Below are 57,671 nucleotides of genomic sequence, written 5' to 3' on the forward strand. Positions count from 1 at the left end.
AATGCTTAGTCATTCAAGAATCCCATCCGTTACACCGTAAGGTGTAGGACTTGCGGCTTTAGCCGTGGGAGTGTCAAAGGAAAAAGTCCAATAACTGTCATAATTTCTGTGAAATTTTAATAAATTAGTATGTAATAATTTAACTATAGGGTTATTCAAATGTAATGGAGGTAAATAAATAGTTGGGTATGAAATTTTGTATCCAATTGTTAATTTTAGTTATACGTGTTTAGCCTTCACTTACATCCATGCTCTTAATATAGTAAGAAATTCAATAGGAGGGGACTAGTAGTATGAATAAAAAAATTCTAGGACAGTTTAGAAAAATGGCAACAAATAAAAAAGGATTAAGTGCTGCTGCAGTAGCAGTGGGAATTATGAGTACAACTCTTATTCCTCAAAATGCCTATGCACATGGGTTTGTTGAAAAGCCAGGTAGCCGTGCAGCTTTATGCAGTCAAAATTATGGGGCGCTGAATTCAAATTGTGGAAATATAATGTATGAACCGCAAAGTTTAGAAGCTCCTAAAGGATTCCCACAAGGTGGACCAGCAGATGGGAAAATTGCTTCAGCAGGAGGCCTGTTTGGTGGGATTCTTGATCAACAAACAGCTAATCGATGGTTTAAGAATACAATTAAGGGTGGAGAAAATACCTTCACTTGGAAATACACAGCTCCTCATTCAACAAGTCAATGGCACTATTACATCACGAAAAAGGGATGGGATCCAAATAAACCTTTAGCAAGAGCAGACTTTGAGTTAATTGGTACTGTAAAACACGATGGTTCTAAAGCATCTAATAATTTATCACATAAAATCAATGTACCAACTGATCGTAGTGGGTACCATGTTATTTTAGCTGTTTGGGATGTAGCTGATACTGTAAACGCTTTCTATAATGTGATTGATGTGAATCTAATAAATGATGAAAAAACAGATAAAGAGGCACCAACCAAGCCATCTGAACTACAAGTAATAAAAGCTACTTCAAATAGTGTGGAATTTAATTGGAAACCTGCAACAGACAATGAAGGGGTGAAAGAATATCAAGTGCTACGTAATGGGGAATTAATTAATACTGTAGTCGGTACAAGTGTAATTGATAAAAAATTAAATCCAAACACAGAATATACGTATACAGTAAGAGCAGTAGATGCTGCAGGAAATATATCTGAGAAAAGTGAAGTATTAGTTATTAAAACAACAGAGGAAAAACCAGATACAGAAGCACCAACTCAGCCTAAAGGATTACACAGTATGGGAACCACTACGAGTAGTATTGATTTAATGTGGAGTCCATCGGAGGATAATGTAGATGTGAGCCATTATATTGTATACAGAGAAGTTGGAGGGGCCATGAAAGAAATAGGTACTGCTAATACAACTTCATTTATGGATAAAGATTTGCAAGCGAATACAGTATATAAGTATGTAGTATCTGCTGTCGATACATCTGATAATGAATCAATGAAAAGTGATGCCATCACAGTTACAACAAAAGGACAAGAAAACTCTTATGAACAATGGGATGCGCGTAAAGCGTATAAAGCAGGAGATAGAGTAGTTCATGAGGATAAGGTGTATGAGGCAGTTCAGAGTTATCAAGGGAATGGGGATCCAAATTGGATTTTTGCATTGTCATTATGGAAAGAAGTAAACTAATAATGGCAATAGTGAATCCCTTTAGTATTTAAATAATGGGCCAATTATAAGAGAGGGTATTCCTATTTTTTAACTCTTAATATTGTTTGAATATCAATTTCTGCATTTTCAATACCTATTAATAGAGAACGAAACCTAATAATAAAACTATTATTCAAAGTACCTAATACAAATAAAAAGATTAGGTACTTTGAATAAATATTTGATAGATAATAAAAACAATAAGATATGAAGTAACCTTATTATTTAATTTGCTAATGTAATTGGCGCTGTGTACATTGTATCAGTGTGTCCATCTGCATGTGTTACTTCAATTTTCATGCGATATGTTCCTGGTTCAGAAATTGCTCCATTATTGCCAGTCTCAGCATCAAAATCTTCATATACATTTGTTCCAGCTGGTAATAATGAACCATAGTGAAAATCAGCGTCATAATAATCCCAACCAGTATCATAGTGTTTTTCAAAAGATGCTGTGTAATGTACATCATATGGATTATCATTTGTTGCTCGTAGAATGATATTTTGTCCCAGTCTGTATTTCGTATCTGAAAGTTGAATTGTGAAATTATTTAATGTTTCTTTAGGACCGCAAATGTAACGACAATATTCGCTCGCCCCATCAGCATGAATTTTAGGTGTTTCCACATTCATTGCTGCTAAACCGCCAAGAGCCAGTGTTCCCGCTAATAATATTTTACTAAATGTTTTCATTTAAAATTCCCCCTGAGTATGTTTTTAATTCATTCAACAGATGTCACATCAAGTAGTTTTATAACATTAAGCAAATTGAATGCTCTTTTTTCTTGAGTACATTTGCTACCAACCTTCCATCTTGTAGTAATTCAATCTGTACATAAAATTTCATGGTTTTAAATCCTATATATGTATCTTAATGTACATTGAATAGATCCTTTAATACTTCGATGATACGTTTGGTTTTTTTACTTGTATCACCTCCTTATTACCATTTGTTGGTAAAATGATAATTTCATTATACATAAAATTGGAATCTACTAACAAGAGCCAATAACTTTGATCTATCCATTATCGCGAAATAAAGGAATTAAATAAAATGTTTTATACAAATGTTGCAGATGCTCAGTTTGTATAGTTTTTCTTATTACGGGGTTCTTTTTGGTCTATATAATTTTAGTTATTTAAAAAGTTTAAGCATTTGATAATTCATGTAATACCTTAATGCTATTAAATATTTCATCATGTTGATAGTAAATTCTATTTTATTTACTATCAATAATTCTTTTGCATACATACTCAACGAAATCTATTTTTAGAGGTATTCCGAAAATAGAACAGAGGTTATTAATATATGCACGAAACCATTTAATTATATATATATAACAGTTATTGTATTTTATGTTAATATTAATATGATAGGAAAGGCATTATATAAGGCGAATGAAATAATTTGTAATAATAAATTATAGGAATAAGAGGATTATAGTATGAAACTAACAAAAATGCTTTTAATAGGAGTTACACTTGCTACGACGACGTTAACATCGTTAGCAAATGTACAGGCAGATACAGCATTTAAAGATGTTCCTGCAAATCATTGGTCTTATGATGCAATTATGCATCTAAAAGATAAAAAAATGATAGCTGGCTATGGAAATGGAATGTTTGGATTAGGCGATAATATTACGCGAGGACAAGTAGCTCGTCTGCTATATGTGTATCTACAGCCATTACTTGTAGGGGATAGGTTTGAAGATCAATTTAAAGATGTAAAAGGTACTATGTTTGAAAAAGAAATTTATGCTGTTGTCAGTTCTGGTCTTATGAATGGATATGGGGATAATGAATTTGGACCAAATGATATTTTAACTCGTGAACAATTAGCGGCAATTTTACAAAAAACATTTAATTTAAAGCAACAATCTATTACTACTTTTAATGATGTGGAAAAAAATTATTGGGCTACTGAGGCGATTAGTGCCCTGCAAGAGAACAAAATTGTTATGGGCACAGGTAACAATTTATTTGAGCCTAAAAAAGTAGTAACTCGTGAGCAGTATGCACAGTTTTTATATAGTGCAATGCGTAAGTTAGAGAAGCCGGGACAACCTGAAGTAATGCCGTTAGGGATACCGAGATCCATGGTGACAGATGATTTCACTTTTGATAAATCGTTGGTTGATATTGTTCCTGTGTATAGTAAATCTATATCTAAAGAGGCGCAGAATCTCATTAAAGAGATAAATGAGAAATATAATCTAGATATAAAGTATTGGGAGACAAGTGCTGTACTACATTTAGCTTCATCTAAAATGTTAAAAGAAAATAAAGATTGGTATGGACCATTGAGTATAGATGAAAAGGGCGGTAATAATTTTACTATTAGCTTCGAAAATTATAACCCATCTATTGAGTTGACGAAAAGATGGGTTACTATGATATACCCTGATTTGAATCTAGACAAAGAGATTGATCGATTGGTCAAAAATGTAAATGTGGAATATGCATTTGATAAAGGCCGACATAAAATAAAAATGGGACAAACGGCTAATTATAAGGGCTGGTACATTTATATTGGTGAATAATTAACCTTTTACAAGGATTTAAACTGATAGAAGGAGTTATTATTGCGATTAAAGAAGCAAGTAATTGGATAGAAACAAACATTCACTCTATGTAGTGTAGATTTTTAATAGAGTATATAAGATAATGTTTAGTTATTCCATATAGTACTGTTGGGAATCAGTATTGTATGAAAAATGTAACGTTTAGGAGCTAATTTGAGTAGGAAAAATAGAAACGATGAAGTTTATAAAAGAAAATAGAGAAGAGCATTTTCGTGAATTAATTGCTAATAACTAGCAGGAAATTGCAAAAAGAAGAGTTAATCAAAAATTAACTCTTCTTTTTATTTAAAATTAAAATTAATTTCTATACCCGTTATACCACAGTTTATTAATTAGATTGTGCATAAGATCAATTTTTACTATAAAAGAGATTTAAATGGGGATAAATTAGCATTCGTAAACCAAATTTCACAGAAAAATAGCTCTTCTTATAAAAGGTGTTTCTAATAATTATTTTGGTTCTGGATAATGATTGTAGTATGAGGGTCTAATAAATTTTTAATAGACATTTGTTAATTTAGCATCTCTAAATGGAGAAGTGTAAAAGAGACTTAATTACATTAAAAGAGGCATACATATTATTAGGGTTAACTAAAAAACGAAATATAAAGGATATCTTAGGTTAGGAAAATTTAAAAGCCTTGTCATTATAGACAGGGCTTTCAAAAAAGGGACACAATTGACAACTGAAGGTGACTCTATATTACCATTTTTGGTATTTTAATTCCAGGTATCCATGTTGAGAAATAAAATGATTATTTTGTAGAGTGTGAGATAGGAGATACTGCTTATCAATTTTTCAGGACAGGAAGGCAAAAGCAGAATTTTTTATTTGCTTTAACCAAAGGGTAGGGGAAGTACTTTTGCTTAGTAAATCGTGTTAATCATAGATCAATGTTATGTAAAAAAACTATTTTCAGGATAGGTGTCCTTTGTGTTTTAAGAAGAGAAAATATTTTCTCAACAGGACAAATCGTAATCATCTATAAGTACTATTTATAAGGATAATAGGAAAAACAGAAATTAATAATAAAGGAGAATGCGAAATGAAAACAGTAGTAACTGATAAAGATCTAGCTGAAATCCGCGAAGAAGACGTAGATGTTTTAAAAGTAATGGCACATCCGGTTCGATTACAAATTGTAAGTGAATTAATGCATCATAAAATGTGTAATGTTACGCAGTTAACGGAAATATTAAAACTCCCACAATCTACTGTTTCACAGCATTTATCAAAATTAAGGGGAACCGTACTTCGTGCTGAAAGAAAGGGATTAGAGATGCATTATTTTATAGATAATGCTAAAGCTCGTCAGATTGTAGGAATTTTAGGTTTTTAGGTTAATAATATGTGAAACGTTTCTTGTATGTTTAACAAATTGTACACATTTAAAAACATAAAGCTAAGAAAGCAAGATGTCTAGAATATTTAATAAGGGATACACATGGAAAATTGCATACCATCTATTCCCGATAATTAAATAGAAATGTAACTATAATGATTATATTGAATAGATATTGAAAACATCTATTCTCATAGGATAACAATGGAGGTGAAGGTAGGTTACCTGATAGCTAGCTGTGTTAATCACAATGGCGTAAATGTCCAAGGTGTTGGAGAAGATAAGATGTTTGGTATCTTCTATTATGCGAATACAGATGAATTAAATATGATTTCTGACTTTAAAGAATTAAAAGAGGGTTGTATTCGTGTAGCAATAAACTTATATGGTAAAAATTCATCTGAAGTACAAGCTGTCCAACAAGCTTTTAAAGCAGCTTATATTTAATTTCTATTGTTCTAAAAGAATTAAATTGTTTTGTTCAATCATCTTTGCCACAGCTTCAAATTGAGCTTGATTCTCAAGAATCTCAATCTGCTTCTCTTTAGGGAGTGATTGAAGTATTTCTTTTATTTCTTTACACTCGTATATGTTATTCTCCGAGTCTTCAATTAATTTATTGCGACGATTGGTGTATTCAAGTGCACCTAGAGTCGCTAATGCGCGAGGATATAATCCTATAATTCCCATGAATTTCTCTCCTTTCCTCTACAATAATTCGATAGGGGGAAGGAGATTCCTTTAGTGATTTGGTAGAGTTTTTATATAGTTATATAATATGTTATTTATTAGTGGGAATGTTATTTAGCTGGAATACAATAGAATTAGACTTAAAAGAGCTTCAAAAAAGGATGAGAAGAAAGGGGAATCCAGTAAGTCTGACTCCTTTCCCTTAAATAATCTACTTATGGAACGGTTGTTTACTTGTAAAGTGAATTTTAAATCAGATTCCTTGAGGGAGATTTGATTGACGGAGGGAATGGATAGATAAACAAAATTAAAGAGAATTGTAATGGAAAGAACTATAGGAAATATTAAGGAGTTATTAGATAATATGTTTTTTAGTATTTAAGAAGGGCCCGTGTATAAATTATTAAATATCGAAATAAACGATTAGTCATTAACTAGACAGAAGGACACTAGTTATTTGTATAAATGGAATACCGGAGAGTAGGAAATTAATATAAGTAGAGGGTGCAATCCTCAGTATTTCTTGAATGTTAATAAGCGTTAAACTTTATATTGCAATACTTACAGGTGATGCACCAACTGTTACTACTGTATTTACGGTATAGTCAACGGAGTTAAGGATAGTAACCGTGTTTTGTTCTGGTTGAGCAATATAGATAAATTCTCCATCAGGTGTAAACGCAGCGCTTTTTGGGTCGTTTATGGAAATAGTTCCTGTGGATTGGTGTTGTGCTGTATCAATAATATTGATTTCATCTATAGTTTCTTCTCCTAGCAAAGCTACAGGTTGATTAGGTGAAAGAGCAAGGAACGAGTAGTAATACGTTCCAGTAATAATACTGCCAATCTCTTGAAAAGTGGACAAGTCAATAACTGCAAGTAGGGTCCCAGACCCCGGAAGTTCTTCTGTAACATAAGCTAAGCCATCAAGCAAACTAATTTCTATGATGCTTGGATAATCCATTGAAGTAGGAAGATCTACTATAATTTCTCCTGTATTTAGATCAACCTTTACAATACTCCAAGTTGTATAATTTACGATGTAGGCGTATTGTCCATTCGGATCAATTGCTATACTTGAAAATCCAAATCCTCCAAGTGAGATGGTATTAGTAATGGTTTGAGTTAAGAGGTTAATAACAGTAATGCCCATTGAACCAGTTAAAAAATTTAGTATATACGCAAACTGATTATCCGGAGAAAACCCAATATCAATTGGATTGTTTATTGAGAAAGTAGAGATAATGGTAAGTGTTTCATTATTAATTGTAGAAACACGATTATCATTTGAGTGCAAAACTAAAGTGTATGTTTTGTTTGGATTAACAGTAACTTTAATTGGCTGATATGGAAGATTGATTACATGCTGGACAGTCTTTGTTGCTGTATTAATTACTGAAAGAGTATTATCATCTCTATTTGCTGTAAAAGTATAAACCGGAGGATTTGGTGGCACTGGTAAAACAGAAAGGGTGCCATTTAAGATAAATGTATTTTCATCTTGTGGCGTAACTGTTAAACTCTTAAGTTTAAAGCTGCTAAAATCAAAGCAGCAATTCGGATCAGTTGTATAATAAACAATCTGATTGATAGAGAATTTATGCCATTTAGAAAAAGCTGCATCTCCTTGTCCATATTGATTTTGAACAGGAGAAATACTAACAAGCATTGTAAGTACGCCATATATGAGAACACTGTGTACTGGATAGGAACCGTCTGGTAGGTCATCTTGCAGAAGGCAAGGGTTCGGTGTTTGCAGCGTACATGGTTCAAATGCACATTTTAATCGGTTTGTATTCCAGGTGACAGCACCGGTATAATTCGTATCATTAATTATATAGCCTTCAGGAGCTGTAATTAAAACCTCAAAATCTACATATTGATTGCACGTACCTTGGCAAGGTAACATGATTTCACTTCCTTTATCAAAAATTATTTGTTATTTCATGTGGTATATAAAGTTGATTACATATCGTATTAAGAAAAAAATTTTTAGAACCTATGCCTTTTTATGAAATAATCATGATTGAAAGGCATCTACTTGTTAATGCAATATACAAATAGTTGGCAATGCTCTATATTATGCTTCCTATTTCTTAATGCTTGTACATATCATGGTTATTTTAATTGGAATAAAATCTGATTCAATAATGGTAAAACATATTGAGATAAATGTGAAATTGATTTCGATAGATTAAGCCGAGCAATAAGGCATGCTGCTAAAGCGTTGTTGATTTCGAAGAAGTCAAAGCATGAAAGGTGCTCAACGCTATGGCAGAAACGGAAATTGCATATGTGCCACTAATGAGGAGGGTGATCGCTTAAGAATGAGGAAGAGTAAGTCTAGAGAGTGATTAGATGTTCCTGGTTTATTTTTCACATCAGTAGATTTTCTACTTAGCAAGTCATATTGTAATTGAAGTTATTTATGGAATAGGTTTTCACCGAAAATAATAAAAATTCATGAACAAACAAGGTAACGTCTTTATCTTTTAGTGTATATAAAAAGAAAATCATAATTACCGGAACAGTTTGTTCTATTTGTTTATATAATAACATAACTGAACTGTAGTTATTGATAAGGAGTGGGATAATAGTTGCCTAAATTTATGGTTATTATGGCTAGTAATAACACATGCCATTGTTTGTAGAAAAATCAATACGGAATGTATTAAATTAGAATTGTAAATGTTTCACAGTTTTTATTATAGATAATAATTCTAGCAAACTTACTCAATAAATAATTCGAACATGTATAAAAAATATATAATTTTATAGAAGTAATATTCAACATATTTCAGAATGAACAGAAAAAGTAAGGTATGCAGTTTTAATTAACGAAGCCTATCAGTCTATTAGAACTGTAAAAAGATCAACACAAAAAATTACAAATAATGATCCATATATAATGGATCATAGTTTGATATGTATTGAGCTTCTATTTTGCCAATCGTTTAAAAAATGGGGTTCTTACTGGGATGAAAAACCTGAATTTTATAGCATAAAATATGTTCGTTTTTTTGAGATTAAATCATTTTGGGGATTTTTCTCCAATAGATAAAATTTTAGATATAAGTTGTATTAATTCAAATTTAATACATTTTTAGTTATTAATGAAAAAATGAATTTGTACAATTATTAAACCATAAATAACATGTTAGGAATTAAGAGGAGACTTAAGAAGAAAAAGAGGGTGAGATCTTGAGTGAAATCTATTTGAAAAATTATTGGTTATTAAATTTAGAGTATATAAAGGTGTTTTCTGAATTAGTACATCATAACATTTCTTTACCTTTATTAAGTAATTTTTATCAATATTTAGAAGAAGATGTTAAAAGTAAGATGAAAAGTAAGGATTTTTATAAATATTTGTCAGTTGCACCAATAGAAGAAAAACAATTGCAGTCAGAATTTGAAAAATGGTTGCCTCTGTTTGAGCAAATGACAAAGAAAAGAGGACCAGATGGAGTCGTATTACTTAATACTGATTATCTTCGTTTTTCAGCAGGTAATTTTTCGCATTTTAACCCTGAGTATACAAAAATATTAACAAGAGCAAAAAAAAGCGAGCTTTATGGTCTTCCTACGATTTGTACAATGGATTATACAAATAAAGTTCCGGATAGTTCTCATATTTTCATTGAAAAAGCTCAAAAAATTTTTTCAACATATAAAGAACATCCGTTATTTTCCAATAAATTTTTTCAAACAAAACTACTCAATGATCTTCCTATCATGATTGAAAAAATTAATATGGCATATTTTATTTTTGAAGAACATGATATCTCGAGTGTGATTGTTGGTACAACAGAAGATATAACGAACCGAGTACTTACTCTTATCTCTAAAAGTAAGGGGATTCCAAGTTATTGTCTTCAGCATGGGGCCATAATGGGAGAAGAAGCGTTTTTTCCAATTTTCGCTACAAAACAGATTGTATATGGAGAGTACGAACGAGAGTGGTATTTTCAAAGAGGGGGAGCTGATTCTCAAATCGAGATATTGGGACACCCAAGATATGATGATATCTATAATAAGAAACATTTAGAAAAAAAAGTACTTTGTAAGAAACTAAATATAGATCCCTCTAAGAAAATAATATTTATAGCAACGCAACCATTTAAAACCCAAGTTTATGTTGAATTAACAAAACAATTGATGAAAGACAAAAATATTACAGTTATTATAAAGCCTCATCCATGGGAAAAAGGTCGTAATTTAGTGAGTGAATATATTCATTTAAGTAAGGTATATCCTAATGTCAAGTATATTACAACTGAAGTGAATATTTATGATGTCATTTCTAATTCAGATCTTGTAGTTATCTCTAATTCAACAGTAGGATTAGAGGCTATGTTATTGGATAAACCAGTAGTTGTTTATAAATCTAAGTCAGAGGAGAGGGATTATAAATATTACGATGAATTAAGCTGGCTTGTGACTCATTCTATTGAAAATATGATACAGACAATTGAAAAAGTTTTATATGATTCTTCATATTCTACAACTGCTAAACAATTAAGGGATTATTTCATACAGAAAAATTACCCTCAAACAACAGTTACTCAAAAATTACAAGATTTATCTCGAGGTATGTAAAAGTGAAAAATGAAAAATCTTTATAAAACACACTGGATTATACAGCAAAACATCTAAGTAATCGTATGGAATAAGGCCGTAGACACGTAAAACGTCGTTTTGCTAGATCCTCAAGATTTCAAAACTCTCTTCAAGCCTCAATCACAATAAAAGGAATTGAAACTATTCATGCCCTATATAAAAAACGGAGTCATCAACCAAACTCCGTTTTTTCAATGTACAATGAATTATAGAAATTATTGCTGTCTATATAAAATTTGTTTTTTTAAACCACAGTTTTTTACATTTAGCTAATTTTGCAACAGAACCAATATGTCCAGTCTAGAACTTCGTCTGGATAGAATTTTCACTACAATATGACATTTCCTGTGGACAAGATATGTGGGAGAAGTTTGGTATTATGAAATCAGTGTGTTTCCTAATTTTTTTCTGATAGGAATGGCAATACAGTGCACTCTTCTTTTAGTCTTGAAGTTAAAAGTGTATTAATATGAAGTGGTGAACTACTCAACACTTCATATTCTAACGGACTGTTAATAGAAGGGTAACAATATAGAAAAAACTCAATCTGAGCATTTAGTACTTTGGGATAATAGTGAAATATCTACTTATTTAGAATGTTCCATGAGAAATTCCACCATCAATTGGAATAAAAGTACCTGTAATAGCACTTGCAGCATCACTAGCTAAAAAAGCTACAACATTACCAAATTCTATTGGGTCATTATATCTCTTCATTGGTAAATTTTGTGTGATTTCTAATTCGATATCTTCAACATTTCGCTTTTGTGTTTTAGACATTTCATTTAATAATTCGGATGCGCGAGCAGTTTTGAAAGAACCAGGTCCGACAGTATTAACTGTAACTCCATAACTAGCGTATTGATGAGAAAGAGTTTTAGAAAGAGAAGCTAGTCCAGCCCTATATATATTTGATAAGGTAAGCATTTTTGAAGGCTCTTTTGCAGTAAGAGAAGAATTTATAATAATTCTTCCCCACTTACGAGAAGACATATCAGGAATTAATTGTTTAGTTAAATAAATGACGGGCAATAACAGATCATTGTGTGCTTTACAGAAATCTTCAATAGTTAAATCCTCTATCGTTCCAGCTTTAGGACCAGCCACATTTGTAAATAAAATATCAATCTTTCCCAGTTGATTCTTTCCTTGCATAATAAGTTTATTTAAATCTTCGATGCTAGTTACATCGGATGGTATTGCTAGAACTTCTCCTTTACTACCAATATCACAAATTTCTTTTTTAGCTTTTTCTAATTTTTTACTTCTACTTGTAATAATCACATTATGTCCATCACAGTATAATCTTTTAGCAACTGCTAAGCCAAGTCCATCAGAACTAGCTAACACTAATGCTGTACGTCTTTCAATTTTATTCATTAAATCTCCTCCAACATATCTTCATATAATTGATCATCTTTACTTACATCATATTTTAAAGTTCTACCTATAAAATTCTTAGCTTCTGAAGGTTGGGTACCTGTTCCAGGGCGCTTATATGTTAAATCACTCCATTGAATTTTTGTACCTTTAGCCATATCACTACAAGCTACCAAGGATCTACGAGTTAATATGAAATTTGCATCATCTGTATGCCGGCGCTTTATGGGTACACCCATTGCTTTTTTAATATTACGTATATCAGTTACAAATTGATTTAGTTCATGAGGATTAATAGAAACTTCATAGTCAGGTCTTTTTATTGTAGCGTCTAAACTGAAGTGCTTTTCTATAACGTGAGCACCTAACGTCACTGCTGCTAAGGAGATAGCTGTTCCTGCAGTGTGATCACAGAAGCCTACTGGATAATTAAAATTTTTTAGTGTCTCCATTACTCTAAGATCAACTTCATTAGGTGGAGTCGGATATTTAGTATTAGTTTGATATACAACGACATTTTTTCCACCTGATTTTTCAATCACTTCTAAAGCAGCTTCTATTTCAGATAACAATGCACTTCCAGTAGAAAGAAATATAGGTAAACCAGTTTTTGCACATTCAGCCAAAAAGGGATGGCATGTAATATCCCCGCTAACTATTTTAAGAAAGTCAGCACCTGACTTGACAATAAACTCAAGAGACTTAAAATCTACTACACAAGCCGTCGTAGATAATCCCAATCTATGTGCAGTATCAAACAATTCGATAATCTGTTCGTCTGATAATCTCCATTTATCCCAATCTAATTTGGTCTTAGAAGATTTTCTACAATCAATGTCATTATAGGCTATATGCTGAAAAGTAACTGCATCAGCCATACTTGAGTTGGCAACCTCGACCATTTTTTTCGCCTCAATAAATGAACCTGCATGATTAATTCCGGCCTCAGCAATTACAAAAACTGATGAATCATCACCAATTAGCTTCCTATTAATATTAAATTTCTGCATCAGTAATCTGTCCTTTCTCAAGGTAACTACAAAATTGCAGCAGTTGTATAGAATGTAATTTCTTAAGTGTATTTGTAAGGAATTGTTAGCAAGATTTTTTATTTAGAAATGTTTAAACAGAAGTGAAGTGTAAATAATCACATGCTATAGCAGCTGCAGTGTTTATTTAGGAGAAGATATACCTACCTCTTTTAAAACATCATCTGTACCATTTGGATCATATTTTAAATCTTTCGCTTTTTTATTTTTCAACAACTTTAATAACGTATGAGCCAAGAAACGAATTTAGAACGTGAAATAATTATTTTTCAAAATTATTATTGGGAAAATGGGAAATATTTGTTTTGATTTCCATCAGAGAAATATCAAGTAGTAGTTTTCCATTAATGTATTAGAGTGTGCAATCGCATCACCGCAGCATTCTTTAAGTGAGCTTTTAATTATTCGAAATCCAAAATCATTTGTACCAAATAGCAGTCACTTTCATATACTGGGCAGGATACTATTTACCTGCTTTATCCCGCTATTTGCGGTCAGTAAGGTCTGCCGTGTTGTACGAAGGTGCCTATAGGAACGAATTTGATTTTCGGTTTCATAAGGATATAAAAGATAAATCCAGTTTTTCTTTGTCGTATCGTACGTATAGAAAATGCCACAGATTCTATATACATTCGGCCCAAAAATTTCAGGCTTTACTCTTTTTACATCAACATCTTTATACGCAATCTTGATAACTAAAAATAAATAAGAAATCTTTATCATGTGAACGAGAAGAGCTCCTCCTTTAAACGGAGTGAAGGTAGGGGCAGTTCAATGTAAATATATATTGTCATTCTGTTTAAAATATCTAACTAGCCTAAGTGGTTATTATGGAGGTGCTCTATGAAATTAGCATTAGGTACTGTTCAGCTGGGTCTTCATTATGGAATAGGAAATATAATGGGTAAACCTGATAGGGAAGAGGCTTTAAATATCATCAAATATGCTATAAATAACGGTATAGATGTGTTAGATACAGCGTCTTCTTATGGAAATAGTGAAGCTATTATAGGTGAATATGTCTCAAGCAAAACAACAGAAAAAATTTTTCAGGTTGTAACTAAAATACCTATGATTGATTCTGAAAATATTGGTATTGAGCATTTAGATAGCTTAATTGATAAATATATTAAACAATCTATGATGAATTTGAAAACAAACATTTTAGACTGTTGCCTGTTACATGATTCTAAAAATATGGTTTCACATAATGGATATATCATTCAAAAATTAAATACATTGAAATTAGGGGGAGTAATCAAAAAGATTGGTGTATCCGTTTATACACCTGATGAAGTTAAGCGGTTTTTGGAATTTGATTGTTTTGATATGATTCAAGTTCCTTTAAATATATTTGATCAACGTCTAATTTGTTCAGGCCTACTACAAAAGCTGAAAACAAAAGGAATAGAAATACATGCTAGAAGTCCATATCTTCAAGGGTTGCTATTAATGGATACGGAAAAAATTCCCGATTATTTACAAATCGCTAAAAAACCAATAAAAGAATTTGAGTTTTTAGCTCGGGAATTCAATTTAAGTAGAGCGCAATTGGCTTTATTATTTGTTCGAGAATTGAAAGAAGTTGATAAGATTATTATTGGATGTGAAACAGTAGATCAATTAAAAGAAAATATTCAAATCTGTAATTCACCTTTATTAGAAGAGAAAGTTCTTAATACTGCAAAGAAATTATTTAAGGATATACCTGAGATAATTATTAATCCGAACTTATGGAGGGTGAATAATGAATCAACATGAATTATTTAGTTTAAAAGGCCAGAATGCAATTGTTACTGGTGGATCTGGTTATCTTGGTTCTGCAATTTCTGAAGGGCTGGCTAAGTATGGTGCAAACGTTATGATAGTTAGTAGAAGCAAAGAAAAATGTATGAATTTAGCTGATCAGTTAAATCAAAAATATAATGTGAAATGTCAGGGATATGCTCTAGATGTTTCAGATAGTAAATCAATAAACCATACATTTGAGGAGATTTATAATTCAGATAATAAGATAGACATTCTTATTAATAATGCTTACTTTGGAGCAGGAAAGACTATTGAAGAAATGACAGAATCGGAGTGGGAAACAGGAATTGATGGTTCTATAAATAATGTGTTTCGGGTTACTAAAAAGGCATTACAATATATGCTACCGAAGAATAAAGGAAATATTATTAATATCTCTTCAATGTATGGTGTTGTTTCCCCAGACCCTTCTATTTACGGCGATTCAGGCTTTAATAATCCTCCGAATTATGGAGCAGGAAAAGCTGCTATCATACAGTTTACTCGGTATCTTGCGTGTCACTATGGTTTAAAAGGAATTAGAGCTAATTCTATCTCTCCAGGTCCATTTCCTAATACAGAAGTTCAGAAAAATAAAGAATTTATTCGAAATTTAAATAAAAAAACAGCGCTAGGTCGTATTGGAAATCCCCAAGAATTACAAGGGTTGATTGTTTTTCTTGCATCTAATGCTTCAAGTTATGTAACGGGGCAAAATATTTGCATTGATGGTGGCTGGACATCGTGGTAAAACATCGCTAGAAAGTCAAGGATGTAACAAGAACCCTTTCCACTGAAAAAATTTTCTCATTTTATATAAGATGAAGAGGTTTTTTAGTTATAGTGAGAATTTGACAATCTAGGAGTGAAAAGAGCCTTCGTTAATAATGTTATATTAGATTATATTGATAAATTTATCGTTACAAATACTTTGTTATTCTGTGAAATTCCCTAATTTTAAGGAAGTATTTGATATAGATAGAAGTCAAAAAAACATAATGGAGGCTAATAAGAAAAAATAATTGACGCAGTAACAGTTTTTGGACTGAGGACTTTTACAACATCTGTTACCGCAGAAACTATCGTAATAGCGGATGTACTCAACGTACGTGAAAAGCCAACTACGGAATCAAAAGTATGGGTAGAAAATTGTGGTGAAGCAATTGCTGGTGATACCGGTAGTGCAATTAAAGGTAAACGTATTGATGTTTTAGTAGGTTCAAAAAGTAAGGTTATAAATTTGGGAAGACAAACGGTTAAAGTGAAAATTCTATGATATTCATGGTAACAAAAATAGAAGCCATTTCTCTTTATTGAGACTGACTTTTATTTTTGAGTTAGTGCAACTCATTGAAAACCTTTGTTAATATGATTTAGGTATTTTAAGAGGGTTATTTCCAAAATAGCACCAAAATTTTAATGGAAAATGAAAAAATACAATTTGTATCATGTTTATATATTAAATGTAAAAAGAATAGATTTCTTGCACTCTTATTAATAGTAAAATGCAACAACTATTATTTTAGAGGTAATTTATCCAATCAAGCGCAGGGGGAGAGTGTTTACCTGTTATATTCATAGCAATGCAATTATTATGTATAAGATAATAATGTTAAGTAGAATTTAGTTGTAATGCCTAGAAAAAGAACCCTATAGGATTCTTTTTCTAGGCATATTAACAGTAAGGATAATCATGAAATGCTATTTTCAAATCTTTATTAGGGGAAAGATTTAGAAAAAACTTAACATATATCTATTTTTACATAAATGTAAGATATAGTAAAATAATAATATTTATACTTACTATTACTAATATTTAATCATAAACATTAACACTATGTGTATAGTGTTAATGTTTATTTAGAGCGGTCTATATTTAGCCATCCAATAATAGCTCGAAGTTGGTATATAAGACTAATTTGGAGTTTCATGTAGTGAACTACTCGCCACTTCCGGGTGTTCCAACCCTAGATGTCCAACGTTTGGACGCTCCTTTGGTATGATTGATATTTTACACGGGAACCGAATGGTTTGGTTTGCACATTCTATTTTCTTCCTGCAACCTTATATATCAAGTTATCAAAGAACTTCATATAGCTAGTTTTATCAAAATTTTTTGGTTATGCCAAACCGAAATTTATCACCCACCTATCGTTGGACTATCGCCTTTCACACGCTTGAGGAAGGAGAACTCTTTCGAAGAATTCGTTAAAATAGAGAACCGAGGCCCTCTATTAAATGAACATGAATGATTTAAATCACTTGTAGCTCTATAGACATTTGGTGATATGTGAAGTGTAGTATTTAGATATCTTTAAGAGTTTTTACTAACTTGTCTTCTTAGGATTTCATAGATGTATTCGATAAGCTAATATGTCTAATTTATTAATATTGAGAGTCGCTACTACCTGTATTAACTTATTTTATTTTTTAAAGCAATATCTCTTATTGGTGCTATCCTCTTATATCATTCTTCTTGGTATTCTTTAGCTAAGTGAGAGGGGTATGATGAAATAGGAGGACCAATCTTAAAGAGGGATAAACTAGTTTTTGAAATCGGTATACAGTTCTTTAATAAATATAGTTTTTGCAATATGTCTTTATCTATTGGATGAAGCATGTAATCTGTCATTATGAAATAATTGTGATGATAGATAAATACTTTTCCTTCGGGTAGAATCGTGTAATGAGATAAATTCGGATAAATAGGTGGTCCATCTGAAAATTTATCTAAACTACTTTGTGAAACTTTAATAATTTCTTGATTTGAAAATTTTAATTTGCGAAATGCTATGGTGTTAATGAATGGACGTTTTTGATTATTTTCTAAATAAAATAATTCTTCTTTTTCGTTTTGCACAACCCGTAGATTTGGGATTGATTCAGTAAGGGTTATGGGAGGACCTTCAGTATATTTGTAGATAAAGGGATCAGGGATTGAGACAATTTCATTTTGATTATATTTGAAGTAGGAAAGCATTTCTTTCGATATAAGCCTACGTTTATAATTATCAATTAAAAATACTTCACCTTGTGAATTTCTAAATAAAATACCATTTAAATCTTTGGAAGGGAGGTTAGCATATAAATTTTGGAAGGAAAATGGTGTTTTAAAAGTAATATCGAGCACTTTGTTAATGGGATAAAAAGGCTGGAATGTATTTAGGCGCTTCCAAAACATCGCATCTCCAACAAACCAATATAAAGGATTTGTATCCCAATATTCACAGTATTTTTCATAAACCTTTAATAATATTCTTCTAGTATGCATAACTGAACAGTGATCCACAACATTTGCAGCTGTATATAAAATTTTTGAAGCTTCTCTTACATATTCATGAATAGGTTGTAGATTATAATCAACATATTTTACGTATTGAGAAGAGTACACTATATCAATTTCAGGGTGTTTTTCTAAGAAAGATAACATTTCAGCTAATCTGTTTGGAACGTACATAGTATCGTCCGTTAAATAGCAAATATACTGCCCACGTGTTAATGGAAGTGCCTTATTGATGAGAGTTGCATATCTTGTGGTTTTATATCTCTCATTATCTTGTATAAAACTATTTTCATAATAAATTCGAGGGTCATCTAAATAATTTTTTATAATATTTATAGTTTCTGGACAAGAGTTATCATCCATAATAAAAAGTTCCCATTCTTTATAAGTTTGCATTAGGACACTTTCAATAACTTGATTAATTAATGATGGCTTATTATAGCTAGTAAGGATAATTGAAATTAGGGGTTGCAAAATCGTCACCTCTTCTGAGAATATTGAATGTTTTTTTCTCGCGAAGTCTAATAGATAATAATAAACCTTTATTGATACATTCTTTTTTGTACTTGGATAGTTTATTACCTTTTCATAGATATGGTATGGACTATAGTGGAGTAAAAAAAGATATATATAGATAAATATAAACGCTGCTATAGACTTTAATATATATATAAATTTTTTTAAAATTATCGGAACGGATTGTCCTTTCTGTTTATATAATAACGTAACTGTTTTTGTATTTGGTTATAAGGAGGAGAGGAATATTTGCCTAAAATTTCAGTTATAATGACAAGTTACAATAAGCCTACGTTTGTTGAAAAATCGATATTAAGTGTATTAAACCAAACTTTTCAAGATTTTGAGCTTTTTATCATGGATGATAATTCTAATGAAATGACCCAGAAGGTAATTCAACCATTTATTAATAAGGAAAATGTACATTTTTATAAAAGTAATGTGGCCCATATTTCTGAACGGACAAAAAAAGTCAGATATGCTGCTTTAATTAATGAGGCTCTTAAGCATGCGAAGGGGGAGTATATTACTTATATTACTGATGATAATCAATATGAAAAAGAACGACTCAAAAAGATGTCTAGTTATCTTGATGAGAATAAAGGTGTTCAAATTATTTATTCTGCATCAAAAACGATTCATCTAGATGAATCAGATTTGCCTATTAAAACTGTTGAAAGAGCTGCCAAAAAAATTACTAATAATGCTCCATGTACAATTGATCATTGTTCTATTATGCATAGAGCCTCTGTTTTACCGATTCTTGAAAAAAGGTGGAATTCATACTGGGATGAAGATCCTCAATTTTATCGTATAGGAGATGCACGCTTTTTTTGGAGATTAAATCATTATTGGGATTTTCATCCTTTAGATGAAATTTTAGATATCAATTATATTACTTCACATTCAATACATTCGCAGTTATTTGCAGAAGAAAAAAATGAATTTGTACAATTATTACCGCCACAAAGAACATGTAAAGAATTAAGAGAAGACTTAAGAAGAAAAAGAGGGTGAAATGTTGAGTGATATCTATTTGGAAATTACCGGGAACTAAATCCGGAATATATAAATGTTTTTTCTGAGCTAAACCATTATAATATCCGTTTGCCATTACTGAGTAATTTTTATCAATATTTAGACGATGATGTAAAAAATAATATGAAAGTAAATAATTTTTATAAACAACTGTCCATTGAGCAAATAGAAGAAACGCAGTTGTAGTTAGAGTTTGAAAAAATATCTTCATTTCAACCAAAGATAACTCCTTAAACAACCTCATATTTTCAGTTTTCAATGAGCAACCTGTACCAAAAATATAAAACAGCATCGTATGTTTTGCTATTCAAAAAGCTAATTTATCTCCCACCTATTTGTTGGTGCAATAGCACTACATACAAATTGAGAAGGGAGTTTTCTTGACTAAAAATTATTTCAATAAGAGGAGGTATGCATTTATATGTTTTTTAAAGATAAAAACATTTTAATTATTGGTGGAACAGGAACAATTGGAAAGAGCATTCTTTCTAATATTCTAGAAGAAAAGCCCAAAGTTGTAAGGATTTTTAGTAGAAGTGAATATAATCAATTTTTATTACAAGAAGAACTCAGGGGTAGAAATCAAAATATTCGCTATTTAATTGGGGATATTCGAAATTACGATCGATTATATAGTGCAATGGAAAATATTGATTATGTGTTCCATGTGGCAGCGATGAAGCATGTTTCGTTTTGTGAATATAATCCGTTTGAAGCAGTTTTGACCAATATTTTTGGAACACAAAATGTAATAAAAGCGGCAATTGCTCAGAAAGTAAAAAAGGTAGTTTTTACAAGTTCTGATAAAGCGATTTCACCAACAAATAATTACGGTGCAACAAAATTGACTGCTGAAAGATTGATTACGTCAGCGGAATATTCAAAAGGTTCAAGTGAAACGATATTTGCAAGTGTTCGCTTCGGAAATGTTATGGGGTCAAGAGGCTCTGTCATTCCTTTATTTGAAAATCAAATTAAAGAAAACCAAAAAATAACTGTAACGGATCTTAGTATGAGTAGATTTATGATGACACTGACCCAAGCAACTATGTTAACAATTGAAGCAATGAAAATAGCAAAGGGTGGTGAAACTTTTATATTAAAAATGCCAGTTATTTCATTAAACGATTTAAGTGAAGTGATGATAGAAGAAGTTACAAAGTTATATGGATTGCCCAAGGAGAATATTAAAATTGAAGAAATTGGGTTAAAACCTGGTGAAAAAATGTATGAAGAACTTATGACACATGATGAATCTTTACAGGCTTTTGAATTACCAGATATGTTTATCATTCCTAGCCCATTAAAAAAGGGTGCTCAATATGAAAATGCAAAAAGGGCGAAGGCAGGGTTTTACCGTTCTGATAATCAAAATGCTATTTCAAAAGAAGAGCTTAGAAATTTAATATTAAACCAGCAACTATTAACAGGAGGGGAGAAACTATGAAAATATTAGTAACTGGTGGTGCAGGTTTTATTGGTAGGTGGGTTGTAAAGAGATTATTGCAGGATAAGCATGAAGTATGGATATTAGACAACTTAGCAAATTCAACTACTGCAAATATTACCGAGTTTGCACACGATCTAAATTTAAAACAATACATTCAAGGAGATATTAAAGATAAAAAATTAGTTGCTCAATTATTTGAAAATAATTCATTTGACCTTTGTTATCATTTAGCAGCGAGTATTAATGTTCAAGATAGTATAGACGATGCTAGAACAACTTTTGAAAATGATACAGTAGGTACTTTTAATTTGTTAGAACAATGTCATAAGCATAATGTCAAAATGGTCTTTATGAGTACGTGTATGGTATACGATAAAGCTACTAATATACAAGGAATATCAGAATTAGACCCGATTAAACCAGCTTCTCCATATGCTGGGTCAAAAATTGCTGCTGAAAACATGGTTTTATCTTACTATTATGCTTACAAGCTGCCAGTTGTGGTTATTCGTCCATTTAATACGTATGGCCCATTCCAGAAAACTGGTGGTGAAGGTGGGGTTGTTGCTATTTTTATAAATAATAAATTAGATAATGTACCACTAAATATTTATGGAGATGGGAAACAAACGAGAGATCTTTTGTATGTTGAAGATTGTGCGGATTTTGTTGTGGCAGCAGGATACTCTTCAAAAGCAAATGGTCATATTATTAACGCAGGAACAGGACAAGATATATCAATTAATAAATTAGCAGAATTGATTTCAGGAAATAAAGTAAGTATTCAACATGTAACTCATATCCATCCACAAAGTGAAATTCAAAAATTATTATGTAACTATGAAAAAGCAAAAACAATATTGAGTTGGGAACCGAAAGTTTCTTTAGAAGATGGAGTTATTAAAACAGAAGAGTGGATTAAATCTTTAAAAAGTAACCCTAAGGAGAAAGAATAATGGTAAGGGAAATTCTCGGTATACATGGAGGAAAGCCTGTTAGAGAAACATATTTGCCATATGGTCAACAACAAATTGATGAACATGACATTCAGGCGGTTGTAGATGTATTAAAAGGGGATTTTTTAACGACAGGGCCAACGATTCAACAGTTTGAGGAGGCTATAGCGAAATATGTGGGAGCAAAATACGCTGTTTCTTTTTCAAATGGTACAGCTGCTCTGCATGCTGCTTGTTATGCAGCTGGCATAACTGAGGGAGATGAGGTAATTACAACTCCAATGACATTTGTAGCAAGTGCAAATTGTATTTTATACCAGGGTGGAAAGCCAGTATTCGCAGATATTGACAATGAAACATATAACATTAGTCCTAAATCTATAGAGGAAAAGATTACAAGCAAAACAAAAGCCATGATTCCCGTACATTTTACTGGGCAGCCTGTAGAGTTAGAGGCAATAAAGAAAATCGCAAAAGAAAATAATTTGATTATCATTGAAGATGCAGCCCACGCATTAGGAGCCACATATAAAAATAAAAAGATTGGTTCTATTGGTGATATGACAATGTTTAGTTTCCATCCGGTGAAACATATTACTACCGGAGAGGGCGGAGTAATTACTACAAATAATCCACTGTTTTATGAAAAACTTGTTCAATTCTGTACGCATGGAATTGAAAGGAATCCTCAAAAACTTCTTGAAAATCATGGGCCTTGGTATTATGAAATGCAATTCTTAGGTTACAACTACAGATTAACGGATATACAAGCTGCTCTTGGGTTATCACAGTTAAGTAAATTAGACTCTTTTATTAAGGTTCGAAAGAAATATGTAGACATCTATAATAAAGAATTTAGTTGTTTATCTGAAATCATCATACCAAAGCAATCGCCTCAGACCGAATCAAGTTGGCACCTTTATATTATTCGTTTAAATACTAAATTATTAAAATGTAATCGCAAAGAAATTTACGAGGCATTACAGAGAGAAAATATCGGTGTGAATGTGCACTATATACCCGTACATTTACAACCGTTTTATCAAAAATTAGGTTATGAAAAAGGTATTTGTCCACAAGCAGAAAATGTATATGAGGAAATTATTACACTGCCTCTATTTCCGAAAATGACAGAAGCTGATGTATGGGATGTAATAAAAGCGGTGAGAAAAGTTCTTTCGTTTTATAGAGTTGCTAAACATTAAATGAAAGGGGTGTTATTAAGATTGCAAAATCAAAAATTGTTAAGAGCTGTTACAAAAATCGATATAAAAAAAGGAGAGATTATTACAGCTAATAAAATAGCTATGGAACTAGATGTTGTTGAAAATGCACTTAACCAGCTTGAAGCAGAGGAATTATTACCTCAGATAGCTTTATATAATTTGTCTGCAGGTACCCCATTATCAAAAGAGGTTATTGAACCTCCAAAAGTAGTAATAATTGTACTTTGCCGGTTAAAATCTACTAGGTTACCTTTAAAGGCATTATTACCAATACACGGAATTCCTTCCATTGAAAGATGTCTTATAAATACATTAGCTATTCCAGGAAAACATCAGGTCATACTTGCTACTTCAGATATAGCACAAGATGATCCTTTGGAAAAATTTGATTTAGACAGGAAGGTTAAAATTTTCAGAGGTGATCCAGAAAATACTGCTGATCGCATATTCCAAGCTGCCAAACAAGAAAATGCAAACATTGTAATGCGGATTACAGGAGATTGCCCAGTTGTGTCACCAGAAATCAATACTTTTTTACTAGATGAACATTTGAAAAGCGGTGCAGATTATACACAGGCAGAGTTAAGTACGTTACCTGTTGGAACAGCAGGCGATATTTTTACATTAGAGGCAATCGAACGATTGCTACAAACCCAAAAAACTTTAACCTATGCAGAATACCTTCCGTTGTATTTTATAAATAATCCCCATTTATTCCAAGTCAATATAGTAAAACTCCCTCCTCCATTTCGTTACCCTACTTGGAGGCTAACATTAGATGAACAACCAGATTTAGATATGTTCAATGAACTTTATAAAAGTCTGAATGTAAAATCTAAACCTTTATTTTTTCATCAAATAAAAGATTACATCCTAGAAAATCCTGAACTTATTCAAATCAATAGTCATGTGAAACTGAAATATATAAATCAAAAATCGTTAGTAGATGAGTTAAATAGAGAAACAAAATTATAAATTAATAAATTGTAGCGCTTTTAGTGAGGAGGGAGTAACTTGCTTGAGAAAAAAATTGCCTTTCGCGCCGACGCATCTATTGAAATAGGGACCGGTCATATTATGCGTTGTTTAACACTTGCCCATGAGTTACGGAATAAAGGTGCTCAGATTTATTTCATTTGTCGTAAGCTGCAAGGTGATCTGCAGCAATATATTTTAAATAAGGGATTTCATGTGTTTTTATTAGATGCAGATGGTGAAAATACGAATTTCTCAAGTACAGTACACGGGAGTTATTTGAATTGGCTAAAATATCATTGGTTTGTTGATGCACAACAGACCAATGATATTTTGTCGCAACTTCCCAAGTTTGATTGGTTAATTGTTGATCATTATGGATTAGATAATAAGTGGGAGACTGCTTTAAGAAAAACTGTAAGAAAGATTATGGTAATTGATGATCTTGCAAATCGAATGCATGACTGTGATTTATTACTAGACCAAAATTTATATGATAACCTAAATACTCGCTATAAAGATTTATTACCAGAGCAATCATTAGTGAAATTAGGACCTAAATATGCCATATTACGACCAGAGTTTCATGCTGCTAAAAAATTTTTAAGAAAAAGAACAGGCGAGATTGAACGCATCTTTGTATTTTTTGGGGGGCATGATGCAACGAATGAAACATTAAAAACATTAAGAGCTATACAAAATATAAGTAGCGATACTTTAAAAGTAGATGTAGTAGTAGGAAGTCAAAATCCCCATAAAGAAGAGATTGAATCTTATTGCAGGAGTATTTCTAATGCCTCATTCTATTGTCAAATAGAGAATATGGAAGAGTTTATCGTACGAGCGGATTTAGGGATAGGAGCTGGTGGCACAACCACATGGGAACGCTGCTTTCTTGGATTACCTTCTATAACAATTACAACTGCTCCAAATCAAATTGAAGTAACCAAGGCTGTGTCGAACGCTGGAGCTACATGGAACATTGGTACAGCTGAAAGTGTTTCGGATGAAACGATTACGAAATGTCTAAGCAAGCTTTTATCAAATTCTAATATAGTGAAAGAAATGTCTAATAAAGCTCTTTCTATACAGTGTGCCAGTAATTCAGATGAAATAGCAAAAATTATTTTAGGAGGATAGCATGTTAGATATAGGGGATTTTCAATTGAAAAGTTTAGAAAAGAAAGATTTAGAACTTATTTTAAAGTGGAGGAATACAAAAGAAATACGTACGGTTATGTATGAAGATCATCAGATAACAATAGACGAACATTTAAAGTGGTATGAAAAACTAGTAATGGACGATACAAAAGTTGCAAGATTATTAACATATAAAGAAAAGCCAATTGGATTTGTTAATTTTACAAAAATAGATGAAATGAATCAGACTTGTTATTGGGGATTTTATATAGGTGAAAAGGAAGGCGTAAGACGTGCTGGAACTGTATTAGGTTTATTAGCATTAGACTATATATTTGAAACAAAAGACATACACAAAGTGTGTGCAGAAATAATAGAATCAAATCGTATCAGTTTAAACTTCCATCAGAAACTTGGCTTCCAAGAAGATGGAAGATATGAAAACTATATTTGCAGGGATAATGATTATATTGATGTCATTACAATGACCCTGTTTCATGAACAGTGGACGGAAAGGAAAGAAGCCATAAAAAAAGAACTTGAAGGTGAAAAAAATGAGTAATATATATATCGGAGGTAGAGAGATTGGCGATAACTTGCCACCATTTATAATTGCAGAAATGTCAGGGAATCATAATCAATCATTAGATAGGGCTTTGCAAATTGTAGAGGCAGCTGCAGTGGCTGGAGCACAGGGATTTAAAATTCAAACATATACACCTGATACAATGACTTTAAATATAGAAAATGGTGATTTTTTAATTCAAGATACAAAAAGCTTATGGAAAGGTAAATCACTTTATCATTTATATAAAGAGGCTTATACACCATGGGAGTGGCATAAACCCATTTTTGATCGCTGTATAGAATTAGGAATGATACCATTTAGTACGCCATTTGATGAAACTGCTGTGGATTTTCTAGAATCATTAAATGTTTCTTGTTATAAAATCGCATCTTTTGAAAATACTGATATCCCCCTCATACGTAAAGTAGCTGCAACAGGAAAACCAATAATCATTTCGACAGGTATGGCTTCGATTGCTGAACTAGATGAAACAGTAAGGGCTGCGAGAGAAGAGGGATGTAAAGAATTAATTTTATTAAAATGTACAAGTACGTATCCTGCATCTCCCAAATCTACAAACATAGCTACCATACCTCATATGAAGGAGTTATTTAAATGTGAAATAGGTTTATCTGATCATACACTTGGAGTAGGTGTATCTGTAGCAAGTGTTGCTTTGGGAGCCACAGTAATTGAGAAACATTTAACACTCTCGAGGTCTGACGGGGGTGTAGATGCTGAATTTTCAATGGAACCTGCTGAATTTAAATTATTAGTAAGTGAAACTGAAAAAGCATGGGAATCTTTAGGTAATGTATATTATGGACCAACTAATTTAGAAAAAGACTCTTTAAAGTTTAGAAGGTCATTATATGTTGTAGAAGACATAAAAGCGGGAGAAGTATTCACGAATGAAAATATTAAAGCTATTAGACCAGGTAATGGCTTATTGCCAAAACACTTATCCAAAATTCTCGGAAAGAAAGCGAGTAAGGATATCAAAAAAGGAACACCTATTTCATGGGATTTAATTTGATAGAGTATACTGAAATACTAATAGGAATTCATTTCAAGTATGTAGTAGTAAACATGATAGCTTGTGCTAACCGATATGCATCTCCTATTTATTTGTTGGTGCAATCACACCTTCAGGAAAATTAAGGGGGGAGTCTTCTGGCGGAAAAAGATAAATTAAAATGCCTTTTCATAAAATTAAAAAGGCATTTTAATTTATTCAGAATCATTATAAAAGAAAAGAAATTTTTAATTTAATAAATCAATTAAATTGTGATTGTAATATATTCGTTATAAAATTGATTCTCTCATGAAAAGTATGTTGTGTAATAACTTTTTTGTAAATTTTTTCGACCATTAATTTTTTTGAAATCGTATCATTTAAATTAAGAGATATTTTATTTAAACAGTCTTCAAAGCTGTTATAGGATATAATTTCATCTTTATTGAAGAAAGATGAAAGATCAGATTTTTCTTCAATAATTTGAAAGCCTTGGCAAGCTGCGATATCAAATGTACGATTATTAATGGTATTACTTTTTACTCTATTTTTATTTTTATTCTGCGGAAATAGATAACTACGATGAGGATTTAATATAAGACTAGCGTTATTATAATAGAACGCAACTTCTTGAGGCGGAATCCATTCTTCTATAATCTTAATTCTTCGGTGATTTTTCCATTTTTTAATTAACTTATTTCGCCAGTGTTGACCGATAACAGTATAGTGATAAGGGGTTTTTTCCAAAAGAAACTGTATCAATTTCACTCGGGTTGGATAAGGATATCCAATGAACAATATTTCACTTATATATTTTGAATTTTTTAGACCAGGTTTAAATATATCTATATTAGTTGCTAAGGGTAAATGATATACATTGGTATATCCTAAAGCTGTGTAATATTTAAGTGCTTCGCTATCAATAGTAAATATAAAATCAAAGTTATTTAATAGAGGAAGAGAAGTATCTATATAAAATGGGTCCTCAGTTAACCAGACAGCTAATTTAATATTCCTTTCTTTAAAATATTGAATTGCTTTTTGCGGTAGATAATTACCTAATAAGGTGAAAACAATATTAGGATGAAAAGTTGCTGTAATGAAATCCAATTGCTCTACTAATTCACTCGGCTGTACTGCTAACCATTCGAAATTTTGATTGATAAGTGTTTCCTGTATGCTTTGATCTAGATATTGATAGATTTTTGAGTAACCAGAAGTAATGTATAAGAGTTTCATATTTCAATCCCTGCTTTAGGTATAAAATATATTATGAGCTAAACGTAACACTTTCTATTTCTTTACAACTGATCTTAGTAATACTTATAGTCGGAGGAGTAATTGAATTTTCCTCCTCTAATGTGACGATACAAGTATTAGAGTTAAAATTTGTAAAAACAGCAGGTCCAATAATATTTCCAGATTTACCAGTCACAGTAACGACTTCGCCTGGTTGTAAATTTTTAAAAATAGTACATACTCCACCTGAACAACGAAATAAATTGCATAAGAACAAATTTTTCCCTCCTTTAAACAATATACTGTATCATATGAAAGTATGTAGAAGGATGTGTAGACAAGTAACCTTTAGAAGGGGAAAGAAATTTAAATTAAAGAATATTATTGAAATAAAAAAAGACATTCTAATGAATGTCTTAATTATAGATCGAACTAAAACCATTTGAATCATCTTAAGGGGTGGTTAATGTAATGCTTTCTATATCTTCACAACTTATGAATATAGTATTGGTTGAAGAGGGGGTTAGCACATCTTCTTCAACTAAAATCACCGCACAATTTTGCGGAATGAACTGTGTAAAAGTAGCAGGACCAATAATTTGACCTGATCTAGTAGTAACTGTAACAACTATTCCCACTGGCCATACAGAGAATATAACACAAGCTAAACCTTTACATGCTGCCATATTAAACCCTCCTAACTCTAATTTTTAATAATGTAGTGAATTCCAAACATTTTATATTGTATGGGGGAGCAGTATGAAGTGCTTGGACTATTAGAAGTCACTTTCCGGTTTTATCCCTTCATGATTAATATGATAACTGTGAAATACTACGATACACAGGTTTAAAAAATAAAAATGGTAAGGAGGTTTATGAGGAAGATATTGTGTGATTTAGTGATCAGCTATTCCAAGGTCCAAATGATGAATGGAATTATAAGGTAGGATGTAACGAGTACATGAAGTTATGCTACACGGTATTTGATTAGGATGAGATAGAAGGCTTAAGTTTTCGGCAGCATTTATGGAAATTTAGAGTAACTAGAAAAATAAATAAAATTCTTATTTGCGCGACTTGTTTTCTTATAAGTGTGCAAACACGAAATAGGAGGGTTATCAATTTGATGACAACAACTGTTCGACTGAAAGTAGGAATGAAAACCGTCAGGTTGAGCTGAAACTACTTATCTAATACTCCTACATGCAAGGCATGATAGTAGTCACAAATTGTATGAAGCTAGGTGAAGTTGGCTGAACAAAACCTAAGTGAGAACTCATATGGTAATGGATAGGTCGGGATGCTACAAAATATCTATGGTGAGAATGTCCGATAAAGGACTGACGAACTTGCGAATGTATGGGTCTAAAGGATTAATACATCAGAAATGTGTATGTCGTTAATGACGATGTTATCTACCGAAAAGTAAGAGTAAATGATATAAAATTCGGAACATCTAACGATGAGGATGTAAAGATAACAGGTTTACAGCAAGCACTTAAGGATATATGTATAGCTAAGTCAATCGGAACGTGGTAAGCAAGAAACTGTCACTAACACCTACTAGCAGACAGATGTATATAAGGTTCTAACAAACCAAAATTGCTTTATTCTTCACAGTACCAACGAAGCATGTAACAAATGTGGAGGGATAGTCCCTAATCTTGTTCTTTGAAAGCTAAATCAACTATATGTAACTCACAGAATCGAGTAAGATGATTGGACCTTTAGTAAGAAAAGGGAATGAATACATAGGTGAGTACAACATTGTTTGTAATCTAGTTGCTTTAGTATAAAAGGATAAGATGGGACGCTGTAAGCAATGAAAGTCGCACGTACAGTGTTAAGCCGGGGAAAAGATGGAGATAACTTCAAAGTTTTACCTATCGCAACGATATCTAAATTGTATATGTAGAAAGGAGCACCTAATTAAAGTGCTCCATAGGAGATTGATTATAAATGTCTGTTCATTAACTATTATTATGTTTATTTTATCGAATGGTGAAAAACTTGGACAAAAACTTCATTTTGCACAACAAAGCAGCTAGTTAATAAAACTAACTGCTCGTTGTACAAAAAAAACGCTACGCTTACAGAAATAATTTGTTTGATCATACAAAGTAACATCATCATAATATTCTTCTGTTTCAATAATGAATTTTTTCTTTTCACCTGCGAATACATATTCAGACCCATCTACAATAGGGAAATCTTCTGGATAAACGTTCATACACTCATTTTTAATTAAACAATCTTTCACTTCTTTTACAGCATCTGTGGGTATTTCTTCTAAAGTCAAAAATTCTTCAAAGCTATTATTTATACGTATTCCATGAGAAGCTAATATTTGATTTAACTGCTTAGCTAAACCAAACTCTTCAAAAATCATGTATTCATATTCGTTAGGGTTAAATTTATCTAGTAATACATAAGAATCCAATGAATGCATTTTATAAGTATTTATCCATTTAACAGGTTGATGAAATTCCCCAGGCCTGATTAGATAACCCCAAAGTCCTACGTATTTGTGAAACGCATCGGAAGGTAATACGAAATAAAGAGATCATTCTTCTGTTTCTTTTTCTAATATCCTTTTTCCAGTAAGCAGTTTAAGCATCTTTCTTCCCCCTCGCACCAAAATTCAAAGCAAAAATAGCTAAGCATTTCCTGTATATACATATTTTTTGACAAGAATTTAGTTCATTGAATATATAACTATTTTAACATTAATTCTAATAAATAAGGTGAGTAGCAGGCTTAGTATAAAGAACAAATTAAATTTTCAGAAAATATTTCTAAAAAACTTAGTTTTTGAGTTAAAAGTACCAATAATTCAAGTAGAAGTATTATTTTTGAATTTTATAAATATTGAACGAGGGAGAGGAGATATTTTTATGGATTCAAAAACTTATGAAAAGCTACAGGCACTACGTAGATATAAAGAGCCAATTCAAGCAGTATTAAGAACGGTTAAAAAACATGATAAAGACGATCCAGATACTGAATATGCTGAGTTTGCCCTTGAAAACGGTAAGATTATAGGTATTTGTAAAAAAGAGGACTTCTCTGATTATTCTTTTAGAAGTATTACACAATTCACAGGTAATATTTTTAACGTAGTAATTACTCAAATGTCTGATGAACTGGATGTAAATAAAGTTCAGGTATCAGTAAAAGAAGCAAGTAGAAGATCGGCAGATGCTTTAATTCGTGAGTTAATAGAATTGGAGCAAGATGAAAGACTGCAAGAGCCAACCTACGAAGCAGAAGTAACTGGATACAATATGAATGCTCAGGTTCCAACTATATTCTTACGCATCAATGGTGCCGAATGCTTCATGAAATTACATGAACTAAACTATGGAAGAGTGTATAAAAATGCTGTGGATCGTTATGCACCTATTGGTGAACGCATCCCAGTTAAGGTTCTACAATTTAATCCAGAGCAACGATTAATCCACGTTTCTAGAAAAGCAGCAGTGGAAAACCCTTATCAGTTATTATCTGAATTAGCTGAAGGAGATACAATCGTTGGAAGGGTAGTAAATGTTGACCCGCGTTTTGGAGTTTTTGTTGAATTGGACCAAGGCTGCACAATTAAAGGAATTGTCCCTAAAACAATCGAACAGCCAGTATTGGATGAAGTAGTTAGTATGAGAATTGTGAATGTGGATGTAGAAAAAGAGAGAGGGTCGGGGGTTATCTTTAAGTTTCCTTTTGGACGCAAAAAAGTTAACGACCCAACGGCGTTTTTATTTAACTAATGAGTGCGCCGCAGGTTTCCGTACAAGAGAATGGAAAGGCGGTTCAATATTGGCTTAATAGGGACCAATCTTTATCACTTTGGGATGACCCCTCGTTGCAGGGGGGACCAATTCTTCCAGATAATTTCAAACCACTCACAGATTTACGTAGTATTTATGACAGAATTAATTCAGGTTTTATAAATGAAAAAGATAATTTAATACTAAAGCTTATTTGGGATTCATTAGCGATTACTGAAGCACAAATCAAAAATTTTGTGGAATCTAAAATTAGTAGGTCACAGGTTTCAGAATCGTTGAAAAAACTGGTACTGTATGGATTTGTTAGTCGATGGGAGATAAAATCTGGGCTATTTCCGGATCGACCCAAAACTTCTGCTCCAATCACATTAAATACTGCTGGTCATTTGATGATGTGGGCTTATCATAACCGTAATACAAACTATTCTTTAAAGCCAGAGCAGTGGTTAAAACTTGGGGTGGCAGGTGTACAAAGATTTGTCACTATGAATCAAATAAAATATGAGTTTGCAATAGGCCAACAATTATTAAAAAACTGGTGCTGGTATCCGAAGTTACAAGGTACTGGTAATGGGTATAATCCAATTGCTGTTGGAGAAATTAAAACTCCGATTGGAAATCAAAACTTCATATTTGAAAGGGTACAACAAGGTCAGCGGTATGCACAACATTTAAAATCGCGATTGAAAATTTGGGAAGATCAAATTCAAAATGGACCAAATAATTTATTGAATTTCGAAAACACGAAGAGTTTACCAGGAATTTTTATATTATCTATATCTAATCTTGCTTTAGCAGAACATGTTAGAAAGGAGCTAATGTTAGACTTACGAAAGATTCCTATAATGCTTTTAATAGACGAATGCATTCACAGTGAGGGATTCGCAAAATCTTTTTATATCTCAACTCAAAACGGAATTCAGCAAGCACCATTACCATTTTTGAGATAACAAGAGCTGCTTCAGGTAAATATGCTGAAGCAGCTTTTTTAGTTAAAAAGTAAAGTAGATAACATTCATTTGTATTGTACTAAATAAGATGGAGATGAATGAACTGAATGATTTAAATTGAGGACAAAAATGATTAGTAAGATACAAATTTGAACTACCCCCACTTTCACTTCATTTAGAAGAGGGGGATTCCTAAGTAAAAAGTTCTATTGAACTTTAATTTATTAGGCTACCCCCACAGTCCTTGCGGTTAGAAGTCTTATTGCCTCATTTTTTATATTGATACTTGCGTTAATATCCCTATCATGGTGTGTACAACAAGAAGGGCAGTTCCATTTACGTAGGTTTAGATTTTTAACGTCTTTGTTTTGATATCCACAACAAGAACATAATTGGCTGGAAGCAAATGTTTTCGATACAACAATGACTTGTTTGCCGTACCATTTTGCTTTGTATTCTAACATGGCTCGAAACTGTGACCATGATACCTCGCTAATTGCTTTTGCTAACTTATGATTCTTTAACATATTCGATACTTGCAAATCCTCTATACCGATAACATCGTGGTTTTTGATGATTTCAGTTGAAATTTTGTCCAAGTAATCTTTTCTAGCATTTGATATATATTCATGAATTCTAGCTATCTTAATTCTTTGTTTATTCCATCGAGAGGAACCTTTTGTTCTTCTCGAAAGCACACGCTGTGCTTTTGCCAACTTTTCTTCTGAAAATCGGAAATATTTTGGGTTTTTGTAGATTGTTCCATCTGACAAAATGGCGAAATCTTTTAGTCCTACATCAATTCCAATGTAAGAATGTGTTTTTGGAAGTTCTTGCACTTCTGTTTCAACTAATAACGACACAAAGTATCTACCAGAAGGGTTCCGTCTAACTGTAGCATTTACAATACGTCCCGTTATTTCACGACTTTTGGTAAATCGAACAAGACCTAGTTTTGGCAATTTTATTTTGTTTCCTACAACGGCAATGTTTTCATTTGTTTGTTTTGTGATATAAGATTGTACGTTATTCTTCTTGGATTTGAAACGCGGGGCACTATTTTGTTTTTTGAAAAATCGTGTATACGCATCCGCAAGGTTGCGAACAGATGACTGAATCGCAATACTATCTACTTCTTTGAGCCAAACAAACTCTTTCTTCAAGCCAGGAAGTTTGGCAGAGCATGTACCATATGTTAAACCTTTTCCAGTTTCTTTATATGCGTGATCCCATAGGGATAGAAAATGATTGAATACAAAGCGAGAACAACCTATTGTTTTATTAATTAGAATTGCTTGTGCTTGATTTGGATAGATACGAAACTTAAAGGCTCTATTAATTATCATTTGATTCACCTCCATTTTAGTATATGACTATTATACACCGAACGTACATTCGATCGATAGTGAAGTAACACTTTATGTATGTCAAACAATTAAGATGGCTTCCTGCCATCCCTTGTTCGAAGCCAATTCATCTCCCACCTACTCACTTCGCGTTCCTTGAGGAAGGAGTCTTCTTGGCTAAAATGATAAAAAAAGAAAAGTAAATACCTTTAAAAATCCGATGAAGCGAGAAAACAGCTTATAAAAGTTAAAGAAAGCATAAACTTTAATAGCGTAGTAATTGAATCCTAATTCGTCTCAATGCTAACAACTTCAATAGAACAAAATCTATATGTTATTATTTTCCTTAACACTAATGTCATCCTATATTTAAAAGGGAGATGTTTCCATTGAAAATTAGTGAATTGTCTAAAAAGACAGGTGCAAGTGTTCGATCCATTAGGCATTATGAGAAAAAAAATCTAATTACTGCTGTACGCCTTGAAAATGATTATCGCGAGTTCGATGAATCTGCTATTAAACGCATTCGAATTATCCAGCTTTATTTGGGTTTGGGTTTGACAACGGAACAAATTGAGGAAATATTGAAATGTGAGGATAGTGGTCCGGAAGACTATGAATTTTGTGAAGAAATGCTGGAAACTTATCAAGAGAAGTTGGATCAAATCAATAGACAAATTAGTGCATTGGATGTTGTAAAGCAGCGGTTAGAAAAACAAATTATACAAATGACGGATAAACGAAGATTGAGAGATACATAACTGGAAATTCCCCCTAGTTGAAATAACGAAATAATTGAAGATCCCAGTCCGTAATCATGGCGGAATCCGGGATCTCTTCATACGACAATGATGTTATGCAGACGGTTTCCGTAGCAGTTCGGTCAAGCGAGAGAAACCATCGGTTCCATAGCCCTCGTTAATTGCCTGTTGGGTCACTGCCATTGCAGCACTCAGAACGCTGACGTCGAGGCCGTGGTGTTGAGAAGCATGGATAATGTGCTCCATTCCTGCTGAGGCCGAGATGATATTGGACTTGTCACCAGGATAGTAACCTGCGTCTACTTCATTTGCCAAATAAGTCATGATGTCGGGCATGATGGCTATGATACCCTGGGCATAGACAGCGAATTCCTTTGCTGGAATATTCTCGGCAGTGGCAAGAGCGAGAGCGTGAGCATAACCGCTCATGGATGTCCAAAAGAGATCAAGGAGGGCCACATCATATGCCGCCGCCCGGCCAGGATCTTCTCCAAGATAAGAGGCAGTGCCACCCAAGCTTGCTAGGGTCGCTTGATGGGTCTTAAAGACGGATTCTGGTCCACTATACAGGACGGAAGCTGCAGGAGTTCCGATGGTCGGAGTAGGGGTCATAATTGCCCCATCGAGGTAATCGATTCCGTATTGGGCAGCCCATGTGGCCATTTCACGGGCATGTTTGGGCGAGTCGGCAGTGAGGTTCACCAATGTCCGTCCTTTCAGGGCATCTCCCACGGGGCCGAGGACTGAATGGACGATGTTGTAGTCCAGAACACAGATGATAACCAGCGGGCTTGCAGCCACCGCGTCGGCAACTGAATTCGCAAGGATTGCCCCCTGAGAAACAAGGGGATTGGCTTTTTCGGCGGTGCGGTTCCATACTGTCGTAGAGTGGCCGTTCTTTAGCAACGCACCAACCAGCGCCTGACCCATCGGACCCAGGCCGATAACCGTAACAGGTGAATGATATGGGCCCGCCTCCACAGATACATCTCTATCTGATACTTGACTGATATTTCGTTTTTGCTCACTTTGGTCATTTTTACTCAATGTAAATGCCCCCTTTCAGATGTTCAAACTTTATTCTAAAGTATGACACCAGTGTCATAGTCAACAGAAATATTTTTAGTTATAATATTTCAACAAACCAGTTATAAGTAATCTATTATCCCATTAAAGGGCGCTTTAATTAAATAAAAGAAGAGCGTATATTAGTGATATATAATATATGCTCTCCCCTATTTTTAAAGATTTTTATAATTTAGGTCTTGATAGATTATAAATGTAAACGTCAAATATTCCCCACCTACTATTTGTAAATAACCCATGAGATAATCTCCTTACATACTTTATGAGGTATCGATGTTATCTTTAAGAGAAATAAATTGAACATTTTTTTACGAATGATATCTATGATCTCGTATAGATGTTTAACGGAGCGGCTAATCGATCTAGCTTATAAACTACAAATACATCTCCCTCGCGAAGCATATCCAAAGCTATTTGTAATTCTTGTCGATTCTTTTGAGCACCTGATACTTTTTCCTGGTAAATACGCTCACATTGAAAAGCACATGTTAGAAATGCGACAAGAGTGGGAGTGAGGCTATATCATACCTTACATGATCTCTGGTGTACTTAATGAACATCCACGTGTCGCCATGGCTTACCGTGATAGTGCCGATCGTGACAAATTCGTAGATTTTTATGACAAGGTAACATCACCCGAAGTCACTCTCGCTCCAGCATCGAAATAGGTTAGATTGCTAAAGGGACCTCTATTGTTTCTCGTAGATGAAACATACACTTCTCAAACATGCCCTTGTTGCCAAAGAAGAAAGAAAGTGCGGACACGTAACTACGTTTGTGTGTGCGGCTACGAAGAACACTGGGACATTCACGAGCCCACAACATTTTGGCAAAAGAACTGTACGGAAAGATGTGTCATATCCCGGAAGAAACGAAGAGAAAGTATTTGTGGATTGCGTAAGCAAAAAGTAGTAGACGGTGTGTTCCCGCCCTTCTGCATGTGCAGAAGTTGCTTAGTCAAATGAAGAAAAGGAGTCCCTGCATAGGTGCAGAGAGGAGATGGAAAATCCGCTTCTCATGGGACCTTGTCTTTGTTGATGCTAAGAAATCCCCACTTCAAGCGGAAGCGAGTAAGTGGGGGAGGTTCATAGCGCATTATTTTTGTACTTAAATCACTTAATCTCTAAAATCATTGTTAGATCGATTGCATAATTCGTGCGAGTTCTTTTTCTAAAGCAGCGGGCTCGTTTGCATAATTGTAAATCCCTAAAAACTTCTCTATAGCCTCTGGATGGGAACTGATTAGCTTGTTGACAGCATCCTGTTGTTCAGATATGCGTTCATTCTTCGAAATTTGGCATCCCATGTGAAACCGAACCATAAACTCATCTTCTATTGCCTTTTGATATTCTTCAGACATTTGATTTGATTGATCGGATTGTCCCTTATATTTTGATAGAATATTGGATAATATACGTGCTCCACATATAGCATCATGGATACCCTGCGCCATGCCAGGATCTTTAAAACAAACTGCATCTCCAACCAACGCCCATCCTTTTCCCATTCCTTTATACCAGTAATTATCATATCCGAGAATGCCTTTGACCGGTTCTACTAGTTCTGCATTTTTCAAGCGCGCCCCAATTGTTGTATTCGGAAAGTTATCTGTAAAGAAATTGCGTAGACAGCTTTCCGGATTTAATTTCAACCGTTCAATCAATTCCTTATTTTCTAATGGGAAAATGCCGACAATTACATATAAATCATCATTCGTCGGAAAGAGAATGGCTGTGTTATCTTTTATCTTGTATACTTCAAATTTAGGGACATTATCGTGGCGAAATCCGGAGAAATACCCGAAATAGATGCCGACTGTTGCCGGAATACTTATTTTGAGTTCACTTTTTACCAGCTTGCGAATAATAGAGGATCGGCCGTCTGCCCCGACTACCAGGCGAGCTAAAAATTCTTGTTTTTCGTTTTCGCCGTCTAAACCCTTCACGCCTATCACTGTTTCGTCATCACGGATGACATCCGTCACACGAAATCCTTCTAAAACAGTTACATTCATTTGGGATTTGGCTTGTTCAAGTAGAATATGATCGAGATAAGTTCTTCTAATACAATAACAACTTTCCTCTCCGTAAACCTCAGGGATGAGACCTTCTATCACGGTATCCTCAAATTGAAATTTAATATCCCGTACCGGCGGTACTTTTGTTTCCAATAACTTGTCCAGGACACCGGTTTCTCGAAGAAGAGCGACAGTATTATTGAAAAAGGTATGGGTTGATAAGGTGTCCCTTGGAAAATTCGCTCGGTCCACTAACAACACATGGAAACCTGCCTTAGCAAGATAAATTGCCAGGGTAGAGCCGGCACATCTAGCACCGGTAATGATGACATCATACGTCTTATTCATCGTATCACTCCATTTTCAAGTACAATTATTAACTTGCTTATCCATTAGCAGAGTTCTAAAGTTAATGCCCCTACAAGTTAAAGTAATGGGGAAAATTGATAAGAATGCACTACATACATAAAGTATGGAAGCTAAAACGAAATAAGTACAGAAAAAATTGGACATATAACTTACAATTTATATACATTTATATAATCATAATGAAGCAAAAGACGCATTATTTAAAATAATATTTCGCAAGACTATAAGGAGTATCGTCAGCATTTCGGAAAAAACTATGCTCTCCAAAAAATACAAAAAACCGTCCATCAGGACGGCTTTACTTTTTACATAATTGTCGTTCTCTTATAAATTAAAGTTAAAAGGAGTAAAAAATGAATACAATTAATAAAATCTTAAGCGATTTTGCTGATATAAATGCAGACGAATATGTAAGTAATTATTATGAGGTTAGTATTATGTCAGAAAATAAAAAGGACAATATTTTTGAACTAGCCAAAAAAGCGACATACGCTACTAGTAAAGACATATTAGAACTCATCCGCTTGAAAGAATGGAAAAAAGAATTCCTAATTTGCCAATATCCCAATGGAGAGTCTTCTTGGTTTGGGAAAATACCGTACGGATATGATTTAAATGGATTGACTCCCAAGGAATTTATAATAGAGCAGTTATTAAATGTATTCAAGCAAGAACCAGATGAGATTTATTGGATTAAATTAGATCCAGGAGATTATTATGCATGCTGTTATGAAGAATATTTGTTTAGGACAGACAAAGGTATTTATTTTTTTAGTATGCAAGTACACGATTGAATAATTGGGATTTGAAATATAGTTTTATTCATAAAAAAGATTGATAACCTAATAATAAAGAAGAAGTCTCCATGTCAAAGGAATAAGAATTAAATGAAGAATACAGATAGTCCAAGTGAATTTTGTATTTTTATTAATTCCTATTATGTTTTTGAAAATAAAATTAAAAAACCAAGCACCTAAAATTGTAACAGTTAACTCAAAAATCATGATTATCCATTCTAGTATAGTATGCTCTACATCAGGAGAAGCGCCAGCCATACCAAGAACAACTATAACTGGAAGTGAGGGTATGTAAACAAGTAAATAAGAAAAAAAGTAAAAAATATACTTTATCAATGTTTTTCCTTCCATAGAATCCACTCCTAAAATAGAAATAATAGTTAAAGGCGAATTATCAAACTTACTCAAAAGTTACACATGTTATATTTTAAGTATATAAAGTTAGTGCTTTTATCCATAAATGGAGACCTCTAAATAATGCTATTTTAGAGGTCTTCAATGGTTACATATCATATAATATCAAGAAGTGATAAGGAACTATAGCAAACAATTAGTCTACATATATACCAATCTAATTATAGTAAAAAAGCCAAGAATTGGAATCTCGGCTTTTTTTGCTACATACATATCAGAAGGTAATAAGGGACTGTAGCACAATTCAATCAATATTTTAAAATATATAATACTCAAAATAGATGATAATATACTATGAAATCATATCAATAGTAATAAGGAGCTATAGCTTAACCCTTTAAAATATATCCATATTATAACAAAAAATAAAACATAAATACAAACAAAGATCTGAATCTTCTGTTAAAAACAAATTGAATATGATGCTAGTAATTTATATAATGTATGTAAGACTTTCTTTTTTTCTTTTTATAATCCATAAATACTACAACCCTTTCGGGGAAATGACTTTGTAAAGCAGCGTTGCTTGCAAAATTCATCTACCCGAAAGGGTTTTTTGTGTTTAAAAACAATTAGGCTTATGCCGTTAATATAGATATTTCTATAAAGAAAGGATGAAGGTAGTTGTATATATTTGAAAGGGAATTTTATTATGCAGTTACTCTAAAGGATTTGTAACACTTCCACTAACTTATTAAACAAATTTCATACTAAGTAGTAGGAGGAAAAATAATGCAAGTTACAACTAAAACGAATGAACTAAATGGATTTGAGCGAATAGCTAAGATTTTAGAAGAAGTTGAGATATCTGATACTCATCCGTGGATGATAGAAGTTCTTGTAGGAGGTAAAACGTATCAGTCTGCCTTTTGCTTTGCACATGTTGTTGCTGAAATAGGTCAGCGTGTTCCCTTACTACTTTGCACAATAATTGGGGGCATTGATAGTACAGTACAAAGTATAAAAGCGGCAATTGATAATGGAATTTCTGATTTGAAGTTCGGTACAGGAGAAAAAAGCTCAATAAGTTATCAATTTGAATCACAGTTTCAGTTTTATGCTGAAAAGGGAAAATATACAACATTTCCAATTACAATTAATGGCCGTAAAGCAATCATTATGGTACATGATTTAGTAAGAAAGGGATCGTATACCTTTTCATTTGAAGAGTCATCAGCTGTTGCAATTCGTAACGTTATAGGTGGGGAAAAGTATGGAATTGGTACTTTAAAGGAAGGAGAAGAATCTATTTATCAAGGATTATTAGATAAATAGGGGATTGAGACTTTGAGTCTATACCTTGTTACTATACAAGAAGTTATTTAAATATTTCCAGGTGTTAAAGTTCCATTTCAATGAATATGAAATGGTAAAAGAGAAGAAAAACCTTGTTTCAGAAGGCTGGTTGTGGAACCGCGTTAGAAGAGGTCAATAGTTTAACTGATTACATGCTTAAATATGCAGAAATTATATTAGAGAAGGTGTCACATGTGGTGAGGCCATTCTATATCCCTCTAATAAATTTGCCTTTAGAACATTTTCTTTCATAAAGGGAGGAAATTATAATGATAGGTGAAACTTTTAAAAATTTGTTAATAAGTCCGGCTGGTTTAATAGTGGGGTTAAGTGCTATATATTTAATAATTAAATATAGTTTCAAATTAACAGTAGAAAAAGCTATACCTAATTTAATAGCCTATGCTAGCTTATATTTACCGGGAGTTATAACATTTGGTTTAGTTGGATACTTTTCTAATTCATGGATTTTTGGAATTGTAATGGGTTTTATAGTTGAAGCAATTCGTTTCTATGGGTTAGGAAGAATACTAAATCAAATATCCTCTTCTTTAAGAGCGATGAAGGTGAAAATTGCTATAGCAAAAGCAAATAAAATAACAAATGCTAAAAACAACCCTTTAGAGGTAATTGAAGCTGCTGAAGTTAATATTGAAAAAGAGAAGATAGTGCAAGAGCAACCAGTAATTGAATTGAAAAAGGAACAGAAGGAACTTATAAAAACAGAAGAGTCAGAAATAATTGACCATGCAGATGATGTAGAAGATTTAGATGAAATGGAAGGATTAGAGCGTGTAGCGGTACTTGAGCACCTGGAAATGGTCGCAGAAACTAAAGAAAAATTACTGGTTAAAAATGGTTCTACAGTTAAGCGTGAACGTAAACAAGCAAAAACTACACCGGATACACAGGAAATTTATAAACAACTACAACTGGCTTTAGTTGGTGGGGATTCAGAAAAAAATAATGAAGAAATTAGTTTGGATTAATATAAAAGCTATCATCATGTTTAATGATGATAGCTTTTTGCATCTAGAAGTAAAAAGCTTTTTTTAATGAGCTAACTGTGGATTTAAAATAAAGTCGTACCGTTTGTAAAAATGAGTTTTTTTCATATTACACATTTGCATAACTTGTACCGCTGTAATATTACAAGCTTTCCACAAACGGTATGCTTCATAAAATTCTTCTGAAATCTCCTTTGGTTTTCTCCCTAACGGTCTGCCTTCTTTTTTTGCCAGTTCAATTCCTTGCCTTTGGCGTACTTTGTTTTTCGTTCGCTCTTCTTCTGCAAGCCAGGACAATATTTGTAGTACTAAATCAGTAATTAAATTACCGAGACTATCTTTATATTTCGTTGTATCTAGCAATGGCATATCCAATACGATAATATGTGCCTTAATATCTTGTGTGATTGCTTTCCATTCTTTTAAAATTGCTTCTTTATTTCTTCCAAACCTATCTAATGAGTGAATATATAAAATATCTCCTTCTCTCAACATCCTTTTTACTAATTGATACTAATCTCTGTTATAATCTTTGCCACTTTTTTTATCTATAAAAATATCACGTTCACTTTCAACATGTTTTTTAATATCTTCAATTTGTCTTCCCTCATTTTGGTCTTTGGTACTTACACGAACATAACCAAATTTCTTAATACTCATTATATTCTTGCTCCTATTACTCTCTTTTTCATTAATTATATCATTTTGCGTTCGTTAATTCCTGTTCGGAAAAAGGACGTTCGTTATTATAGGTTTAAGGCTTTTGTGAACGTTGTTTTTGTATGTATTAATACTGTACTTTAAAGTGTACCTTTTAGGATACATTATATTTGGTATTTCTTGTATTTTAGAAAATTAAATGTTTTAGTAGTTGAATTTGTATTTTTTTATATTTATAGCAATTATTAAATGATAATTGGAATAGAAAGAAAAGTTGGGTGAAATTGATTATACATAGTGAACGAGTGAATCTCGTTACTTTAATATATAGGGAGTTTTTATAATGAACAAAAAAATTAAGAAGAAAAGTAAACAGAAAATTAATAAGCAAGGACGAAAAAAAGAAGATGGGAAGAAAGGGAGTGTGCAGAAATTAGATATCGTTTCGAAGATTACGCTAGTAGTTCAGGTAATGACACTAATTAAAACGTTAATAGAATTTGCAAATTTGTTTTTATGGGGCACGGCAACGATTCTTTCTTTTTGGGGCCACTTATAAAAAACACATTAAATTTCAAATGCTATTTTTATCTCCAGAAGATACCTCCTTTTTCGGTTTTAAAAGAAAATAGGCTAAATTACTTAGGTTTTGAATTCATGCATCTTTTGATAAGGATAGGAAGAAAAACTCAAAATCATTCTAATTTTTGCATTCATCTACTTGAAAGATGAATGCTTTTTTTCGTACATAATAAAAAAATAAACATTTTTGTCACAAAACTCGTCTTTCTGGGTTCTTTATAATACAGGCATCAAATGAGAGTGAGGTTTTAACTGACATGTTAAAGATAAAAAAGGAAGAAAGGCCTGTCTCAGATGTAAAATTTGAAGACTTATTTAAACAATACTACGTTTACGTTGTGAAACAAATTCTATGGATTGTTAAAAATCAGCCTATTGCTGAAGAATTAGCACAAGAAGTATTTTTACAGCTATATAGAAATGATTGGAAAACAATTGAAAATGTACCTGGTTGGCTCATAAAATCTTCTACTTATGTTGCATATAAATATCTACGATCTGAAAAAAGACATCAGGCGAGAATAGATAAAACGATACAATATCATGAGGTTCAACCTATCCCATCATTAGATGATGATTGGATTAGAAAAGAAGAGATTACAAAAGTACAAAACGTACTTAGTAATATGAATGAACGAGATCGAACCATATTGTTAATGAAATTTTCTGGTTTTCAATATAAAGAAATCGCAGACGTACTTCATATCGACATATCTTCTATTGGAACACTATTGGTCCGAGCCAAACAGAAGTTTCGTAAGATGTATAAACAAGTAGAGGGGGCATAAAAAATGAATTGTTATGATAAAGGGTTTGTTCAAGCATTTATAGATGGGGAGCTTCCTCATCATACAAGAAAAAAATTCACAAAACATCTAGATACATGTGAAGTATGCCAAGATACATTACTTGAAATTAGTAAATTAAATCAATGGGAACATGTCATGTTAGAGGAAGAAACTATACACTCATCACAAGACATCAACATTGATATTGATCAAGCATGGAAAACATTTGAAAGTCGCACAAAGCTAGAAAATGTTTCTTATATAAATGAAAATACTGAACAGAAGAAGGGATTGTTTACGAATATGAATAAAAAATCAAAACGTATTATGTATGCGGCAGTAGCTGCAGCAGGAATTTTCACAACAGCTATGATTCCACAGGTACAAGTGGCAGCTACAAATGTTGCTTCGTATTTTTCGAATGAAGTTTCAAATGATAAGGTTGTAAACGAAGGTATGAAAGATGAAAATGGTGTCACACAAGATATGATGAAAAATGGCCAGTACATTCCGATTGATGAAAAAATTACAGACCAAGGTGTGACGGTACATTTCAAGGAATTATATATTGCAAATTCACGTATATCTGTTCATTATAGAATTGAAAAAGTGGATGGAAGTTTAGTACCATTTGAATTTGATACAAATGGATTAAATTTAAAAAATGAAGGCAAGAAAAATGGACAACAAGAAGAGAATCCAGAGTATCATGGGAAAGATGGAACCTTTTCACAATTATCATTTGTTCAAGGAGAAAATGGATTACCATTCAAGCTAAAAGCAGCTGGGCAAGAATTAGAACATGTAGGTATTCGTGATAAAGATCGACCAGAAAGTGTCCTTACATTTGTGGAAGGTCCTGAGGGGAAAGATTCCTTCAAGCAGCCACTTACATTAGATGTAAATATAAATAAAATTGGAAAGGTAGCTGGATCTTGGAAGGGACAAATTCAAATTGATCCTTCCAAATTGAAAAAGTAAGACAAATTGAAATGAGAAAAAGAATAGAACGATATGTATCTCATACGAAGCTTATATTCTTTCTGGTTATACTTACATGTATTTCGTACATGATTTTCACTCTATCTCTTTTCATTAAATAATCACAAATCCGTACCTTATTTTTATTGAAATATTTATCGGACGAGGAATTAAGAAGCACAATTCAAGCGGCTACAAATAAAAGCGAATCTTTTAATGGGTTTACAAAATGATGATTCTTCGGAGGGGATGGAATTATTGCAGAAAATCATCGAGAAAGACAACGGAAAATTATAAAATACAATCATTTAATTGCAACTTGTGTCTTTTTTTATAACGTCTTTCAACTTACTCATATCTTGCATGAATACATCCAAGAAGGAAATGAATTAGACGAAGAAGTACTATCTGATTTGAGTCCATACCTTACCTTTCATATAAATCGATTCGGGAAATATGGATTGGATGATGATCGTCAACCACCCGATATCCAATTTGATATGGACATTTCGCCTAATGGATTACAAACTGCAAATTAAACAAAAATAGCCACAATCTATTTATACATAGATTATGGCTATTTTATTAAGTGGCCCCCAAAAGAAGGAATCGTTGCCGTGCCCCTTTATGAGAAAAGTGAAAGAGTCCTAATTTAATAGGACTCTTTTTTCTTGTTATGGAAATGTTAGTTAAGCCAACCAGTTGTATATTCAGGATCAGCTTTTAAATTTAATACATGCGTGAATGACCAGAACCCTAAAGAACCAGTGGCTGCAATTTTAAATTTACCAGTTGCAAAAGCCCATCCAGCAGATGCCCAATGGTTTGCTCCTTGGTCGGTTACAATAATTGATGGATTAATATTAGTGTGTCCATTATCAGCACTTAATGTTTTCGTTACATCTCTTGAGCCTAATGGATGCTGGAATCTAACTTTCACCCAATAGATACTAGCGAAAATTCCATATACAACTACTTTGTGTGTTACATTTCTTTCTTTAACTGCATAACTTGCAAGAGTGTTTAATGGTGCCTCATTTTGAGGTTTAACTTCTTCGACAACGCTTGCTATGATAGAACCATTACTGAAAGATCTTGATTCACCTGGATTTAAAGTTGTAGTGGCTTGAAGTGCTTTTACAAATTCTTCACTATTAAGCGCTTTCACAAAGTTTTCCTTATCTTTATCACTTAATTGAACATACTGTTCATATGATTTTTTTGCTTCTGGATCAGTTGTAGCTAAATGCTTGATGTGGTTTTCCAATTCGATTTGTTGTTGTTCGATGGTGTTAGTTGTTGTTTCTATTGCGGCGAAAGACTGATTCACAAAAAGACCTGTGAACGTTAGTATGAAGGCTAAAAGATAGACGAATGGTTTTACTAGTTTTTTCAACATAATTCCCCCTATGCTTTGTTAATTTACGTAAATGCTCCCCTCAAATAAAGTAGTTTTAATTGTTATTAATCCTAAGAAAATTAATAGAACAAAAACTATAAAAATGATAATTATTACTTTTTGTTTCCTTGTAAATCGTTTCAAATTCTACACCTCTTTTCTTGTTCTCTATTAATAAATTATCATTCATTTCAGGGAAGTTAGCAAATTCGTAAATTTATACATATATTATACTTAATTGGTAAATATTTCAATATTTTACATGTAATTGAAATATTATGGTCAATTGGTTTATTTTGTAATTTATAATCTCGAATTCTTGTTCATTACTAATAAATGAAAGTTAGATTAATGGTTAAAAGTAGCAAGCAAAAATAAAAAGAACCTCTATTGGGTTCTTTTTATTTTGTTAATAAATATTTATGTTACGCATTGTAATGGGGTAATGACATAACTTTTTAGTATTTTATTGTGTTAAATAGTTTCACCATGTGCATATTGAACAAAATCTACCTTTTCTTTTGATACAGATTGTAAGTTTGTAGTGTTACTGAAGCTAAAAGATAAAAAACCTGTGACAATAGCAAAAATTAATAGAGATTTTTTCATTATTTTAAAGCTCCTTTCTCTGAAGCCTTTTCATCAGCTTCATTTGTCATGTGTAGATATTTGCTCGCTTTTTCATACGATTTTAACTCGTAAAACTTATTACCTAGAACAGCTGAATAATCTTTTACGTATTTCCATAACTCTTCTTTCTTAAAATAAGAAATCCCTGCCAAAATGATGTCTTCTAATTCATCTGTACTTATATTGTCATTTAATCCTTTTAGAATATTGAAATGATGATTGTACTCTTCATTTGAAATTTTTAATCCGTTTTCAATATTCAACCTAACAGCGTTTTTATCATTTAATTTGAAATACTCCTGTGCTAATAAGAATAATGTTTTTTGGTTATTTAAAAGTGATCCATTTAGGTATTTAATTGCTAGTTCGGAAAGATTTTGATCTGCATACAATAATCCTAAATTATGTTTCACTTTTGCTGATAGTTTATCCTCGTCGTGTTTGTTGAAAGTATTTAAAGCCGCAAGGAAGTGTTCTTCCGCACTTTCATACTGACCGAGGGAAGTACAAGCAAGACCTAGTGTGTTATTACAAGCAGCAACTTTGATTTCATACCCTGTATGCTTTGAAAATAATTCCTTTGCCTTGGTAGTATATTTGATTGCTGGTAGTGGCTGATAAATATGATAGTGGAAAGAACCAAACATATAATTAAATTCAGCTATTTCAATTTCATCTGGAATGTCTTTTAATAATGATTCAGCTTTTTCGTATTGTTCTTTAGCGGAAGTGTAATCTCCCATGTTAATTGAATAAATTGCTTTAAAAAAATTATGATAGTATTTTAGGAAGACATCTGCTTGATCAGGCATACGATTTATCTTTTCTAAACTATCTTTATAGTTATTAACGTCATGGGTAAGTAACTTATATCTAAAATCTAGTAATGAATAATAGATAAGTATATTTTGATCTTCTTCGATTTGATGGATCTTACTATCAATTTCTTTCTTGTAATTTGTAGATTTTAGTACATGTTGTGAAATGATGGATTGATACCAATTGTTTAGTAGATTTGTTATTTCTCCTTTGGAGACAGTTTGCACATTCATATTTAATCCCCTCATTCTATTAGTATATATTTCCATAATCTTACCATGTTAACGAAATTTCAAGCTGGTGTTGTTATTGAAAAATAAAAAACTGATTATTCAGTTTTTTAAAAAATGACAGGAAGAAATTTCTTTTTTGTTTATTAGATTTTTATATATAGGATGCGAGAGATTTCTAGAGATAATAATTTAGAGGGATTACAAGAGGCAAATCTAAATCATATACGCGAATTAAACAATTATTGGACAAACAGGTTAAGAGATAAGTTGGTTAAATATACTTATTTTGAATTAGCAAAGTAGGTTTTAGTTTGATAATAATGTGATTAAGAAATAGACGAATAATAAAGATTTTGGCACAAAACGAAGTTATTTGCAATCGCTTTTTATTGGAATCACAAGTTTTTATAAGTTTAGACACCCTGATAACATAAGAGCCTGTTTGCATGTGCTACCTTTTTTTATGTACAATAGTAATAAGATATGATATAGACAGGGAGAGGAAATCCATGTCCACTAAATTAGTGAATTTACGCATTGATTTTGCTTTTAAACAGTTATTTGGAACAAAAGGAAATGAGGAAATTTTAACTGGTTTCCTAAATGCAATTTTAGAGGAATCTTTAGATGCACCTATTACTTCGCTACAATTAGATGATCCACATCTCCATAAATCTTATGAAGATGATAAGTTATCGATTTTAGACCTATTAGCAACGCTAGATAATGGAACGCAAGTAAATATTGAAATTCAGCTTCGAAATACACATGATATGGTAAAACGATCTTTATATTACTGGAGTAAACTTTATACATCCCAAATGCAAGAAGGAATGCCATATCGTTCACTTCGGAAAACTATTACCATTAACTTACTAGATTTTATTTTATTTTCTCAGGATGATGCATTTCATACCATCGGACAATTATGGAATACTAAAATGCAGCAACTCTTAAGTGACGACATTGAAATCCATTTTGTAGAGATACCGAAATTGGTAAAACAATGGCGTGAAGAAAAAGTCAACCCGTGGGAAAATACATTTGTTCGTTGGATGTTATTATTACCAGCACATGAAGATGAACATTTAACTCAAACATTGGAGGAGATTGCGATGAATCAAGATCCAATTTTACAAAAGGCAATAAATAAATGGGAAAATATGAGCCATGATTCCTCTTTCCGAACAGCGTATGAAGCTCGAGAGAAATTGCTTTTAGATGAACAAGCCAAGCTAGCACATGCAGAACAAGAGGGCATGGAAAAAGGGATTGAGCAAGGTAAGATGCAGATGATCCGAGGAATGCATGAAATTGGTGTACCACTTGAAACTATTGCAAAAGCAAGTAAGCTGAGTGTGAAGGAAATAGAACGTATCTTAAATCTAAAATAAATATATGTGAGTATACAGAACTCATGAGTAGAAAAATTAGACGTTCATTATCATATAAGGTTAATGGGAAAGCATTGCTGAAGATTTCAGCAGTGCTTTTTCTATATCAAAAAGGAAATTGATCTTTTGTTAAAAAAATCAATTTCCTTTTTGCGATTTAAAAATATTTTAAATTTGTAATAAAGGAACCTAAATCATAACCTGTTTTTATTATAGCTATAGCTGAAATTACAGTTAATGGATATTTAATATATGGATTGTTGAGGCGTTCCATTATGTTTTTCATGTTGTAAACCTCCATGGCATTATTTATATCTTTGTATTTATTATACTTAATATAAGGATTAATAGTAAGTTCAATGTAAAGAAAAACACTTAATTGAAGGAGAACTAAACAAAATAATGGATAACAAAACCTTCATTTTTATCATTCCTTCTATAAGTAATTAGAAGTCAGTATAGGATATAGAAACAGTTCTTAGGAAGAAACTATTAGGCAATTGAAATAAGCCTCTACTTTCACCATATTTAGTTTAAGGATTAGATTGTCCGATTCTTTTGAAACATAATTATAATAATTCAATTTTAATATCATAAGCAACCCAATTATTATATAGAAATACAAATTCAATGACTTGAATTCAATGTTTTGTTACGCTATAAATAGCTTGATTTGTTTTTAACTTAAACATATTAAGAGTACTTAATAATTTTTAGGAGGCTTTTTTGAATGAAGTTATGTAAGGCAAAAACCTGGTTACCATTATCTGCTGCAATGATTACAGTAGTATCAAATCCAGTAGGGACTGCGGCTTCAACGGTTTATACGGTTCAAAAGAATGATACCCTAGAAGCAATAAGTAAACAATATGAGGTGTCCATACAATCACTTAAACAAGCAAATAATAAAGCAAATGATCAAATTAATATTGGAGAACGTTTAACAATTCCGGTAGCGTCAACTGCAAACGAATATGTTCAAAAAAATAATTCAACAGTTTCAACTAATACATATCAAGCAATTTACCAAGTGAAAAGTGGGGATACATTAAGTTCTATATCACAACAATATAAAGTTTCAATACAGTCTATAAAACAAAACAATAACGTAGATGGAGACCATATTTTTGTCGGTCAGCACTTAAAGATTGATACTGGTATTTCATTACAAGAAGTGGACTTAATGGCTCGATTAGTAAATGCAGAAGCAGGAGGAGAACCGCATGCAGGAAAGGTTGCGGTTGCAAAGGTAGTATTAAATCGTGCTAACGCAAATGGTTTTCCAAATACAATTACAGACGTAATTTATGAACCGATTAAAAATGGTTATGCATTTACTCCTGTTACAGACGGTAGAATTAATCAGCCTGCTACACAGGAAGCAAGAATGGCAGTAGAAGAGGCTCTCACTTCAAAAGGAACAAATTCTGATTGGCTTTATTTCTATAATCCCAAAACCTCGACTGATAAATGGATTACAACACGTCAAACCGTTGCCGAAATTGGAAACCATCTGTTTGCTAAATAAACTAACAGTATATTAATATGTTTCCAATAAGATAAGGAGAGGTTATTTTTGCGTGTAGTTCATTCACTATTAGCAATATTAGCAGTTATATTTTTAATTTGTGGTGTAATTATTCACGAGTATGTATTGGTGTTTTTGGTAGGGATTTGTTACATGGTGATAGTAAGTTTTATAATTTCCAGTATACGTAATTGGAAAGAAAATAGAAAGCGTATTTCTATCGTGTATTTTACTTGTGTATTAATATTATTGCTATTAACAATATATCTTTTGTTTGTCACCTTTTATACACGTTCTTTTGAATTTTAGTACTATTATATAAGCTAAAGCGGCTCAAAAATCAAAAAAATGATGAATTCCTCAAAAAATAACCAGCTCGATTTATTGAGCTGGTTATTACATCCAGAAATCCTCAAAGTCTACGCTGTAACCTTTTCTTTTTAAGGCCCTAATTAGTTTTTGGCCATTTCCTAATGAAGGCTTAAATGTATTTGAACGAGAAATACGACTAATTGTATTTTGATTTACTCCACTCCATTCCTTTAATTCGGTTTGAGTAATATTATTTCTCCTTAAAAACTTACCAAACTTTGATAATGGTTTCCCCAAGCCAAACATTGTGAACACTCCTATTCTTAAATCCTCTATTAATCACATCTTTACCAAAGCCTGATTTTTTTAAACAAAAGTGTTAATAATGTACAAGCCCTATGTAATATGATGTATCAAGGTAGCCACTATGGTATATAGCAAACTTATTACCAGAAGTAGATACCAAATCAACTAGCCTTTGTACTAGCAAAGTATCTACCAAGTTAACAATCAAGATAATGCTATCAAGGTAATAGGCGTATAATCCCTATATTTTATCTAGTTTGTTCATTTTGTTTATAGAAGGGGGCATTTAAATGCTTGGTAGGAAGGAAACAATTTCTTTTCGTGAATGTATGAAGAGACCCTACGAAGAGAAAGAAAAGAAAATACGTAAATACAATTCATTTAGTCCTTTTGCATTCCTTCATATGTCGGATCAGGTACTACATACTTACATTGCATTAGGAGTAATGGGAACGGTTTTAATAGGGGCAGTCATGTTAGAAAAATATTTGGTGCGACATGACTATATATCGGCAGCTAAATTTATAAGTGAGGGTATTTATTACGGCATGAGAATAGGTGGAGTTTGTTTGATTGGATATGTATTTATTCGTATCCTAATTATGTTTTAGGTGGAAGCATATGAGAATGATAAAGAATTGGCTTCATACAAAAAGGTTAAGGAATCAACTTATAGAGGTATTTGGAAAAGCAGGTCTATATACGGAACATCAAACACGCGGAGGGAAAGTACCTACTTATCCAAAGGTACATACTGTTTCTGTCTCAGCAGAAAGTGTGAGATATGTGTTTACCATACCAAACGGTTTAGATCCACAGAAGATTGAAAAGAAGTGGTTTTGTTTCCAGCAAATATTAGGGCGGAATATTACGATTGAAGGGGACGTGAAAAAGTTTGTCCTACATGTATTTCGTTCAAATGCTGGACTAAAATCGTACAATTATTGTTATAGAGAATGGCAGCCGCTATTAAAAGGTTACCGTTTACCTGTTGTGGTCGGCAAGGACCAATTCGGAAAAATGATTGCGTACGACATGATTGGTTCCAATTCACCGCACTTATTAATCGCAGGAGAAACGGGAAGTGGGAAAAGTAGTATGGTACGTGTTGTGCTATCCACACTCATTCAATATATGTCTCCTAAAAAGTTGCATTTGTATCTTGGTGATTTAAAAAACTCTGAATTTCATTTTTTACGTAGAGTGAAGCATGTAAAAGAAGTTTGTATGGAAGAGATCGAAATGAAAATAATGCTTCAAAAGTTATGGAAGGAAATCAGGGAACGAAGAAAACTTATGGAAGAATATGAAGTTGATCATATTGATGCGTATAACAAATTAAATCCACCTCATCAAAAGCCATATATTTTGCTTGCTATTGATGAAGTAGCTATGCTTAAAGATGAAAAAGAGTGTATGGCTACAATTGAAAAGATTTCAGCAGTCGGAAGATCACTTGGGGTTTTTCTTTTGCTTAGTATGCAGAGGCCGGATGCCAAGGTGCTAGATGGTAAGTTAAAACTTAATATGACTGTAAGGCTGGGCTTTAAATGTGATAGTTTGATTAATAGTAATATTATGGGTACTCCTGGTTCAGAGCATTTAAAGCAATCTGGACAAATGATTTTTAAACGCAAGGGATTAAAGAAAGTTCAAGCTCCTTATTTGGAATTAAGTAAGGCGAAACAAATTGTTGAACCATATCGCATGTCTAAAGAGGAGAAGATACTCAAGTATTCATCGCAAGTAGAAATTCCGTTATTTGGGGTGTTAGATGATGAAGAATAGAGATAAAGGAATTCTGAATGATTTAAAGCGATTTAGATGTATGTCCCGAGACGATATTATTGACTTGCATTTTCAAGGCTTAAAGAATGCGATAACCTGCTGTAATACGGTTATGAAACGATTAAGAAGAGACGGTCGTGTTGATGCTAACGTATTGCAACATCCATACATTTATTTTCCGCAACCCAGTCCTATCAGAAAAACAAGTCAAAAAATTCCTCATTTCCTTGGTATTGTGGATGCATATAAACAACTCGTTCATTATGAACTTCCTGAACTATTCGAAGTTGAACCAAAGTATGGGAAAGAATTCATGGAACCCGATGCATTTACTATATGGCGTAGGTCGCCATTCTTTATTGAAATTCAAAAGTCAGTGTATAGTAAAAAGATAATGCAAGATAAGATAAATAGATATGAGTTATACTTCCATAGCCAAGAATGGCATAATGAATCTTGGCAACCGAAAATTTCTAAATTCTTTCCTTCAATTCTTATCATTACCGACAAATATTACGACGTTCAATCTCCTTATTGCCGTATATTCCAGGCAAATTCTATAGAGAGTTTTATGAATAATTTAGCGGTAAAACCATAAAATAAGCTACTTTTGTTCTGAATTCACATGATTATCAAAATCAAAATCTATGGATGTTAATATTTGTTATATAATATACTTGTCAAAGCATTACCCCTGTAGTATCTATGATGAATTTGCAAGATAGTTTTTTTATCCCGCATATTCACCTTAAACTGAAAAGAACTTGTAGAGATTCCTACAAGTTCTTTTTGTTGCTCTTATAAACACGAAAGTCTCCTTTTTTACTCCAGTAATTTCACTTAATAAAGATTATCCCTTTATTGAACTACTCCCACTATTACTTCGTATAGAAGAGGGGAATTAATAAGTAAGGGGCTCTATCGAATTCCAACTTATTAGTAGGCTTTCACTATAGTCCTTGTGGTTAGAAGCTTTATCGCTTCATTCTTCCAATTGATACTTGCGGAAATCTCTCGATTATGGTGTGTACAACAAGAAGAGTAATCCCATTTTCGTAGGTTTAGATTAGTAACGTCTTGGTTTTGATATCCATAACAAGTACATAATTGATTTGAAGCAAATGTTTCCGATACGATAATGGTTTGTTTGCTATACCATTACGCTATCAAGCTAACAAGGAAATTTAAAATATTAATGAGGATTTTTTTAAAAATGGAGACGCTTTATCAGTAAGAGAAATATGTAATTATACATATCCCTTTTTTATAATGTTTTTATATGCAAAATCCTTTACGTATGCATTATCGATTATATTCAAAATGTCACAGGCCTTGATATGTCTGTAAAAACGTATCAAAATTTTACTTTAAGACACACGGTATATAAATTTTTGATTGGGCAAATTCCTCTTTTTTAGGAAGAGGATAAACACCTACTATAAAAATTTTCACAACAGAGCCAGATAACGTGATAAAGTATGTATTGCTGTGCATGTAAATATAAAAAAAAGCCTTACAAAATGATGTTTGTAATGGTTTAGCTTATACAATTTTAGGAAATTAATAGCATTTTATGACGTTATTATTAACCTAGTTTCCAAGAAATAGAGGTGAATGTAGGATGACTAAACCTTTTAAAAAAAATAGTCGTTATATGGTTGGGTTGGACAGTCTAAGGGGGCTAGCTATACTAGGTGTTATTTTGTATCATATTAATTTTAATTGGATGCCTGGAGGGTTTTTAGGAGTTACAGTATTTTTTGTACTTTCAGGTTATTTAATTACAGATATTCTAGCCATGGAGTGGAAGAGAAATAAGAGAATTGATTTGAAAAAGTTCTGGCTTAGTAGGGCAAGAAGATTGCTTCCAGGAATGCTTGTCATGCTCGTTATAACATTGGCATGGATTACGATTTTTCATAGTTCTTTACTTGGAAAAATGCGTGGAGATTCATTAGCGGCATTATTTTATGTTAGTAACTGGTGGTATATTTATCATAACTTATCGTACTTTGATAATTTTAACCAGCTTTCTCCATTAAATCATTTTTGGTCGTTAGCAGTCGAGGAACAATTCTATGTTGTCTGGCCGTTTATTATTAGTTTAGGACTTTACTACATAAAAAAACAATCCCGTATGATTTTATTGATTTGTCTAGGAGCGTTTGCTTCAGCTTTAGCAATGGCAAATTTGTATGAACCTGGAGTTGATCCGAGCAGAATATATTATGGTACAGATACGAGGGCCTTTTCCTTACTTATCGGAGCGGTACTTGCCTTAGTTTGGCCAAGCAATAGGCTTGCTAATAAAATTATCCCAAAGGCGCGTTTCATTCTTGATGTAGTGGGGGGCATTGCTCTTATTATTATTTTGGTTATGTTTTGGAAGACCAATCAATATGATCCATTTCTATACAAGGGAGGAATGGTTCTCTTATCAATTGCAACAGCGTTGTTAGTGGCAAATCTAGCTCATCCAGCTAGTCGCATTGCTCAATTTTTACGATTTAGACCTTTACGTTGGGTAGGGGTAAGATCGTATGGCATATACCTCTGGCATTATCCAATTCTCACATTAACGACTCCAAAAGTAAATGCGGGGGATTTTTCAATAATAAGAGCAATCCTTCAATTTCTTCTAATAATATTGATTGCGCAAATTTCATGGAAGTTTATCGAAAAACCAATCCGACAAGGTGCGCTCCGGAACATTCAGTTTAAGAACTTAAGACTTCAAAATGTCACTTTAGGTGTTAAGTTAGCTTTAGTTTGTTCATTATTCTTTTCGTCAATAGCAGTTTTAGGGTTATCGAATGCTAGTAAGGCTAAGGAGAATTCTAAACAAGATAAGGTGGAAGCAGTACAAACACAACCGGTGCCACATCCAGTTGCAGTTTGGGAAAATCCAAATCAAGAGACGCCTCTAAATCAAGGGGAATCAAAAGAAGTAAATTCTGCACACCCTAAAAATCCACTCACAGTTACTGCGATAGGCGATTCCGTTATGATTGATATTACTCCATATTTAAAAAATACTTTTCCTGATATTAGGATTGATGCGCAGATTGGCCGTCAGCTGTCAAAAGCGATTCCAGTAGTTGAACAGTTAAAAAATGAAGGGAATTTAGGAAACTATGTCATTATCGGATTAGGTACAAATGGAGCCTTTACTACTGAGCAACTTGTTTCATTAATAAAATTAATTGGAAACGAACGTAAAATAATATTTATTAATACGAGAGTGTCACGTCCGTGGGAATCAATTGTGAACGAGAGACTGAAAGTAACAGTAACTAAATATCCTAATGTAACTCTAGTTGATTGGTATGCAGCAAGTGCTGGAAAGAAAGACTACTTTGCACCTGATGGTGTGCATTTAACCAATGTAGGTGCAGAAGCATACGCAGTCCTTGTGGCTAAAGCGGTTAATCAATAATTAATTATATTTGATCAAATTCTTTTGCAAAATTAGCTGAAATAAAAAAGATCTATGTTTGGAGAAATAAATTTTTGGCATTTAGCAATAATTTCTGTAATCCATAATACATTGAAAAGCGAAGTTTAGTTGAAGACTTCGCTTTTTTGTACGGGATATGAATGGTGTCGATGCCTTTTACTATACATACGGCATAACAAAAATGTTGAATTTCTGTGGTTTTAACAAAATGGTTGTCACTTTATATGTTAATAATCCTGTTCTGTAGGGTTCTTTAACGGGCTACTTATATTTTTCCTACAAGATAATGTATTAGTTCAGTTAGTAATCTTTTAAATGAATTTCTATGATTAAGTGAATATTTCATTTGTTAATATTGATGTATGTAATTTTATTATCTTTCGAAAATGTAATGTTGAAGTCATATTTTTGAATTTTTCT

The 57,671-nt window shown here is 32.5% G+C and carries 50 protein-coding genes and 8 pseudogenes; 37 read left to right on the plus strand and 21 right to left on the minus strand.

Translation table 11 applies throughout. The features are described from left to right. Positions 1 to 293 precede the first annotated feature (293 nt). On the plus strand, positions 294 to 1,664 hold the full coding sequence (locus V7S50_RS27000; protein WP_242253810.1) for a lytic polysaccharide monooxygenase: 1,371 nt from the start codon (positions 294 to 296) through the stop codon (positions 1,662 to 1,664). A gap of 246 nt (positions 1,665 to 1,910) precedes the next feature. Here V7S50_RS27000 and V7S50_RS27005 read toward each other — a convergent pair whose 3' ends face one another. Then, the gene (locus V7S50_RS27005) at positions 1,911 to 2,378 is read right to left on the minus strand and encodes a hypothetical protein (RefSeq protein ID WP_242253808.1); all 468 of its coding nucleotides are present in this window, start codon (positions 2,376 to 2,378) and stop codon (positions 1,911 to 1,913) included. A 752-nt stretch (positions 2,379 to 3,130) separates the two neighbouring features. Here V7S50_RS27005 and V7S50_RS27010 point away from each other — a divergent pair. The 3 genes and pseudogenes from V7S50_RS27010 to V7S50_RS27020 form a co-directional block, all read left to right on the plus strand. Beyond that, entirely contained in the window at positions 3,131 to 4,228 is a 1,098-nt protein-coding gene (locus tag V7S50_RS27010) for an S-layer homology domain-containing protein (protein WP_336376665.1), read from the plus strand. A gap of 1,088 nt (positions 4,229 to 5,316) precedes the next feature. Further along, positions 5,317 to 5,610, plus strand: a complete 294-nt coding sequence (locus V7S50_RS27015) for an ArsR/SmtB family transcription factor (RefSeq protein WP_242253806.1) — start codon at positions 5,317 to 5,319, stop codon at positions 5,608 to 5,610. A 216-nt stretch (positions 5,611 to 5,826) separates the two neighbouring features. Beyond that, positions 5,827 to 6,060: pseudogene (locus V7S50_RS27020) on the plus strand (M4 family metallopeptidase); the annotation flags it as partial. Between the two features lie 3 nt (positions 6,061 to 6,063). On the opposite strand, the gene V7S50_RS27025 reads toward V7S50_RS27020, so the two are convergent. Together V7S50_RS27025 and V7S50_RS27030 are read right to left on the minus strand one after the other, a co-directional pair. Further along, on the minus strand, positions 6,064 to 6,303 hold the full coding sequence (locus V7S50_RS27025) for a hypothetical protein (protein ID WP_336376664.1): 240 nt from the start codon (positions 6,301 to 6,303) through the stop codon (positions 6,064 to 6,066). Positions 6,304 to 6,850: 547 nt separating this feature from the next. Then, positions 6,851 to 8,212 (minus strand): YncE family protein, encoded by a 1,362-nt coding sequence (locus V7S50_RS27030; protein WP_336376663.1) that lies wholly within the window; start codon positions 8,210 to 8,212, stop codon positions 6,851 to 6,853. A 1,292-nt stretch (positions 8,213 to 9,504) separates the two neighbouring features. On the opposite strand from V7S50_RS27030, the gene V7S50_RS27035 reads away from it, so the two are divergent. Both V7S50_RS27035 and V7S50_RS27040 read left to right on the plus strand, forming a co-directional pair. Beyond that, positions 9,505 to 10,902, plus strand: a complete 1,398-nt coding sequence (locus V7S50_RS27035; RefSeq protein WP_336376662.1) for a CDP-glycerol glycerophosphotransferase family protein — start codon at positions 9,505 to 9,507, stop codon at positions 10,900 to 10,902. Between the two features lie 29 nt (positions 10,903 to 10,931). Next, positions 10,932 to 11,135 (plus strand): annotated as a pseudogene (locus V7S50_RS27040) (IS6 family transposase); the annotation flags it as partial. A 379-nt stretch (positions 11,136 to 11,514) separates the two neighbouring features. Here V7S50_RS27040 and V7S50_RS27045 read toward each other — a convergent pair. Then, positions 11,515 to 12,303, minus strand: a complete 789-nt coding sequence (locus tag V7S50_RS27045; protein WP_242253794.1) for an SDR family oxidoreductase — start codon at positions 12,301 to 12,303, stop codon at positions 11,515 to 11,517. Further along, on the minus strand, positions 12,303 to 13,313 hold the full coding sequence (locus V7S50_RS27050) for an N-acetylneuraminate synthase family protein (protein WP_242253791.1): 1,011 nt from the start codon (positions 13,311 to 13,313) through the stop codon (positions 12,303 to 12,305). Before V7S50_RS27050 ends, V7S50_RS27045 begins: the two co-directional genes overlap by 1 nt. Positions 13,314 to 14,195: 882 nt before the next feature. Here V7S50_RS27050 and V7S50_RS27055 point away from each other — a divergent pair. The 3 genes and pseudogenes from V7S50_RS27055 to V7S50_RS27065 form a co-directional block, all read left to right on the plus strand. Continuing rightward, the gene (locus V7S50_RS27055; protein WP_336376661.1) at positions 14,196 to 15,113 is read left to right on the plus strand and encodes an aldo/keto reductase; all 918 of its coding nucleotides are present in this window, start codon (positions 14,196 to 14,198) and stop codon (positions 15,111 to 15,113) included. Beyond that, complete coding sequence (locus V7S50_RS27060) at positions 15,100 to 15,891, plus strand: SDR family oxidoreductase (protein ID WP_242253787.1); 792 nt, start codon at positions 15,100 to 15,102, stop codon at positions 15,889 to 15,891. The genes V7S50_RS27055 and V7S50_RS27060 overlap by 14 nt, the downstream gene beginning before the upstream one ends. 378 nt (positions 15,892 to 16,269) lie before the next feature. Next, a pseudogene (locus V7S50_RS27065) lies at positions 16,270 to 16,416 on the plus strand (3D domain-containing protein); the annotation flags it as partial. A gap of 1,191 nt (positions 16,417 to 17,607) precedes the next feature. Here V7S50_RS27065 and V7S50_RS27070 read toward each other — a convergent pair. Then, complete coding sequence (locus tag V7S50_RS27070) at positions 17,608 to 18,897, minus strand: glycosyltransferase family 2 protein (protein WP_242253786.1); 1,290 nt, start codon at positions 18,895 to 18,897, stop codon at positions 17,608 to 17,610. A 291-nt stretch (positions 18,898 to 19,188) separates the two neighbouring features. On the opposite strand from V7S50_RS27070, the gene V7S50_RS27075 reads away from it, so the two are divergent. From V7S50_RS27075 to pseI, 9 genes and pseudogenes are all read left to right on the plus strand, one after another. Continuing rightward, the gene (locus tag V7S50_RS27075; protein WP_242253785.1) at positions 19,189 to 19,956 is read left to right on the plus strand and encodes a glycosyltransferase family 2 protein; all 768 of its coding nucleotides are present in this window, start codon (positions 19,189 to 19,191) and stop codon (positions 19,954 to 19,956) included. 4 nt (positions 19,957 to 19,960) lie between these two features. Beyond that, positions 19,961 to 20,160: pseudogene (locus V7S50_RS27080) on the plus strand (CDP-glycerol glycerophosphotransferase family protein); the annotation flags it as partial. A gap of 238 nt (positions 20,161 to 20,398) precedes the next feature. Beyond that, the gene (locus V7S50_RS27085) at positions 20,399 to 21,424 is read left to right on the plus strand and encodes an SDR family NAD(P)-dependent oxidoreductase (protein ID WP_000465151.1); all 1,026 of its coding nucleotides are present in this window, start codon (positions 20,399 to 20,401) and stop codon (positions 21,422 to 21,424) included. Then, positions 21,421 to 22,383, plus strand: a complete 963-nt coding sequence (locus tag V7S50_RS27090; protein WP_336376660.1) for a dTDP-glucose 4,6-dehydratase — start codon at positions 21,421 to 21,423, stop codon at positions 22,381 to 22,383. The genes V7S50_RS27085 and V7S50_RS27090 overlap by 4 nt, the downstream gene beginning before the upstream one ends. After that, entirely contained in the window at positions 22,383 to 23,588 is a 1,206-nt protein-coding gene (gene pseC, locus V7S50_RS27095; protein WP_242253783.1) for a UDP-4-amino-4,6-dideoxy-N-acetyl-beta-L-altrosamine transaminase, read from the plus strand. Before V7S50_RS27090 ends, pseC begins: the two co-directional genes overlap by 1 nt. Next, positions 23,589 to 24,584, plus strand: a complete 996-nt coding sequence (locus V7S50_RS27100; RefSeq protein ID WP_242253782.1) for a cytidylyltransferase domain-containing protein — start codon at positions 23,589 to 23,591, stop codon at positions 24,582 to 24,584. A 39-nt stretch (positions 24,585 to 24,623) separates the two neighbouring features. Next, the gene (gene pseG, locus V7S50_RS27105; RefSeq protein ID WP_336376659.1) at positions 24,624 to 25,724 is read left to right on the plus strand and encodes a UDP-2,4-diacetamido-2,4,6-trideoxy-beta-L-altropyranose hydrolase; all 1,101 of its coding nucleotides are present in this window, start codon (positions 24,624 to 24,626) and stop codon (positions 25,722 to 25,724) included. Position 25,725: 1 nt separating this feature from the next. Continuing rightward, positions 25,726 to 26,286: a UDP-4-amino-4,6-dideoxy-N-acetyl-beta-L-altrosamine N-acetyltransferase gene (gene pseH, locus V7S50_RS27110; RefSeq protein WP_336376658.1), complete on the plus strand. Its 561-nt coding sequence runs from the start codon at positions 25,726 to 25,728 to the stop codon at positions 26,284 to 26,286. Beyond that, entirely contained in the window at positions 26,279 to 27,328 is a 1,050-nt protein-coding gene (pseI, locus tag V7S50_RS27115; RefSeq protein ID WP_336376657.1) for a pseudaminic acid synthase, read from the plus strand. The genes pseH and pseI overlap by 8 nt, the downstream gene beginning before the upstream one ends. Positions 27,329 to 27,568: 240 nt before the next feature. Here pseI and V7S50_RS27120 read toward each other — a convergent pair whose 3' ends face one another. The 3 genes from V7S50_RS27120 to V7S50_RS27130 form a co-directional block, all read right to left on the minus strand. Further along, the gene (locus tag V7S50_RS27120; RefSeq protein WP_336376656.1) at positions 27,569 to 28,546 is read right to left on the minus strand and encodes a CgeB family protein; all 978 of its coding nucleotides are present in this window, start codon (positions 28,544 to 28,546) and stop codon (positions 27,569 to 27,571) included. Positions 28,547 to 28,577: 31 nt separating this feature from the next. Next, complete coding sequence (locus V7S50_RS27125) at positions 28,578 to 28,823, minus strand: CGEA protein (protein ID WP_242253762.1); 246 nt, start codon at positions 28,821 to 28,823, stop codon at positions 28,578 to 28,580. A gap of 175 nt (positions 28,824 to 28,998) precedes the next feature. Beyond that, positions 28,999 to 29,232 carry a CGEA protein gene (locus V7S50_RS27130; protein ID WP_242253761.1) on the minus strand — a complete coding sequence of 78 codons (234 nt, stop codon included), beginning with the start codon at positions 29,230 to 29,232 and terminating at the stop codon, positions 28,999 to 29,001. Between the two features lie 143 nt (positions 29,233 to 29,375). On the opposite strand from V7S50_RS27130, the gene V7S50_RS34145 reads away from it, so the two are divergent. Beyond that, positions 29,376 to 29,441, plus strand: coding sequence for a YopX family protein (locus V7S50_RS34145; protein ID WP_075313364.1), 66 nt, complete (start codon positions 29,376 to 29,378; stop codon positions 29,439 to 29,441). 1,149 nt (positions 29,442 to 30,590) lie between these two features. Here V7S50_RS34145 and V7S50_RS27135 read toward each other — a convergent pair. Next, a complete protein-coding gene (locus tag V7S50_RS27135; protein WP_336376919.1) occupies positions 30,591 to 30,995 on the minus strand; it encodes a hypothetical protein in 405 nt (134 codons plus the stop codon). Between the two features lie 445 nt (positions 30,996 to 31,440). On the opposite strand from V7S50_RS27135, the gene V7S50_RS27140 reads away from it, so the two are divergent. Both V7S50_RS27140 and V7S50_RS27145 read left to right on the plus strand, forming a co-directional pair. Continuing rightward, positions 31,441 to 32,310 (plus strand): RNA-binding protein, encoded by an 870-nt coding sequence (locus V7S50_RS27140; protein WP_336376670.1) that lies wholly within the window; start codon positions 31,441 to 31,443, stop codon positions 32,308 to 32,310. Next, positions 32,310 to 33,281, plus strand: a complete 972-nt coding sequence (locus V7S50_RS27145; protein ID WP_336376654.1) for a hypothetical protein — start codon at positions 32,310 to 32,312, stop codon at positions 33,279 to 33,281. Before V7S50_RS27140 ends, V7S50_RS27145 begins: the two co-directional genes overlap by 1 nt. Positions 33,282 to 33,505: 224 nt before the next feature. Here V7S50_RS27145 and tnpB read toward each other — a convergent pair whose 3' ends face one another. Next, entirely contained in the window at positions 33,506 to 34,627 is a 1,122-nt protein-coding gene (tnpB, locus tag V7S50_RS27150; RefSeq protein WP_336376653.1) for an IS200/IS605 family element RNA-guided endonuclease TnpB, read from the minus strand. Positions 34,628 to 35,016: 389 nt separating this feature from the next. On the opposite strand from tnpB, the gene V7S50_RS27155 reads away from it, so the two are divergent. After that, positions 35,017 to 35,388 carry a MerR family transcriptional regulator gene (locus tag V7S50_RS27155; RefSeq protein ID WP_336376669.1) on the plus strand — a complete coding sequence of 124 codons (372 nt, stop codon included), beginning with the start codon at positions 35,017 to 35,019 and terminating at the stop codon, positions 35,386 to 35,388. Between the two features lie 93 nt (positions 35,389 to 35,481). Here the strand turns inward: V7S50_RS27155 and V7S50_RS27160 are convergent, their stop codons facing one another. Then, positions 35,482 to 36,369: an NAD(P)-dependent oxidoreductase gene (locus tag V7S50_RS27160; RefSeq protein WP_336376668.1), complete on the minus strand. Its 888-nt coding sequence runs from the start codon at positions 36,367 to 36,369 to the stop codon at positions 35,482 to 35,484. Positions 36,370 to 36,795: 426 nt separating this feature from the next. Next, positions 36,796 to 36,939, minus strand: a complete 144-nt coding sequence (locus V7S50_RS27165; RefSeq protein ID WP_309260470.1) for a recombinase family protein — start codon at positions 36,937 to 36,939, stop codon at positions 36,796 to 36,798. Between the two features lie 8 nt (positions 36,940 to 36,947). Here V7S50_RS27165 and V7S50_RS27170 point away from each other — a divergent pair. Next, positions 36,948 to 37,142 (plus strand): annotated as a pseudogene (locus V7S50_RS27170) (nucleoid-structuring protein H-NS); the annotation flags it as partial. Between the two features lie 24 nt (positions 37,143 to 37,166). Next, the gene (locus V7S50_RS27175) at positions 37,167 to 37,439 is read left to right on the plus strand and encodes a zinc ribbon domain-containing protein (RefSeq protein ID WP_336584440.1); all 273 of its coding nucleotides are present in this window, start codon (positions 37,167 to 37,169) and stop codon (positions 37,437 to 37,439) included. 170 nt (positions 37,440 to 37,609) lie between these two features. Here V7S50_RS27175 and V7S50_RS27180 read toward each other — a convergent pair whose 3' ends face one another. Next, the gene (locus V7S50_RS27180) at positions 37,610 to 38,839 is read right to left on the minus strand and encodes an NAD(P)/FAD-dependent oxidoreductase (protein ID WP_309260384.1); all 1,230 of its coding nucleotides are present in this window, start codon (positions 38,837 to 38,839) and stop codon (positions 37,610 to 37,612) included. A gap of 374 nt (positions 38,840 to 39,213) precedes the next feature. Here V7S50_RS27180 and V7S50_RS27185 point away from each other — a divergent pair, with 374 nt between their 5' ends. Next, positions 39,214 to 39,654 carry a hypothetical protein gene (locus V7S50_RS27185; protein WP_242253748.1) on the plus strand — a complete coding sequence of 147 codons (441 nt, stop codon included), beginning with the start codon at positions 39,214 to 39,216 and terminating at the stop codon, positions 39,652 to 39,654. Positions 39,655 to 39,702: 48 nt separating this feature from the next. Here the strand turns inward: V7S50_RS27185 and V7S50_RS27190 are convergent, their stop codons facing one another. Then, a complete protein-coding gene (locus tag V7S50_RS27190; RefSeq protein ID WP_242253747.1) occupies positions 39,703 to 40,008 on the minus strand; it encodes a hypothetical protein in 306 nt (101 codons plus the stop codon). Between the two features lie 795 nt (positions 40,009 to 40,803). Here V7S50_RS27190 and V7S50_RS27195 point away from each other — a divergent pair. Continuing rightward, entirely contained in the window at positions 40,804 to 41,346 is a 543-nt protein-coding gene (locus V7S50_RS27195) for a hypothetical protein (RefSeq protein WP_336376651.1), read from the plus strand. Between the two features lie 290 nt (positions 41,347 to 41,636). Beyond that, a complete protein-coding gene (locus V7S50_RS27200; RefSeq protein ID WP_336376650.1) occupies positions 41,637 to 42,356 on the plus strand; it encodes a hypothetical protein in 720 nt (239 codons plus the stop codon). Between the two features lie 63 nt (positions 42,357 to 42,419). Here the strand turns inward: V7S50_RS27200 and V7S50_RS27205 are convergent. After that, positions 42,420 to 43,034, minus strand: a pseudogene (locus V7S50_RS27205) (recombinase family protein). 343 nt (positions 43,035 to 43,377) lie between these two features. On the opposite strand from V7S50_RS27205, the gene V7S50_RS27210 reads away from it, so the two are divergent. The 4 genes and pseudogenes from V7S50_RS27210 to V7S50_RS27225 form a co-directional block, all read left to right on the plus strand. Next, a complete protein-coding gene (locus V7S50_RS27210) occupies positions 43,378 to 43,593 on the plus strand; it encodes a hypothetical protein (protein ID WP_336376649.1) in 216 nt (71 codons plus the stop codon). A gap of 280 nt (positions 43,594 to 43,873) precedes the next feature. After that, the gene (locus V7S50_RS27215) at positions 43,874 to 44,404 is read left to right on the plus strand and encodes an RNA polymerase sigma factor SigX (RefSeq protein WP_242253743.1); all 531 of its coding nucleotides are present in this window, start codon (positions 43,874 to 43,876) and stop codon (positions 44,402 to 44,404) included. Between the two features lie 3 nt (positions 44,405 to 44,407). Next, positions 44,408 to 45,385, plus strand: coding sequence for a DUF4179 domain-containing protein (locus V7S50_RS27220; RefSeq protein ID WP_336376648.1), 978 nt, complete (start codon positions 44,408 to 44,410; stop codon positions 45,383 to 45,385). Positions 45,386 to 45,513: 128 nt separating this feature from the next. Then, positions 45,514 to 45,924: pseudogene (locus V7S50_RS27225) on the plus strand (Tn3 family transposase); the annotation flags it as partial. A gap of 146 nt (positions 45,925 to 46,070) precedes the next feature. On the opposite strand, the gene V7S50_RS27230 reads toward V7S50_RS27225, so the two are convergent. Then, a complete protein-coding gene (locus tag V7S50_RS27230) occupies positions 46,071 to 46,784 on the minus strand; it encodes a hypothetical protein (protein WP_336376647.1) in 714 nt (237 codons plus the stop codon). Positions 46,785 to 47,392: 608 nt separating this feature from the next. After that, a complete protein-coding gene (locus tag V7S50_RS27235) occupies positions 47,393 to 48,466 on the minus strand; it encodes a Rap family tetratricopeptide repeat protein (protein WP_309260391.1) in 1,074 nt (357 codons plus the stop codon). A 509-nt stretch (positions 48,467 to 48,975) separates the two neighbouring features. On the opposite strand from V7S50_RS27235, the gene V7S50_RS27240 reads away from it, so the two are divergent. Beyond that, on the plus strand, positions 48,976 to 49,860 hold the full coding sequence (locus V7S50_RS27240; RefSeq protein WP_000104999.1) for an Rpn family recombination-promoting nuclease/putative transposase: 885 nt from the start codon (positions 48,976 to 48,978) through the stop codon (positions 49,858 to 49,860). A 157-nt stretch (positions 49,861 to 50,017) separates the two neighbouring features. Here the strand turns inward: V7S50_RS27240 and V7S50_RS27245 are convergent, their stop codons facing one another. Beyond that, positions 50,018 to 50,146, minus strand: coding sequence for a hypothetical protein (locus V7S50_RS27245; RefSeq protein ID WP_255448914.1), 129 nt, complete (start codon positions 50,144 to 50,146; stop codon positions 50,018 to 50,020). 444 nt (positions 50,147 to 50,590) lie between these two features. Between V7S50_RS27245 and V7S50_RS27250 the strand changes: the two genes are divergently transcribed. After that, positions 50,591 to 51,388 carry a LysM peptidoglycan-binding domain-containing protein gene (locus tag V7S50_RS27250; protein ID WP_336376646.1) on the plus strand — a complete coding sequence of 266 codons (798 nt, stop codon included), beginning with the start codon at positions 50,591 to 50,593 and terminating at the stop codon, positions 51,386 to 51,388. Between the two features lie 396 nt (positions 51,389 to 51,784). Here V7S50_RS27250 and V7S50_RS27255 read toward each other — a convergent pair whose 3' ends face one another. Next, positions 51,785 to 52,006, minus strand: coding sequence for a helix-turn-helix domain-containing protein (locus tag V7S50_RS27255; RefSeq protein WP_075312952.1), 222 nt, complete (start codon positions 52,004 to 52,006; stop codon positions 51,785 to 51,787). A gap of 290 nt (positions 52,007 to 52,296) precedes the next feature. Here V7S50_RS27255 and V7S50_RS27260 point away from each other — a divergent pair, with 290 nt between their 5' ends. The 3 genes from V7S50_RS27260 to V7S50_RS27270 are packed head-to-tail and all read left to right on the plus strand — an operon-like array spanning position 52,297 to position 54,392. After that, the gene (locus V7S50_RS27260; RefSeq protein WP_242253734.1) at positions 52,297 to 52,617 is read left to right on the plus strand and encodes a hypothetical protein; all 321 of its coding nucleotides are present in this window, start codon (positions 52,297 to 52,299) and stop codon (positions 52,615 to 52,617) included. Between the two features lie 10 nt (positions 52,618 to 52,627). Beyond that, a complete protein-coding gene (locus V7S50_RS27265) occupies positions 52,628 to 53,794 on the plus strand; it encodes an FtsK/SpoIIIE domain-containing protein (RefSeq protein WP_336376645.1) in 1,167 nt (388 codons plus the stop codon). Next, positions 53,781 to 54,392: a replication-relaxation family protein gene (locus V7S50_RS27270; RefSeq protein ID WP_336376644.1), complete on the plus strand. Its 612-nt coding sequence runs from the start codon at positions 53,781 to 53,783 to the stop codon at positions 54,390 to 54,392. The genes V7S50_RS27265 and V7S50_RS27270 overlap by 14 nt, the downstream gene beginning before the upstream one ends. A 338-nt stretch (positions 54,393 to 54,730) precedes the next feature. Here the strand turns inward: V7S50_RS27270 and V7S50_RS27275 are convergent. Next, positions 54,731 to 54,952, minus strand: a pseudogene (locus tag V7S50_RS27275) (zinc ribbon domain-containing protein); the annotation flags it as partial. Positions 54,953 to 55,415: 463 nt separating this feature from the next. On the opposite strand from V7S50_RS27275, the gene V7S50_RS27280 reads away from it, so the two are divergent. Next, a complete protein-coding gene (locus V7S50_RS27280; RefSeq protein ID WP_242253731.1) occupies positions 55,416 to 57,230 on the plus strand; it encodes an acyltransferase family protein in 1,815 nt (604 codons plus the stop codon). Positions 57,231 to 57,671 lie beyond the last annotated feature (441 nt).

This window comes from Bacillus sp. CCNWLW194 (assembly GCF_037120585.1).
GTDB classification, from domain to species: Bacteria; Bacillota; Bacilli; order Bacillales; family Bacillaceae_G; genus Bacillus_A; species Bacillus_A basilensis.

Coding starts and splice junctions, on each gene's coding strand:
- V7S50_RS27215 (WP_242253743.1), top strand. CDS start 43,874: ATGTTAAAGATAAAAAAGGAAGAAAGGCCTGTCTCAGATGTAAAATTT.
- V7S50_RS27135 (WP_336376919.1), bottom strand. CDS start 30,995: ATGCATTCATTGGATTCTTATGTATTACTAGATAAATTTAACCCTAAC.
- tnpB (WP_336376653.1), bottom strand. CDS start 34,627: ATGATAATTAATAGAGCCTTTAAGTTTCGTATCTATCCAAATCAAGCA.
- V7S50_RS27245 (WP_255448914.1), bottom strand. CDS start 50,146: ATGAAAAACATAATGGAACGCCTCAACAATCCATATATTAAATATCCA.
- V7S50_RS27220 (WP_336376648.1), top strand. CDS start 44,408: ATGAATTGTTATGATAAAGGGTTTGTTCAAGCATTTATAGATGGGGAG.
- V7S50_RS27210 (WP_336376649.1), top strand. CDS start 43,378: ATGAACAAAAAAATTAAGAAGAAAAGTAAACAGAAAATTAATAAGCAA.
- V7S50_RS27005 (WP_242253808.1), bottom strand. CDS start 2,378: ATGAAAACATTTAGTAAAATATTATTAGCGGGAACACTGGCTCTTGGC.
- V7S50_RS27265 (WP_336376645.1), top strand. CDS start 52,628: ATGAGAATGATAAAGAATTGGCTTCATACAAAAAGGTTAAGGAATCAA.
- V7S50_RS27015 (WP_242253806.1), top strand. CDS start 5,317: ATGAAAACAGTAGTAACTGATAAAGATCTAGCTGAAATCCGCGAAGAA.
- V7S50_RS27090 (WP_336376660.1), top strand. CDS start 21,421: ATGAAAATATTAGTAACTGGTGGTGCAGGTTTTATTGGTAGGTGGGTT.
- V7S50_RS27240 (WP_000104999.1), top strand. CDS start 48,976: ATGTCCACTAAATTAGTGAATTTACGCATTGATTTTGCTTTTAAACAG.
- V7S50_RS27190 (WP_242253747.1), bottom strand. CDS start 40,008: ATGGAAGGAAAAACATTGATAAAGTATATTTTTTACTTTTTTTCTTAT.
- V7S50_RS27270 (WP_336376644.1), top strand. CDS start 53,781: ATGATGAAGAATAGAGATAAAGGAATTCTGAATGATTTAAAGCGATTT.
- V7S50_RS27025 (WP_336376664.1), bottom strand. CDS start 6,303: ATGGGAATTATAGGATTATATCCTCGCGCATTAGCGACTCTAGGTGCA.
- V7S50_RS27085 (WP_000465151.1), top strand. CDS start 20,399: ATGTTTTTTAAAGATAAAAACATTTTAATTATTGGTGGAACAGGAACA.
- V7S50_RS27055 (WP_336376661.1), top strand. CDS start 14,196: ATGAAATTAGCATTAGGTACTGTTCAGCTGGGTCTTCATTATGGAATA.
- V7S50_RS27250 (WP_336376646.1), top strand. CDS start 50,591: ATGAAGTTATGTAAGGCAAAAACCTGGTTACCATTATCTGCTGCAATG.
- V7S50_RS27180 (WP_309260384.1), bottom strand. CDS start 38,839: ATGAATAAGACGTATGATGTCATCATTACCGGTGCTAGATGTGCCGGC.
- V7S50_RS27010 (WP_336376665.1), top strand. CDS start 3,131: ATGAAACTAACAAAAATGCTTTTAATAGGAGTTACACTTGCTACGACG.
- V7S50_RS27050 (WP_242253791.1), bottom strand. CDS start 13,313: ATGCAGAAATTTAATATTAATAGGAAGCTAATTGGTGATGATTCATCA.
- V7S50_RS27120 (WP_336376656.1), bottom strand. CDS start 28,546: ATGAAACTCTTATACATTACTTCTGGTTACTCAAAAATCTATCAATAT.
- V7S50_RS27030 (WP_336376663.1), bottom strand. CDS start 8,212: ATGTTACCTTGCCAAGGTACGTGCAATCAATATGTAGATTTTGAGGTT.
- V7S50_RS27195 (WP_336376651.1), top strand. CDS start 40,804: ATGCAAGTTACAACTAAAACGAATGAACTAAATGGATTTGAGCGAATA.
- pseH (WP_336376658.1), top strand. CDS start 25,726: ATGTTAGATATAGGGGATTTTCAATTGAAAAGTTTAGAAAAGAAAGAT.
- V7S50_RS27100 (WP_242253782.1), top strand. CDS start 23,589: ATGAAAGGGGTGTTATTAAGATTGCAAAATCAAAAATTGTTAAGAGCT.
- V7S50_RS27000 (WP_242253810.1), top strand. CDS start 294: ATGAATAAAAAAATTCTAGGACAGTTTAGAAAAATGGCAACAAATAAA.
- V7S50_RS27260 (WP_242253734.1), top strand. CDS start 52,297: ATGCTTGGTAGGAAGGAAACAATTTCTTTTCGTGAATGTATGAAGAGA.
- V7S50_RS27045 (WP_242253794.1), bottom strand. CDS start 12,303: ATGAATAAAATTGAAAGACGTACAGCATTAGTGTTAGCTAGTTCTGAT.
- pseC (WP_242253783.1), top strand. CDS start 22,383: ATGGTAAGGGAAATTCTCGGTATACATGGAGGAAAGCCTGTTAGAGAA.
- V7S50_RS27255 (WP_075312952.1), bottom strand. CDS start 52,006: ATGTTTGGCTTGGGGAAACCATTATCAAAGTTTGGTAAGTTTTTAAGG.
- V7S50_RS27280 (WP_242253731.1), top strand. CDS start 55,416: ATGACTAAACCTTTTAAAAAAAATAGTCGTTATATGGTTGGGTTGGAC.
- V7S50_RS27230 (WP_336376647.1), bottom strand. CDS start 46,784: ATGTTGAAAAAACTAGTAAAACCATTCGTCTATCTTTTAGCCTTCATA.
- V7S50_RS27145 (WP_336376654.1), top strand. CDS start 32,310: ATGAGTGCGCCGCAGGTTTCCGTACAAGAGAATGGAAAGGCGGTTCAA.
- V7S50_RS27140 (WP_336376670.1), top strand. CDS start 31,441: ATGGATTCAAAAACTTATGAAAAGCTACAGGCACTACGTAGATATAAA.
- pseI (WP_336376657.1), top strand. CDS start 26,279: ATGAGTAATATATATATCGGAGGTAGAGAGATTGGCGATAACTTGCCA.
- V7S50_RS27060 (WP_242253787.1), top strand. CDS start 15,100: ATGAATCAACATGAATTATTTAGTTTAAAAGGCCAGAATGCAATTGTT.
- V7S50_RS27185 (WP_242253748.1), top strand. CDS start 39,214: ATGAATACAATTAATAAAATCTTAAGCGATTTTGCTGATATAAATGCA.
- V7S50_RS27235 (WP_309260391.1), bottom strand. CDS start 48,466: ATGAATGTGCAAACTGTCTCCAAAGGAGAAATAACAAATCTACTAAAC.
- V7S50_RS27200 (WP_336376650.1), top strand. CDS start 41,637: ATGATAGGTGAAACTTTTAAAAATTTGTTAATAAGTCCGGCTGGTTTA.
- V7S50_RS27130 (WP_242253761.1), bottom strand. CDS start 29,232: ATGGCAGCATGTAAAGGTTTAGCTTGTGTTATATTCTCTGTATGGCCA.